This window comes from uncultured Porphyromonas sp. (assembly GCF_938046015.1).
Taxonomy (GTDB): domain Bacteria; phylum Bacteroidota; class Bacteroidia; order Bacteroidales; family Porphyromonadaceae; genus Porphyromonas.
On the sequence record NZ_CALIXW010000035.1, the window covers coordinates 57,672 to 115,342 of the forward strand.

At 63.6% G+C, this 57,671-nt stretch carries 41 protein-coding genes (2 of these 41 cut by a window edge); 16 read left to right on the plus strand and 25 right to left on the minus strand.

Annotated features, from left to right (window positions below):
• The 5 genes from Q0248_RS03665 to ftsH form a co-directional block, all read right to left on the minus strand.
• On the minus strand, positions 1-507 hold the 5' portion of the coding sequence (locus tag Q0248_RS03665) for a dihydrodipicolinate synthase family protein (RefSeq protein WP_299319841.1). Its footprint begins 411 nt before the window's first position; only the first 507 of its 918 coding nucleotides appear in the window; its start codon is at positions 505-507; its stop codon lies off the left edge, out of view.
• Positions 508-676: 169 nt separating this feature from the next.
• Positions 677-1,246 carry an elongation factor P gene (efp, locus tag Q0248_RS03670; RefSeq protein WP_211788311.1) on the minus strand — a complete coding sequence of 190 codons (570 nt, stop codon included), beginning with the start codon at positions 1,244-1,246 and terminating at the stop codon, positions 677-679.
• A gap of 421 nt (positions 1,247-1,667) precedes the next feature.
• Entirely contained in the window at positions 1,668-3,212 is a 1,545-nt protein-coding gene (locus Q0248_RS03675; protein ID WP_299319843.1) for a family 10 glycosylhydrolase, read from the minus strand.
• Positions 3,212-4,039, minus strand: a complete 828-nt coding sequence (locus Q0248_RS03680; RefSeq protein ID WP_299319845.1) for a phosphatidate cytidylyltransferase — start codon at positions 4,037-4,039, stop codon at positions 3,212-3,214. The genes Q0248_RS03675 and Q0248_RS03680 overlap by 1 nt, the downstream gene beginning before the upstream one ends.
• 23 nt (positions 4,040-4,062) lie before the next feature.
• On the minus strand, positions 4,063-6,138 hold the full coding sequence (gene ftsH / locus Q0248_RS03685; RefSeq protein WP_299319846.1) for an ATP-dependent zinc metalloprotease FtsH: 2,076 nt from the start codon (positions 6,136-6,138) through the stop codon (positions 4,063-4,065).
• Positions 6,139-6,633: 495 nt separating this feature from the next.
• Between ftsH and tsaD the strand changes: the two genes are divergently transcribed.
• The 6 genes from tsaD (at position 6,634) to Q0248_RS03715 (ending at position 12,314) form a co-directional block, all read left to right on the plus strand.
• The gene (gene tsaD / locus Q0248_RS03690; protein ID WP_299319848.1) at positions 6,634-7,659 is read left to right on the plus strand and encodes a tRNA (adenosine(37)-N6)-threonylcarbamoyltransferase complex transferase subunit TsaD; all 1,026 of its coding nucleotides are present in this window, start codon (positions 6,634-6,636) and stop codon (positions 7,657-7,659) included.
• A gap of 43 nt (positions 7,660-7,702) precedes the next feature.
• The gene (locus Q0248_RS03695) at positions 7,703-8,224 is read left to right on the plus strand and encodes a CinA family protein (RefSeq protein ID WP_211788306.1); all 522 of its coding nucleotides are present in this window, start codon (positions 7,703-7,705) and stop codon (positions 8,222-8,224) included.
• Between the two features lie 6 nt (positions 8,225-8,230).
• The gene (locus Q0248_RS03700) at positions 8,231-9,631 is read left to right on the plus strand and encodes a PDZ domain-containing protein (protein WP_299319850.1); all 1,401 of its coding nucleotides are present in this window, start codon (positions 8,231-8,233) and stop codon (positions 9,629-9,631) included.
• A gap of 4 nt (positions 9,632-9,635) precedes the next feature.
• Positions 9,636-10,505 carry a S1-like domain-containing RNA-binding protein gene (locus Q0248_RS03705; RefSeq protein ID WP_299319852.1) on the plus strand — a complete coding sequence of 290 codons (870 nt, stop codon included), beginning with the start codon at positions 9,636-9,638 and terminating at the stop codon, positions 10,503-10,505.
• The gene (locus Q0248_RS03710) at positions 10,502-11,500 is read left to right on the plus strand and encodes an aminodeoxychorismate synthase component I (RefSeq protein WP_299319853.1); all 999 of its coding nucleotides are present in this window, start codon (positions 10,502-10,504) and stop codon (positions 11,498-11,500) included. The genes Q0248_RS03705 and Q0248_RS03710 overlap by 4 nt, the downstream gene beginning before the upstream one ends.
• Before the next feature lie 127 nt (positions 11,501-11,627).
• Positions 11,628-12,314, plus strand: a complete 687-nt coding sequence (locus tag Q0248_RS03715) for an aminotransferase class IV (protein ID WP_299319856.1) — start codon at positions 11,628-11,630, stop codon at positions 12,312-12,314.
• On the opposite strand, the gene Q0248_RS03720 is transcribed toward Q0248_RS03715, so the two are convergent.
• Genes Q0248_RS03720 through prmC form a run of 3 tightly spaced genes read right to left on the minus strand, consistent with a single transcriptional unit; the run spans position 12,298 to position 14,537 of the window.
• A complete protein-coding gene (locus tag Q0248_RS03720) occupies positions 12,298-13,119 on the minus strand; it encodes a phosphoribosyltransferase family protein (protein ID WP_299319857.1) in 822 nt (273 codons plus the stop codon). The genes Q0248_RS03715 and Q0248_RS03720 overlap by 17 nt on opposite strands.
• A 3-nt stretch (positions 13,120-13,122) precedes the next feature.
• Complete coding sequence (locus tag Q0248_RS03725) at positions 13,123-13,635, minus strand: regulatory protein RecX (RefSeq protein ID WP_299319859.1); 513 nt, start codon at positions 13,633-13,635, stop codon at positions 13,123-13,125.
• Positions 13,632-14,537: a peptide chain release factor N(5)-glutamine methyltransferase gene (prmC, locus tag Q0248_RS03730; protein ID WP_299319861.1), complete on the minus strand. Its 906-nt coding sequence runs from the start codon at positions 14,535-14,537 to the stop codon at positions 13,632-13,634. Before prmC ends, Q0248_RS03725 begins: the two co-directional genes overlap by 4 nt.
• Positions 14,538-14,561: 24 nt before the next feature.
• Here prmC and ribD point away from each other — a divergent pair, with 24 nt between their 5' ends.
• The 5 genes from ribD (at position 14,562) to Q0248_RS03755 (ending at position 28,881) form a co-directional block, all read left to right on the plus strand.
• Positions 14,562-15,572 carry a bifunctional diaminohydroxyphosphoribosylaminopyrimidine deaminase/5-amino-6-(5-phosphoribosylamino)uracil reductase RibD gene (gene ribD / locus Q0248_RS03735; RefSeq protein WP_299319864.1) on the plus strand — a complete coding sequence of 337 codons (1,011 nt, stop codon included), beginning with the start codon at positions 14,562-14,564 and terminating at the stop codon, positions 15,570-15,572.
• Between the two features lie 39 nt (positions 15,573-15,611).
• Positions 15,612-16,793, plus strand: a complete 1,182-nt coding sequence (gene mnmA / locus Q0248_RS03740) for a tRNA 2-thiouridine(34) synthase MnmA (RefSeq protein WP_299319866.1) — start codon at positions 15,612-15,614, stop codon at positions 16,791-16,793.
• Positions 16,794-17,571: 778 nt separating this feature from the next.
• Positions 17,572-20,889 carry a SusC/RagA family TonB-linked outer membrane protein gene (locus tag Q0248_RS03745; protein ID WP_299319869.1) on the plus strand — a complete coding sequence of 1,106 codons (3,318 nt, stop codon included), beginning with the start codon at positions 17,572-17,574 and terminating at the stop codon, positions 20,887-20,889.
• Between the two features lie 14 nt (positions 20,890-20,903).
• Positions 20,904-22,496, plus strand: a complete 1,593-nt coding sequence (locus Q0248_RS03750) for a RagB/SusD family nutrient uptake outer membrane protein (RefSeq protein WP_299319872.1) — start codon at positions 20,904-20,906, stop codon at positions 22,494-22,496.
• A 484-nt stretch (positions 22,497-22,980) separates the two neighbouring features.
• Entirely contained in the window at positions 22,981-28,881 is a 5,901-nt protein-coding gene (locus Q0248_RS03755) for an alpha-2-macroglobulin family protein (protein ID WP_299319875.1), read from the plus strand.
• 504 nt (positions 28,882-29,385) lie between these two features.
• Here Q0248_RS03755 and Q0248_RS03760 read toward each other — a convergent pair.
• The 13 genes from Q0248_RS03760 to pyrB all read right to left on the minus strand — a co-directional run bounded on the left by Q0248_RS03760 (position 29,386) and on the right by pyrB (position 46,257).
• Positions 29,386-30,939 (minus strand): sulfatase, encoded by a 1,554-nt coding sequence (locus Q0248_RS03760; RefSeq protein WP_299319877.1) that lies wholly within the window; start codon positions 30,937-30,939, stop codon positions 29,386-29,388.
• Positions 30,940-31,059: 120 nt separating this feature from the next.
• Positions 31,060-32,232 carry an N-acetylglucosamine-6-phosphate deacetylase gene (nagA, locus tag Q0248_RS03765; protein ID WP_299319879.1) on the minus strand — a complete coding sequence of 391 codons (1,173 nt, stop codon included), beginning with the start codon at positions 32,230-32,232 and terminating at the stop codon, positions 31,060-31,062.
• A complete protein-coding gene (locus Q0248_RS03770) occupies positions 32,232-32,867 on the minus strand; it encodes a Maf family protein (RefSeq protein WP_299319882.1) in 636 nt (211 codons plus the stop codon). The genes nagA and Q0248_RS03770 overlap by 1 nt, the downstream gene beginning before the upstream one ends.
• Positions 32,868-32,880: 13 nt before the next feature.
• Entirely contained in the window at positions 32,881-33,402 is a 522-nt protein-coding gene (locus Q0248_RS03775) for an HAD hydrolase family protein (protein WP_299319884.1), read from the minus strand.
• Positions 33,403-34,024: 622 nt separating this feature from the next.
• Positions 34,025-37,366 (minus strand): S41 family peptidase, encoded by a 3,342-nt coding sequence (locus Q0248_RS03780; RefSeq protein WP_299319887.1) that lies wholly within the window; start codon positions 37,364-37,366, stop codon positions 34,025-34,027.
• Positions 37,367-37,797: 431 nt separating this feature from the next.
• Positions 37,798-38,142 (minus strand): 50S ribosomal protein L20, encoded by a 345-nt coding sequence (rplT, locus tag Q0248_RS03785; protein WP_009432755.1) that lies wholly within the window; start codon positions 38,140-38,142, stop codon positions 37,798-37,800.
• Positions 38,143-38,265: 123 nt separating this feature from the next.
• On the minus strand, positions 38,266-38,463 hold the full coding sequence (rpmI, locus tag Q0248_RS03790) for a 50S ribosomal protein L35 (protein WP_211788288.1): 198 nt from the start codon (positions 38,461-38,463) through the stop codon (positions 38,266-38,268).
• 99 nt (positions 38,464-38,562) lie between these two features.
• On the minus strand, positions 38,563-39,141 hold the full coding sequence (gene infC / locus Q0248_RS03795) for a translation initiation factor IF-3 (RefSeq protein WP_299319896.1): 579 nt from the start codon (positions 39,139-39,141) through the stop codon (positions 38,563-38,565).
• Positions 39,142-39,228: 87 nt separating this feature from the next.
• Positions 39,229-41,193: a threonine--tRNA ligase gene (gene thrS / locus Q0248_RS03800; protein ID WP_299319995.1), complete on the minus strand. Its 1,965-nt coding sequence runs from the start codon at positions 41,191-41,193 to the stop codon at positions 39,229-39,231.
• Between the two features lie 392 nt (positions 41,194-41,585).
• The gene (locus Q0248_RS03805; protein ID WP_299319898.1) at positions 41,586-44,180 is read right to left on the minus strand and encodes a Smr/MutS family protein; all 2,595 of its coding nucleotides are present in this window, start codon (positions 44,178-44,180) and stop codon (positions 41,586-41,588) included.
• A gap of 103 nt (positions 44,181-44,283) precedes the next feature.
• Positions 44,284-44,868 carry a flavin reductase family protein gene (locus Q0248_RS03810; protein WP_299319900.1) on the minus strand — a complete coding sequence of 195 codons (585 nt, stop codon included), beginning with the start codon at positions 44,866-44,868 and terminating at the stop codon, positions 44,284-44,286.
• A complete protein-coding gene (locus Q0248_RS03815) occupies positions 44,865-45,329 on the minus strand; it encodes an aspartate carbamoyltransferase regulatory subunit (RefSeq protein WP_299319903.1) in 465 nt (154 codons plus the stop codon). Before Q0248_RS03815 ends, Q0248_RS03810 begins: the two co-directional genes overlap by 4 nt.
• A gap of 13 nt (positions 45,330-45,342) precedes the next feature.
• Positions 45,343-46,257, minus strand: a complete 915-nt coding sequence (gene pyrB, locus Q0248_RS03820) for an aspartate carbamoyltransferase (protein WP_299319905.1) — start codon at positions 46,255-46,257, stop codon at positions 45,343-45,345.
• A gap of 408 nt (positions 46,258-46,665) precedes the next feature.
• On the opposite strand from pyrB, the gene Q0248_RS03825 reads away from it, so the two are divergent.
• Genes Q0248_RS03825 through Q0248_RS03835 form a run of 3 tightly spaced genes read left to right on the plus strand, consistent with a single transcriptional unit; the run spans position 46,666 to position 50,101 of the window.
• Positions 46,666-47,646, plus strand: a complete 981-nt coding sequence (locus Q0248_RS03825; protein ID WP_299319907.1) for a polyprenyl synthetase family protein — start codon at positions 46,666-46,668, stop codon at positions 47,644-47,646.
• A 41-nt stretch (positions 47,647-47,687) separates the two neighbouring features.
• On the plus strand, positions 47,688-49,190 hold the full coding sequence (locus Q0248_RS03830; protein WP_299319908.1) for a fibronectin type III domain-containing protein: 1,503 nt from the start codon (positions 47,688-47,690) through the stop codon (positions 49,188-49,190).
• 23 nt (positions 49,191-49,213) lie between these two features.
• On the plus strand, positions 49,214-50,101 hold the full coding sequence (locus Q0248_RS03835; protein WP_299319911.1) for a YicC/YloC family endoribonuclease: 888 nt from the start codon (positions 49,214-49,216) through the stop codon (positions 50,099-50,101).
• Positions 50,102-50,273: 172 nt separating this feature from the next.
• Here Q0248_RS03835 and Q0248_RS03840 read toward each other — a convergent pair whose 3' ends face one another.
• The 4 genes from Q0248_RS03840 to cysS are packed head-to-tail and all read right to left on the minus strand — an operon-like array spanning position 50,274 to position 53,979.
• Complete coding sequence (locus Q0248_RS03840) at positions 50,274-50,921, minus strand: winged helix DNA-binding protein (protein ID WP_299319914.1); 648 nt, start codon at positions 50,919-50,921, stop codon at positions 50,274-50,276.
• Positions 50,911-51,519, minus strand: coding sequence for a DUF5106 domain-containing protein (locus tag Q0248_RS03845; protein ID WP_299319916.1), 609 nt, complete (start codon positions 51,517-51,519; stop codon positions 50,911-50,913). Before Q0248_RS03845 ends, Q0248_RS03840 begins: the two co-directional genes overlap by 11 nt.
• Positions 51,512-52,504, minus strand: coding sequence for a glycosyltransferase (locus tag Q0248_RS03850; RefSeq protein ID WP_299319919.1), 993 nt, complete (start codon positions 52,502-52,504; stop codon positions 51,512-51,514). The genes Q0248_RS03845 and Q0248_RS03850 overlap by 8 nt, the downstream gene beginning before the upstream one ends.
• Positions 52,505-52,506: 2 nt before the next feature.
• Positions 52,507-53,979, minus strand: coding sequence for a cysteine--tRNA ligase (cysS, locus tag Q0248_RS03855; RefSeq protein ID WP_299319921.1), 1,473 nt, complete (start codon positions 53,977-53,979; stop codon positions 52,507-52,509).
• A gap of 542 nt (positions 53,980-54,521) precedes the next feature.
• Between cysS and Q0248_RS03860 the strand changes: the two genes are divergently transcribed.
• Positions 54,522-57,077, plus strand: a complete 2,556-nt coding sequence (locus Q0248_RS03860; protein ID WP_299319922.1) for a DNA translocase FtsK — start codon at positions 54,522-54,524, stop codon at positions 57,075-57,077.
• A gap of 35 nt (positions 57,078-57,112) precedes the next feature.
• On the plus strand, positions 57,113-57,671 hold the 5' portion of the coding sequence (locus tag Q0248_RS03865; protein WP_299319925.1) for an outer membrane lipoprotein carrier protein LolA. The gene runs 74 nt beyond the window's last position; the window shows 559 of its 633 coding nt (coding positions 1-559); the start codon lies at positions 57,113-57,115; its stop codon lies off the right edge, out of view.

Here is a 57,671-nt window from a genome sequence, read left to right on the forward strand (position 1 = left end):
GGTGAACTTGATCCCTGCGAAGTTGGGGATACGGCCGTCGACCGCCTGCAGGAAGTCTGTCATCGGTAGGTAGGCACCGTTGAAGACAGGGATATGGTAGTAGTAGAAGGGGAGGTCAGGAGCACCCGAAGCGATCTCTTCGCAGTACTTGACGAGCTCCTCGATGCGGCCGACCTTGGGGAAGGGCGAGGCCATGGAGCCGATCCCCCAGGCACCGATCTTCTGGGCGTGCTGTGCCAGACGATGTGCCGAGCGGACGCTGGTGCTGCCCACGTGGACGATGACCTTGAAGTCCTTGGGTGCTACCTCGACCCACTTCTCCGCTAGGAGCATACGCTCCTCATCGCTGAGCATGTAGCCCTCACCCGATGAGCCGTTGATGAAGACGCCCTTGAGGCCATTGCGGTGCAGCATCTCTGCGTAGCGAGCGATAGGCTCGAGATTGACGTCGCCGTTCTTGTCGAAGGGCGTGAAGGGGGCTACGAGCAGCCCTTGGATATGTGCCATTGCTGTATATAATAATGTAGTTACGGTCTGTCGGTAGTAGGGTGGGGAGTCCCCCGCCTGTCTGCGCTACCCACAGCCAGGGGCAAAGGTAAGAATATTCTCGAATGCGAAGACGCCCGACGAACCCATCGGTTCGTCGGGCGTCCTGGTTAGCTGTGGAGCCTTGTCCTTAGGCCTCCTTGACGCGCCCTACGTAGGATCCGTCACGCGTGTCGATGGTGATCAGCTCGCCCTCAGTGATGAAGAGGGGCACGCGTACCTCAGCACCCGTCTCGACGGTAGCAGGCTTGAGCGTGTTGGTCGCCGTATCGCCCTTGAGGCCGGGCTCGGTGTAGGTGACGCGCAGCGTGACGTGGGCGGGCAGCTCGCAGGTCAGTACGGTCTCCGTAGCAGCATGTACCATAGCCTCTACCATGTCGCCGTCCTTGAGGAACTGTACGCCGTCGATGACTGCCTCGGGGATGGTGATCTGCTCGAAGGTCTCAGGGTGCATGAAGTTCAGTCCCATCTCGTCCTTGTAGAGGTACTGGTAAGGGCGGCGCTCGATGCGAACCTCCTCGACCTTGACCCCGCTATTCCAGGTCTTGTCGATGACGCGACCCGTAGCGATGTTCTTGAGCTTGGAGCGAACGAAGGCAGGACCCTTCCCAGGCTTGACGTGGAGGAACTCGACGATGAAGTAGTACTGCCCGTCGATGTCGAGGCACATACCGTTGCGGAAATCTGCTGTAGTAGCCATAGATATATATTAAGTTGTTGTTTACTTCTGCGCTACAAAAATAGGCAAAATCGTCCAGCCAGCCCCGAGCCGCGCCCTCGGCTCGGACGCAGCGCCTCCTCGCCTCCTCTAGGAGCCCTGCCCTGCCTGGGGCTGGAGTCCAGGGGCAAAGCTACTCCGCTGAAGCCGAGGCTCAAGGGGGAGGGAGCGTGAGGGATATCCGTCAGCTCCGTGAGGGATGTCAGTCAGGCGCGCGAGGGACGTCAGTCAGCCTCTCGAGGGATATCCCTCAGAGCGCTGGCAGAGGGCCGTCGGCGCGCTTAGCCTCTGCCTTAGCTGCGCTTATGAGGGGCTAAGGGCTTCGCCTTGAGGGCCTCGCCGAGCAGTATAGCGGAGGACTTTACTCAGCTGTGAGCTAAGTCGCTAGGCGCTCCCCGCCCTTCTAGGGACGGATCTTGAGCTTGTGGGGCTTGCTTTCCTGCCAGAAGCGGTTGAGCGCCGTGACGAGGAACTGATGCTCTCCGTCCAGCAGCTCGTCGATCGTCAGGCGATAGCGATTGCTACGCGAGATCTGACGGATGTAGCGGGGATCCTTGGTGCTGACCTTCGTCCCGCGGGGGAAGGCGTAGACGACATAGAGGTAGGGGCTCTCGGGATCGTCCTTCTGATGGCTATCCTCCCAGCAGAGGCTGAAGCCCTCTCGATCGTCCTCCAGCCAGATGCGGCTGGGGGCAGCGGGCGCCTTCGTCTTGCCCAGCACGCCACGCTGTACGGGCAGGAGCGCTGGGTAGCGCTGGTAGCTGGTGGCGAGGCTGTCGCCGATGCCGCCCACATTGCGCAGGAGGTCATCGGCAGGCCACCATACATTGCCCTGGGCGTAGTGGCGGCTCAGCTGGAGCTTCTCCCTGAGCTGGCGCCCCTCCATGGTGCGCCCTACGTGCTGCCCGATGTAGAGCTGGGTCGTACGGGGCAGCTGCTCGGCCCACCAGGGGACGAGGACGTCGTAGTCGGCGACCTTGTGCCCGCGATTCCAGTAGACCTGCGGCACGACGTAGTCCACCCAGCCCTCGTGCGCCCAGTAGAGGACGTCGGCCGAGAGGTCGTCGTAGGACTGTAGGCCCGCCGTCTGGCTACCCTCGGGGGCGGTACTGGCATTGCGGTAGATGCCGAAGGGGCTTACCCCGAAGCGCATCCAAGGGCGGAGCTCGAGGAGCGTCTCGCGGGTGGCGCGGATCAGCTCGTTGACCTTATCTCTGCGCCAGCGGGCCTTCTCGCCGCGGGCGTAGCCCTTGCCGAGGCCGTAGGCACGGAAGGTCTCCTCGTCCTGCAGCTCCTCTCCCGCCTTGGGATAGGGGTAGAAGTAGTCGTCGAAGTGCAGGCCATCGAGGTCGTAGCGCGTCACTAGGTCCTTGACGACGCTCGTGATGTAGGGGATGCTCTGCGGGTGTCCGGGGTTCATCAGGAGCTGCCCGCCGTAGCGTATGAAGAGCTCGGGATAGCGGCGTGCGGGGTGGGTCGGCGCTAGTTCGGCCGAGGCATTGGAGGCTCCGCGATAGGGATTGATCCAGGCGTGGAGCTCCATGCCGCGCTCGTGGCAAGCCTCGAGGACGAGCTCCAGCGGGTCCCAGGGCTCCTCGGGAGCTTGTCCTTGGCGCCCCGTCAGGTACTTGCTCCAGGGCTCTAGGGCGCTGGGGTACCAGGCATCGCCCTCGGCGCGCACCTGGAAGAAGATGGCGTTGCAGCCGAGCTGGTGCAGGGTCTCGACGCGCTGCAGTAGGAGGTCAGCCGCGTCGTAGGGACTGAGCTGGGCGTATTCGCTTCTGTAGATCGTCGGGAGCCAAGCAGCACGCAGCTCACGCTTGAGCGGCTGGCGCGGATCGGGCAGCTCCGTGCCACGCCCGCGGCTAAGGCTGCAGGAGGACAGGAGGACAAGCGTCAGGAAGAGGGCGGGCAGGAGGTGCCGCGCCTCGGCGTAGCGTCGGTGCATTAGCTGAGGTGTAGGTGCTGATAGACGTAGATGATCCACTCGACGAAGGCCAGGAAGGGCAGGACGAAGAGCAGACTATCGATGCGGTCGAGGATACCGCCGTGCCCAGGGATCACCTTGCCCGAGTCCTTGACGCCCGCCTTACGCTTGAGCATCGACTCGAAGAGGTCGCCCCAGGTGGCTGCCACCGAGATTACAGCGCCGTAGACGAGGCCGAGGAGGCTCCCCTCCATGAGGAAGTAGGAGACGAGGACGGTGGCGATGAAGCCGCCGACGAAGCCCTCCCAGCTCTTGTTCGGCGAGAGGCTGGGGAAGAGCTTGTGCCGTCCCAGCTGCGATCCCGCCAGGTAGGCGCCCGAGTCATTGACCCAGATGGCGATGAAGGCAAGGAAGAGCAGGCTGTAGCCGCTGCTCATCTGCGTGCCGTGCAGCAGGTGGGCGATGCTGAGGAAGCCGCCCGTGTAGATCTGCCCGAAGACGACCTTCGCCAGGTCGCCTGGCATGAGCTCGCGCTCGCTGTAGAGGCTGCGCACCAGCGTGTAGAGGAGGTACGCAGCGTAGGGCAGCAGGTAGATCGTCGCCCCGAGGCCCTCGGTGGCGATGCACTGCGTCGCCCAGAAGAGGTAGACCGCAGCTACGGCGTCGGTGATGCGGCGCAGGGGGTAGATACGGTGTGTCGAGACGAGGTTGGAGAACTCCCAGTTCGCCAGGAAGACGAGGACGCCGAAGACGGCCAGGTAGAGCGAGGTGCTCCCCAGGAGGAGGGCAGCCAGGATAAGGGCTGCGTAGAGGGCGCCGAAGATGGCGCGCGTGGCTAGGTTGCTCATAGGTCTATATAGAGGCTGAGGGCTTATACATCGCTAGGGGCGGGAGGGTTGGTCTCCGTTGGGGCCCCTGGCTGAGCTACCGTGGCGTCTGGGGCGGGGCTGGCAGCAGGAGCCTCGGGGGCTGCTGCAGACTCGGCTCCGTCCTTGGACTGCTCGGCCGCGCTCTCGGCATTGAGGCGCATCAGCTCATCGGCACGGCTCTCCCAGGCGCGCTTACCGAAGATGTGCTCGACGTCCTCGGTGTAGATGACCTCACGCTCCAGCAGCAGCTGCGCGAGAGCCTCGAGGCCAGCGCGATGGGCGAGGATGGTGGCCTTAGCTCGGTCGTACTCCTCCTGGACGATGCGGCTGGCCTCCTGGTCGATGAGCTCGGCCGTCTTGTCGCTGTAGGGCTTGGTGAGGCCATAGCCGTCGCTCTGCATGTCGTAGTAGTTGAGGTTCGGCAGGCGCTCACTCATGCCGTAGTAGGCTACCATAGCATAGGCGATCTTGGTCGTATGCTCGAGGTCGTTGGCCGCGCCCGTAGAGATGCGCCCGAGGAGCAGCTCCTCGGCGGCGCGCCCTGCCAGAGTGGCGCATATCTGATCCCGTAGGGCCTGGGTCGTGGTGATCTGTCGCTCCTCGGGGAGGTACCAGGCGGCGCCGAGGGCCTTACCTCGGGGGACGATGGTGACCTTGACCAGTGGGTTGGCATAGCGCAGGTGCCAGCTGACGGTGGCGTGCCCTGCCTCGTGCAGGGCGATGCTGCGGCGCTCCTCCTCGGTGGTAATCTTGTTCTTCTTCTCCAGCCCGCCGACGACGCGGTCGATGGCATTCATGAAGTCCTCACGGGAGACGAAGTCCTTACCCGCACGGGCAGCGATGAGGGCGGCCTCATTACAGATATTGGCGATGTCCGCCCCCGAGAAGCCGGGGGTGCGACGAGCCAGCAGCTCGATGTCCACGGTCTCATCGATCTTCAGCGGACGTAGGTGGACGAGGAAGATCTCCTTGCGGTCGTTGACGTCCGGTAGGTCTACGTAGATCTGTCGGTCGAAGCGTCCCGCACGCAGCAGCGCGGGGTCGAGGATCTCGGCGCGGTTGGTGGCCGCCAGGATGATGATACCGCTATTGGTGCCGAAGCCGTCCATCTCGGTCAGCAGCTGGTTGAGCGTGTTCTCCCGCTCATCGTTGCCGCCGAGGCTGTTCTTCTGGCCGCGGGCGCGTCCGATGGCGTCGATCTCGTCGATGAAGATGATGCAGGGGGCCTTCTGCTTGGCCGTCTCGAAGAGGTCACGCACACGGCTGGCCCCGACGCCGACGAACATCTCGACGAAGTCCGAGCCTGCGAGGGAGAAGAAGGGCACGTGTGCCTCGCCCGCCACAGCCTTAGCTAGCAGCGTCTTCCCCGTCCCTGGAGGGCCGACTAGCAGGGCTCCCTTGGGGATCTTACCCCCGAGCTGGGTGTACTTGGCAGGGTTCTTGAGGAAGTGGACGATCTCCTCGACCTCCTCCTTGGCCTCGTGCAGGCCGGCGACGTCCTTGAAGGTCACCGAGGCGGTATCCTTGTCGAAGAGGCGTGCCTTGCTCTTGCCGATGCTCAGCGCACCGCCCATGCCGCCGCCCATAGCACTGGACTGGCGGCGCAGCATGATGATCCAGAAGCCAATGATGATGACCAGCGGGAGGAAGTTCAGCACGAGGCTCAGCAGTCCCGAGCGGCTTTCCTTATACTGCACGCGTGCGCGTATGGCCTGCTCCTCGTAGAACTTGTCGAAGCGGTCGACGCTCGGAATCTCGGTCTCTATGCTGCGCGTGCGCTCGGGCTGGACACGACCGAAGATGGGGCTCTTGCCTACGCTGTAGAGGCTGTCGGACTGGCTGGGGCGCAGCATCCCCACAGCGGTGTGCTCGCCTCGATCGACGATGATCTTGCTGAAGGACTCCTGCTTGGCTAGGCGCTGGAACTCGTCCCAGCTCACGCTCTTGGTCTCGCCCGAGCCGCCGTCCCATAGGAAGAGCGCGCCGAGGACCCCGAGGATGATGGCGTAGATCCAAAGCTCCTTACCGAAGAGGCTAAAGCCTCGGCGTGGCTTGTTTGGCTTACTTGATTCTATCATGTTTATTCGTTGTTTGCTATCTGCACGGCTATCCTGGCGCGGACAGCACTAGATGTAAAGGTAACAAAAAACATGCCATCCCGGTTGCCCCTGTCAGCTCTGAGGCTGCTGGGTGAGCCTTCGGGGGCTCACATCCTGCGTCCTCGGCGGGCACCCTGTGCCGCCCTTAGCTGCCTCTGCGAGCGCTGTGGGGCGGGGCCCTCGACGAGCAGCGCGTGCGCGGAGCCCTTGCTGGGGCTAGGCTGACCGATATCCCTGGGGCAGCTGACTGATACCCATCGCGCGGCTGAGGGATACCCCTCGGCTAGGCTAAGGGATATCCGTCAGCGCTCTGAGGGATATCCGTGATGAAGGTGAGGGGGAAGGGGGGACGGAGCCACCGCGCGCTCGCCGCGAGGAAGCCCCCTAGGACGAGCGGGCTGGCCCGTCCCGTGTACGCGGATATTGTCGTACTTTTGTGTAGACCCAGCTTAGGGCTGGGCGATCAAGACAGTAATGAAAGAAGAACCCATTATATTAGGTATAGAGAGCTCCTGCGACGACACCTCGGCGGCCGTGCTTCGCGGTCGTCAGCTGCTGAGCAATGTCATCGCCTCACAGGCCGTACATGCGGCCTACGGCGGCGTCGTACCCGAGCTCGCCTCCCGTGCCCACGAGCAGAACATCGTCCCCGTCGTCAGCGAGGCGATACGTCGCGCGGGCATTCGCCCCGATGAGCTCGATGCCATCGCCTTCACCCGCGGCCCCGGACTGCTGGGCTCGCTGCTGGTGGGGACCAACTTTGCCAAGGGGCTCAGCCTCTCCCTCGGTATCCCCATGGTCGAGGTTAACCACCTGCATGCCCACGTGCTGGCGCACTTCATCGAGGAGGAGGGCGAGGAGCATCGTAGCCCCAGCTTCCCCTTCCTCTGCCTCCTGGTCTCGGGGGGCAACTCGCAGATCATCCTCGTGCGCTCGGCCTCCGATATGGAGATCATCGGGCAGACTATAGACGATGCGGCGGGTGAGGCCTTCGACAAGTGTGCCAAGGTCATGGGCCTAGGCTACCCCGGAGGCCCCGTCGTCAATCGCCTGGCGAATGAGGGCGACCCCAAGGCCTTTGCCTTCAGCAAGCCTAACATCCCGGGCTATGACTATAGCTTCAGCGGGCTCAAGACCTCCTTCCTCTACACGCTGAGGGATGCGCTCGCGGAGAACCCCAACTTCATCGAGGAGCGTAAGGCCGACCTCTGCGCCTCGCTCCAGGCCACCGTCATCGATATCTTGATGAAGAAACTACGTGCCGCAGCCAAGGACCTCGGCATACGCCAGGTCGCCGTCGCCGGGGGCGTCTCGGCCAATACGGGGCTGCGTGCTGCCTTCGAGGATCATGCCCGCCGCTACGGCTGGGAGATCTTCATCCCGAAGTTCGCCTACACCACAGACAATGCTGCGATGGTGGCGATGAACGGGTACTTCAGCTACCTAGAGGGCAAGCGTACGGAGCTCGATGCCGTGCCCTTCGCCCGCGTGACCATGTAGCCGCTCCAGGGGTGGCTACCTTACAGCTAAAGAGACTACAACTATGGGACAGGAATCCGTGCTCCAGAGACTCCGTGAGGAGCTGGAGCGTCAGCAGCTGACCGTCGCCACGGGTGAGAGCTGCACGCTAGGTCGCGTAGCCGCTAGCCTCGGCGCCCCCGCAGGGGCCTCGGGTTGGCTACGTGGAGGCATCCTCGCCTATCATCCCGAGCTCAAGGTCAGCCTCCTTGGGGTGCCCGAGCGCCTGATCGCTGAGCGCCATGTCGTCAGTGAGGAGGTCGCCCGCGCTATGGCCCGCGGCGCTGCCGAGCGCCTCGGCGCCGACCTCGGGCTCGGTACTACGGGGCTGGCAGGCCCCACAGGTGCCGACGAGACCCACCCCGTAGGGATGATCTGCCTCGGTGCCTGGCTACGGCGCCCCAAGGGCTCCCCGCGTGAGGTCTCGCTCTGCCTCCACCTAGACGGCGATCGCACCGCCAATATCGAGGCCGCCGTAGAGGCGATGCACCAGCTCGCCTACAGCCTCATCACCTCCGACACGTCCGACGCGACGATCTACTACTAATATGGTATGAAGAAGTATCGTATCCTATCCTCGCTCTTCCTTAGCCTCACCTCAGCCCTCATCACCCTCGGCAGCCCCTCAGCTCTCAGCGCCCAGCAGCCCGAGCTCGTCTATCGTCTTGGCCTCGAGCAGCGCCCCACCAGCCCCACGAGCTGGGGGCAGGGCGCCGCGCACATCACGGCCCTCCAGCCCGAGAGCCCCGCGGCACGCGCTGGCCTTCGGGTCGGTGACCTCCTACTTAGCATCGATGGGGTAATGACTGCGGGGCTTAGTGCCCGCGAGGTAGACGAACTGCTGCAGCGCCCCACGGGGATGCACCTCGTGACGCTGCGCCGCCTCGGGCAGCCTAAGCCTGAGACCCTGCTCCTCATCCCTGAGGCGAAGAGTCGTGCAGCACGTACCGAGCGTGAGCTGGCACGTGCCTATGCCGCCTACAGCCCCGAGGACCAGGCGGAGTGGCCGCTGAGCTATCAGCTGAGCTACCAGGTGCAGCCGGGCTTTGACTTCGCTACGGTGCGTCGCTATGCCTTCGCGCCCTCCAGCGAGCAGAATAGAGAGCTGGACGATGCCCTCTACAGCATGATCGCCCGCCAGCTGCAGGCCCTTGGACTGCAGGAGGACAAGGCTGCGCCCGACCTCATCATCGAGTGCTACTACGAGCTGCAGCCTACGGCGAGCCCGCGCCTGGATGCCGCCAAGCCCGCCCAGAGCCTACGCTACCATCCCGAGGAGGAGCGCGTGCAGCTCTTGCCCATCATCCCCGAGGCAGGGCCCGACGAGGGCAGCTATCAGGTCAAGCTCAGCGTGCAGATGACGCGCCCCACCGAGCCGCAGCGCCCCGTATGGCTGGCCGAGACGCGCGAGGGGCTGAGCGAGCCGATGACGCTCAAGGACTTTGCCCGCTACACGCTGCCCGTGATGCTGCGCCCCTTCCCCTTCGCCCCCAGTGGCAGCCGTCAGCACTTCACGGCCCGCTGCTCCCGCTACCTCTATACGGGGCTGCACTACGCGCTCGAGGATCTAGGGCGTGTCGTGGAGGTGGAGGAGGCTTCGCCTGCCTTCGCAGCAGGCCTGCAGCCAGGGGATCGCATCCTCGCGATCAACGGCCGCACGCTAGGCGACATCGACCTCACGCGCCTCTCTGAGGAGTATCGCCGCTTCGTGCGGGAGACCGGGAGCTACCGTGAGGCAGGGCCCTTCGGCTACTGGAGCCCCAAGGCCTACGGCGCGCTGCGTAAGGCCTTCGCCAGCCAGCCCTACAGCTACCTCTTTGCCTTCCGCCCCTATGTGAGCGAGGATCGGGGAGGCCTGCTGACCCTAGAGATCGAGCGCTCGGGCGAGCGCTACACGCTCCAGCTGCAGCCTGAGCTGCGGCAGGAGTCTACCCTCATTCCCTTAGACCAATAGCTAGATGAATAGTGAGCCCCAAGCGCTGAAGACCTATCAGCTCGGGCGCATGCAGCGCCTACCCATCCTACGCCTCGTCTCCATAGGCGCCTACCTCGACGGCGGGATACAGGACATCCTCCTGCCGCTCAGGTATCTGCCCAAGGACGCAAAGGTGGGGGATGAGGTAGAGGTCTTCGTCTACCACGACAATGAAGGGCGCCTCATCGCCACGACGATGCGCCCGCTAGCCCAGGTGGGCGAGGTGGCCTTCCTGCGCTGCGCTAGCGTCTCCGAGGCAGGCGCCTTCATGGAGTGGGGCATACACCGTGATCTCTTCGTCCCCTTCCGCGAGCAGAGCAGCAAGATGCTCCTCGGCTACAGCTACGCCGTCTATCTCTACGTCGACCAGATGAGTGGGAAGATCGTCGGCTCGGCACGCCTCTCCAAGCACCTTGGGGGCAGCCCTGCGGACTATGCCCCCGGCTCGCTGGTGCACTGTATCGTCACCGAGCAGCACGAGGAGGGCTACCGCTGCGTCATCGAGGGGCGGCACTGGGGCTTCGTATATACAGATGCGGCCCCGCGCATGCTTCGCCGTGGCGAGCAGCTCGAGGCCTACGTGGTGCGGGTACGAGAGGATAATAAGGTCGACCTATCGCTTAGGCCGGTGGGCTATGCCAAGGTGGACGGCGCTCAGGAGCGGCTTCTCGAGCTGCTGGAGCAGGCGGGCGGACAGCTGCCCCTCGGGGATAAGAGCCCTGCCGAGGAGATCCTGCGGCAGACGGGCATGAGTAAGAAGACCTTCAAGATGGCCCTAGGGGCGCTCTACAAGGCACGCCGTATCGAGCTAAGCCCTACGTCGGTACGCCTCAGCAAGGAGGGTAAGCGATGAGCGCCCTCCTCGTGCCCTCGCCCCAGGCCGCCCAGGTGCTGGAGCAGATGAATGAGGCCTCGCTACGCGGTGAGGCCTTCTTCTTTGCCCTGGACTTCGAGCTGCGGGAGGCGCTCTTCGAGTTGCGTCCCCTCGAGCAGCGAGTGCCGCGCTACTTCTTCTCCCTCCCAGGCTACAGCACGCCGAGCCCTACCGTGGAGCGGCGTCCTCGGCTGGATCTCGTCCCGACGGTAGAGCCGCTGGAGCGCTACCGCGAGCGCTTCGATCGGGTGCACAGAGGGCTGATGCATGGGGATAGCTTCCTCGTGAACCTCGCCCTAAGGACGCCCGTCGAGCTCGAGGCCACGCTGGAGGAGGTCTACGTCTCGAGCCGTGCGGACTACCGCCTCCTCGTGCCTGGGCGCTTCGTCTCCTTCTCGCCCGAGTGCTTCGTGCGGCTCGAGGGCGAGCGTCTCAGCACCTATCCGATGAAGGGCACGATCGACGCCCGCCTGCCTGATGCGGCGGAGCGCCTACGCTCGGACTATAAGGAGAGCTGCGAGCACCATACCATCGTCGACCTGATGCGCAATGACCTGAGCCGTGTGGCAGAGCGGGTGCGCGTCGAGCGCTTCAAGTACCTCACCGAGCTCGCGACCTCGCGCGGACCGCTGCTGCAGATGAGCTCAGAGGTCGTCGGGCGCATCGACCGCAGTGCGCTGCGCCTCGGGGATCTTCTCCTGGAGCTGCTGCCTGCGGGCTCGATTAGTGGCGCGCCTAAGGGGGCGACGCTGGAGCTCATCCGCAGCGCCGAGGGTACGCCTCGCGGCTTCTATACGGGGGTGTGGGGTTACTTCGATGGGGAGCGCCTGGATACGGCCGTACTCATTCGCTACCTCGAGTACGAGGCGGAGACGGGGCGCTACTACTATCGCTCGGGGGGCGGCATCACCATCAACAGCCAGGCGGAGGACGAGTGGCGCGAATGCCTGCAGAAGATCTACATCCCGCAGTAGGCCTGTGTGCCCAAGGTCCCCCCTTTATTCCTCCCCTCTGCTCCTATATTCCTGCTCCCTTGCCCCACAAAGGTCGGAGCGCTCATCAGTTCTATGCGTCGAAGTCTCCCCTTAGCCTAGCCAAGCCTTGCCTACACAAGACCTACATCCCTCACTGCGCCCTTGCCGCTATCTCGAGACCCTAGGGCTGCGGGGCGGGCAGCCGCATGCTCTGGAGCTGCACCGCGATCGGGTGCGCCGTACGCTGCTCCATGCAGGAGGGACGCCCGAGGGGCATCCACTCCTGGAGGAGCTTGTCCCCGAGCGCCTGGTGGCGCGTCTCAAAGCAGAGCTAGGGGAGGGCTACTGCGCCGATCAGCTCTACCGCCTGAGCTATAGCTACGACCGCGAGGGGATGCAGGAGCTGCGCTGCCTCGCCTACGTGCCGCGCAGGCTGCAGCGGCTCATACTCTGGGAGCTGCCCGAGGGCTTCGACTACAGCTATAAGTATGCCGATCGTAGCTTCTTCGATGCCGTGCAGGCGGAGCTACAGCAGGGGGAGCTACCGCTTTTCGTGCGCCCTGATGGGAGCCTGAGCGATACGAGCTATACCAATATCGTGCTGTGGACGGCGGCGGGCTATAGGACGCCCGAGCGCCCGCTGCTGGAGGGGACGGAGCGCAGGAGGCTCCTCGAGGCGGGGCGAATCAGTGTCGCGCCGCTGAGCGTGGCAGGCCTCTCGGCCTGCCGTGGCGTCTATCTGATCAATGCGATGATGCCGCTGGAGTCGGCACCGCTCCTCCCGCCGCCCGAGCTCGTCATACGGCGCGTATAGCCACCGCGGCGACGAAGACGTGTACCTCCGCCACGCCTGCCTCCTCCAGTAGATCACAGAGGGCATGCAGTGTCGAGCCCGTCGTCAGGAGGTCGTCCACGAGGAGGACACGCTGGCCCTGTAGCACCCCTTGCTGCAGGGCTGCTTTATTTAGGTAGAAGGCCTGCTGGGCGTTGAGCATGCGCTGCTGTCGGTGGAGCGTGGTCTGCGAATGGCTCCCGCGGTAGCGCCCTAGGTAGTCGGCGCGGGCGGGGCAGCCGTAGTAGGCGGCGAGCGCCTCGGCCAGTAGCATCGCTTGGTTGTAGCCGCGGTAGGCGAGACGCTGGGGCTCTATCGGTACGGGGAGGATGAGGTCGATGTCGCCTCGCTGGGGACGGAGGCGGCCCTCGCTGAGGGTGGTGCGGACGATGAAGGGGGCGAGCTCGCGGTAGCCCGAGTACTTGAGGGAGGTGATCAGGCGGTGGCTGTCCTCGTCATGGTGGTAGATGGTGAGGGCTGAGAGGCTGCGGATGAGGGGCGAGCCTAGGAGGCGCTCGCTGGCTGAGGTGTGCTCCTCATGGTAGCGGGGCAGACGGCTGGCGCACTCGAGGCAGAGGCAGCGCTCACTACGCCCTAGGCGCCGCCCGCAGATCGCGCAGGGACGTGGATAGAAGAGATCTAGGATGAGGCCAAGGCTGAGCCGTGCCCAGCGGCCTAGGACGGAGCGGCTCTGGGGCGCCTGCTCTGCTGGGGGCGCTTGCTCCCGCGGCCTTGACGGCTCTTGCCGCGGCTGCTGCCCGTGGGCTCCCTCCTTAGGCTGGCTCATCGCTTAGTCCTCCTCCCAGTCGGCCTCCTCCGTGTCGAGGAGCTGGGTGATGGCCTCCCGCACTTCGTCGTAGTCGTAGCCGCGGTAGAGGCCGAAGCGCATCAGTCGGTCGTAGGCCTTACGGCGCTCCAGCCCCGCGGGGAGGCTGCGCTGCTTGGCGCGCAGTAGCTGCAGGACGCGGGGCTCCTCGTCCTCGGCGCTTGTCTCCTCCTCCAGTTCCTCGAGGGCGGTCGCGATCACGGAGGGGGCGATGCCGTGGCGGCGCAGCTCGTGCTCCAGGCGTCGCGGGCCCCAGCCGTTGAAGCGGTGCTTGTCGTGGACGAAGGCGCGGGCGAAGCGCTCGCCGCTCACGAAGCCCTCAGCCTCAAGCCGTGTGAGGAGCTCGGCCTGTAGCTCCTCCTCCAGCTCGAGGCGCTGCATGCGGCGGCGTAGATCACTCGGCGAGCGCTCGGCCTGAGCGCAGTAGCTAGCTAGACGGGCGTAGGCCTCCTGTGGGGTAAGCTCGGTCTGCTTCATAGCTGTGGGCTGTAGCGGAGGTGGACAAAGCGGAGCTTGCCGCTGAGGTCACGGAGCAGCTCGGCCGTGCAGGCCTCGGGCCCGATGATACGGCGCATCGCCTCCAGCGTCTCCTCGGCGTAGCGGGGATTGAGCTCTACCCAGAGGCTGCCGCCAGGGTGTAGGTAGCCCTGCTGCACGAGCCGGGCCAGTGCCAGGTAATAGGCTATGGGGCTCGTCTCGGGGGCGAAGAGCGCCAGGTGTGGCTCGTGCTCCAGTACCTGCGGGCTCATGGCGGCGGCCTCCTCGGGATGGATGTAGGGCGGATTGCTGACGATGAGGTCGAGGCCTCGGGGCAGGGGGCCCTCTGCGCTCTGGACGAGGCGGAAGAGGTCTTCCCTATAGAGCTGTACGCTGCGCCCTGTGGCGGCTCGGAGACTGTCGAAGTTGCGCGCGGCGACCTGCAGCGCCTCCTCGGAGAGCTCGAGGGCATAGGCGGCCTGCAGCTCGGGCAGCCCCGCAGCTAGCGCATAGGCGATACAGCCGCTCCCCGTACCTATGTCTACGAAGCTGCGGTAGCCTGCTCTAGCGGCCTCCTCGAGGACGAGCTCCACGAGCTCCTCCGTCTCGGGGCGTGGGATGAGCACCCCTGGGGCTACGTAGAGGCTGTGCTGGAGGAAGGGCGCGTAGCCGAGGACGTACTGCAGGGGGCGTCCCGAGCCCAGCGCCTGGAGCTGCTGGAGGAGGCGCTCCCGGCAGTGGGGCGGCAAAAGCGTATCTTTGTCGGCGACAAGCAGCTGCGAGCGGGAGTAGCCCAGGGCGTCCTCTAGGAGGCGCCGCGCGATCTCTCGGGCCTCACTGCGCTCGTAGAGCGGGCTGAGGACCTCGGCCGCTGCCGTGTAATAGGCATGTATCGTATCCATTAGGAGCAAAAGTAAGGATAAGTAATGACAGAGGCGCAGCAGTATATGCGACGTGCGCTGGAGCTGGCAGCTCTGGGGCAAGGACAGACGGGGACCAATCCTATGGTGGGGGCGGTGCTCGTGCATGAGGGGCGTATCATCGGCGAGGGCTACCACCATAGCTACGGGCAGCCGCATGCCGAGGTGATGGCCGTGCGTAGCGTCACCCAGCCCGAGCTCCTCGGGGAGGCGACGCTCTACGTGACCCTCGAGCCCTGCGCGCACTATGGCAAGACGCCGCCCTGTGCCGAGCTCATCTGCACGGTGGGCATCCCGCGCGTGGTCGTGGCGACGCTCGACCCCTTCCCCGAGGTCTCGGGGCGCGGCATCGAGCGCCTGCGCCGCGCAGGTATCGAGGTGACGCTGGGCGTGCTGGAGGCTGAGGCGTGGGCGCTCAATGCCCCCTTCTTCACCGCGCACACCCTACATCGCCCCTTCGTCACGCTCAAGTGGGCGCAGAGCCTCGACGCCTTCATGGACAGCCCGCGTCAGGATCGCAGCCTCGCGCCCGTCACCTTCAGCTCCCCGCTGCAGCAGCGCTCGGTGCACGCCGCGCGTATGGAGCATGAGGCCATCCTCGTAGGCTACCGCACGGCGCTGCTGGACGATCCCCAGCTCTCCAACCGCCTGTGGTATGGCCGCTCCCCCCTGCGCGTGGTGCTCGACCCCCAGCTGCAGCTCCCTCCAGAGCTGCGCCTCTTCTCGGACGCAGGTGCCCCGACGCTCATCGTCCACCTCGAGGCTGCACGCTCGCGCCGCCGTGAGGGGCTAGACGCGGCGCGCCTCAGCTACCTCGCCCTCGAGGGCGAGCGTATCGAGCCGCAGCAGCTCCTGCAGCGCCTCTACGCAGACTACGGCATCCAGTCGTTGCTGGTGGAGGGTGGGGGAGCGACCCTGCAGCGCTTCGTCGACAGTGGGCTCTACGACGCCCTCTGTATTGAGGTCTCGGCGCAGCACCTCGGGGAGGGCGTCCCAGCACCCCGTCTGCCTCGCTAGTATCCCTCCTACCCCAGCTCCCTATATACCTATATTATTATGACCCTAAGTCAGGCTATCGCGCCCCTCGAGGAGCGCATCGCACGCAGCGGGATCGCTGAGCCCCGCATCGCCGCCCTCGTCTCGGGCGGCGTGGACAGCTCGGTCGTCGTGCATCTGCTGTGCGCGGCAGGCTACCGCCCTACGCTCTTCTACATCCAGATCGGGATGGAGGAGCGCGGCTTCGCGGACTGCAGCTGGGAGGATGACCTGGAGATCGTCCAGCATCTGGCGCGCCGCTACGACTGCCCGCTGGAGGTCGTCTCGCTGCATGAGGAGTACTGGGCCAGCGTGGTGCAGTACACGATCGACACGGTGAAGAAGGGGCTGACGCCTAATCCCGACATGATGTGCAATAAGCTCATCAAGTTCGGTTGCTTCGAGGAGAAGTGGGGGCATGACTTCGACTTCATCGCCACGGGGCACTATGCCACGACCTGCTACGAGGGCGATCAGCTCTACCTGAGTACGGCGCCCGACCCAGTGAAGGACCAGACGGACTTCCTAGCGCAGATCAACTTTGCCCAGGTTAGTAAGCTCCTCTTCCCCACGGGGCACCTCCTCAAGAGCGAGGTACGGCAGCTGGCCGAGGAGGCGCATCTGTTGAGTGCCAAGCGTAAGGACAGCCAGGGGATCTGCTTCCTAGGGAAGGTCAACTATAACGAGTTCATCGAGCGCGCCCTCGGCACGCGCGAGGGGCTCATCATCGAGCGCGAGACGGGCAAGGTGCTGGGCAAGCACCGCGGCTACTGGTTTCACACAATCGGCCAGCGCAAGGGGCTGGGGCTGAGCGGCGGGCCGTGGTTCGTCGTGAAGAAGAATATCCGTCGTAATATCATCCTCGTCAGCCAGGGCTACGACCCTGCCGACCAGTACGGTGAGCACGTGGTGATGGAGCAGTGCGACTTCATCAGCCTCGACCCGTGGAGCCGCGCGGCGAGCCTCGAGGCAGGGACGGCGGTCGTGGTGCCGCCTGCCGAGCGCCAGCCCATAGCCGTGAGCTTCAAGATCCGCCACACGCCCGAGTTCACCCGCGGCGTCCTCAGCTACGATCCTGAGACGGGCTACCGCATCGACAGCGCCGAGCCCATTCAGGGCATTGCCCCAGGGCAGTATGCCGTCGTCTATTCGGAGGATCATCACCTCTGCTTCGGTAGCGGGATGATTACGAAGGGCTTCTAGCAGCGCCCTTCCCACGAGGCGGCCTAGCGATCTAGGCCGCTATAGGGCGAGCGCCCGCAGTACCTCTACGGAGGTGCTGCGGGCGCTCGCCTTTTGTGTCTTCCCCTCCTGCTCCTCACCCCGCCTCGCGCCTAGAGAAGGGGACGAAGCGCCCCCGCAGAGTCTCGAGCTAAAGGGGAGGACCCGTGAGGGATATCAGTGGACGCCGTGAGGGTCGTCCGTCAGCACCGTGAGGGACGTCAGTCAGCAGGATGAGGGATATCCCTCACGGAGCCAGCAGGGAGCACTTGGCGTCCGCCCTGCCCTTTGGGGGCGAGCGGAGCAGTCGCGAGGGGTGGGTTTGGAGCTACGTCTTGCCTTCGCTCGGCGTAGGGTGGGCGTGTGGCGCGCTGGGAGATGGGAATCTTTACACTTCGGGGGCTTGCTTTCAAAAACTTACCTGAGCACCTCAGCAGCCCGCTCGGACGAGCTGCCGAGCCCAAGGGTGCTAGAGGCTCAGTGGGGACTTTGTAGTTCGGCGAAATAGCCTATCTTTGCCGAACGACAAATGGGGCGTTGGAGGCCTCCTTACTACACATAGTTATACAATACAGCGCTACCGCATGACGCGATATGCACAGGCCGCATTGCCTGCAAGATGCTCTCTCGGGCCGCTCTACTCGAGACCAGGAGCCCCCATAGCCCCACTACACTGCTAACGGATTACTCGTACGGACATGCTCGTCCTATCGTATAATACTTCACTAAACTCTCTATTATTCACTAAAACTCTACTCACATGAAACGAGCATTACTGTCGCTCGTCATCCTCTGCATGACGACGATCGCTGCTTGGGCTCAGGGTAAGGTGATCACGGGGCGCGTCCTCGACAAGGCAGGCGAGGCCGTCATCGGCGCCAGCGTGCTGGAGGTCGGGACGACCAACGGTAGCCTTACCGACATCGAGGGGCGCTTCAAGCTGACCCTACGGAACACGAAGTCCATCCTCACCATCTCCAGTGTCGGCTATCAGACGCAGAAGATCCAGCTCGTAGGGCTGGACCTCAGCAAGCCGATCACCGTACGCCTCGTCGACGAGGCACGCGTCACGGATGAGGTGGTCGTCACAGCCTATGGCGGTCGTCAGCTGCGTAGCAAGATGACCAACTCCGTAGCCACGGTACGCAACGAGAGTCTCAAGCAGGGGCTCTTCTCCAACCCCGCACAGGCCCTCTCGGGTGCTGTCTCTGGGCTCCGTGTCCAGCAGACCTCCGGTAGCCCAGGTGCGGCACCTACCCTCGTACTGCGTGGGGGGACCAACCTCGACGGCTCGGGCTCGCCTCTGGTCGTCATCGACGGTCAGGTGCGCAGCGGTCTGAATGACATCAACCCTGAGGACATCGAGTCCATGGAGGTCATGAAGGATGCTGGGGCTACGGCTATCTACGGTGCTCGTGCCAATAACGGGGTGATCCTCATCACCACCAAGCGCGGTAAGGCTGGCTTCAGCGAGATCCGCTTCAAGGCTAAGGTCAGTGCCAACTACTTCCACGACCTCTACGAGTTCCTCGGCTCGGAGGACTACATCCGCATGCAGCGCATGGCCATCAAGCGCTCCTCGGAGGTCTTCACCAACTCCCGCGGTCAGCTCGTCGGCTACACCAATCAGACCTCGCTGTCGGGTAACGTCGGCTACGGTACGGGACGCTCCTACTTCGATCAGGATGGCGTCACTCCGCTCGATGGGAACAAGAACGCTCTGGCGACCTATGGCCTCTATGAGTACAACGACAACCTCAAGTTCCTCCTCGATCAGGGCTGGAAGACCATGACCGACCCTGTGACGGGCAAGAAGCTCATCTTCTCTGAGGAAGGTGGCCTGCGCCAGCACAACATCAAGGACGTCGCCATGAGCCAGGACTACAACCTGAGCTTCACGGGCGGTAATGATAGGGGGAACTACTACGCCAACATCGGCTACAACCACAGCAACGGTAATGCGCTGGTCGACTGGTACAAGCGTATCAACTTCGCCCTCAACGCCGACTACAAGATCCGCCCTTGGCTGACCTCCAACTCCAGCTTTGCCTTCACGCGTGCTGACTGGGATAAGCTGGGTAATGATGATGCCAACTACTTTGGCCGTGCCCTGGGTCTGCCCCCGACGCTCCGCCTACGCAATGCCCAGGGTCAGCTGCTCATCGGCCTCGGTGGTGGGGATATCAACTACAAGGTCGTCAAGGATAGCTACCTCCGCGACAATAAGACCAATAAGTTCAGCATGAGCCAGGCCTTCACCATCAACTTCCTCAAGGAGCTGACGCTGAAGCTGAGCGGTAACTGGTACTTCTCTCAGGCGTGGAATGAGTCCTTCAACCGTGACCGCCTCACGGCTCCTGGACAGTGGTATCGCTCGCGCTATAGCTACGCTGGTGCCTCAGAGACCCTCGACCAGACCTACAATGCGGTGCTGAACTACAACAAGACGCTCTTCGAGAAGCACAACCTCAGCCTCATGGCCGGTACCGAGTACTACGACAGCTACTACAAGGGGCTCAGCGCCTCGGGCTCGGAGGCTAAGGTGGACGACTTTGCCGCCCTCGGCTATACCTCCGACGAGAAGGGCAAGCGCTCTACCGTCAGCTCCCACACGCATCTGCGTATCCTCTCCTACTTCGGCCGTGCCAACTATGACTACGATGGTCGCTACCTCCTCTCGCTGGTCGCTCGCTATGACGGCTACTCCAAGCTGGTGGATAACCGCTGGGGCTTCTTCCCTGGACTCTCTGCTGGCTGGGTGCTTTCGCGCGAGAACTTCTACAATCAGCTCAGCGGGCTGAAGGACGTGCTTAACTTCGCCAAGCTCCGCGTCAGCTACGGGAGCAATGGTAACGTCTCCGGCATCGGCGCCTATGACCTCTACGGTCGCTATGGCCTGTCTAAGTACGGCGGCAACGAAGCCATCTCCCTCACCAGCCTGCCTAACTACGGCCTCCGCTGGGAGAAGACCAATACCTTCGAGCTAGGGGCTGACCTCGGCTTCTTCAACAACCGCCTGATGGCGAACCTGACCTACTACAATCGTATCACGGTCGACAAGTTCGCCAGCATGCCCATCACCTCGCACTCAGGGATCTCGGGCTACAGCACCAACAACGGCTCGCTGCGCAACCGAGGCTTTGAGTTCGACCTCACGGCACGCATCATCTCCACCAAGGACTGGACCTGGAATGCGAGCCTCAATGGTGGCTTCAACAAGAACACCATCCTCAAGCTGCCGAACAACGGCCTAGAGCGCAACCGTCAGGGTGCCTATGAGGTCTACACCGGCAACGGCAACGAGAAGAAGTGGGTAGGCGGCTATCAGGAAGGTCAGAGCCCTGGTGACATCTACGCCTTCAAGGCCGAGGGCCTCTACCGCACCGAGGCAGAGATCCCCGAGAACCTCATCGACAAGGTCCCTGGCAAGAACCTCTACGGGCCTAAGGCCTGGGCTAACCTCGATGCCGCTACCAAGGACGCCATCAAGGCCCTGCCTATCCAGCCCGGTGATGTACGCTGGCGCGACGTCAACGGCGACGGCGTGATCGACCAGTACGACCGCGTCTACATCGGTCGCTCGACGCCTCTGGTGACGGGCGGATTCAACACGCAGCTCACCTGGCGCCAGCTCACCCTCTCGGCTCGCCTAGACTACGCGCTCGGCCACCACGTGATCGACGGCCGTACGCCTTGGATCCTGGGGAACATGCAGGGGACCTTCAACACGCTGACGATCGCTCGTGATAAGACCTTCAGCGCTGAGAACCCCAACGCCGAGTACTCGCCCTACGTCTGGGCCGACCAGCTCGGGAAGTCCAACTTCTACCGTAGCTCCTCGCAGTTCATCTACCGTGGCGACTACCTCGCCTTCCGTGAGATCGCCCTCAGCTACCGTGTGCCCGAGTTCCTCACCAAGAAGATGGCCATGAATAGCCTCGAGCTCTCGCTGACGGCGCAGAACCTCGGCTACCTCACCGCTGCTAAGCTCGTCTATTCGCCTGAGCCAGGTGCAGACACCATGGGTGGCTACAGCCTGCCTCGTACGCTGGTCTTCGGGCTCAATGTCGGATTCTAATGTGAATGCTCTCTATGAAAAAGTATAGACTATGGGCCCTCGCAGCATGCGCCCTCTCGCTGACTGCACTGCCCTCATGTAAGAGTGATCTGCTGGACCTCAAGCCCATTGACCACTACGGCACCAACAACTACTGGAACAACCTCGCTCAGGTAGAGGCGAACTACCAGGCCCTCAATGGTATCCTGCGCAACAACTACTCTGTCTTCCGCGTCTTTGGCGAGCTGCGCGCCGGTACGATGAAGTTCACCGTATCGGCCACAGGCGAGAGTCAGTCCTCCGTGGAGGTAAAGCAGAGCGTCCTGGATGCTGACCGTCCTGGGATCTCCAACTGGGGCGGCCTCTACGGTGACCTGCTGCACATCAACCTCTTCATCAAGAAGGTAGAGACGCAGTGCCCCTTCCTCACGGACGCCGAGCGCAAGACCTACCTAGGTAAGGCCTACGGTATCCGCGCCTACATCTACTTCGTGCTCTACAAGAGCTACGGGGGGGTAGTCCTCGAGACGGAGCCCCGTGTAGCCGAGGAGGCGATCACCGACCCCACGAGCTACCACAAGGCGCGCTCCTCGGCTGAGGAGACGCTGGACTTCATCAAGAAGGATGTAGAGAAGTCCTCCGAGCTGTTGGCCACGAGCCCCTGGAAGAGCATCAAGACCGAGTGGTCGCGTGCTGCTACCGAGCTCCTCAAGGCTGAGGTCTACCTCTGGTCGGCTAAGGTGACTACGGGCAACCATACCGCCACGGGTGAGGCTGACCTGCGCAAGGCGAAGACCGCCCTCGAGGGTATCGTCGGCAGCCAGGCCTTCGACCTGGAGGATAAGTTCGCTGCGAACTTCGACGCCAAGAAGAAGAACGGTAAGGAGATCATCCTCAACCTCTACTTCGACCGCCAGGAGGCCACCAATGACTACGGTCACTACATGTACCAGAACCGTCTCTTCGTAGGCTCGGCCCGCGATAAGAACGGGGTGCTCTTCCCTGGGGATACGCTCAAGGCGATGAGCACGGGGATCCTCTACAACGAGTACAAGCCTAGCTTCGTGGCTAGCTTCGATGAGGATGACACGCGTCGTAGCGCTACCTTCTTCGAGTTCACGGTCGGTACGCCAGGCAACCTGCTCCCCGGCTCGGTATTCCTCAAGTATCAGGGACAGCTCTATTCGGACAATGCGCACATCTATGACAGCAATGTCATCCTCTACCGCTATGCCGATGTCCTGCTACTGCTGGCTGAGGTGAAGAATGCCCTGGGCGAAGATCCCTCGGCGGAGCTCAACCTGATCCGCAAGCGTGCCTTCGGGACGAAGTTCGCAGGGCATGAGTTCGTCAGCGGCGACTTCGCAGCCAACGAGCTGGCTATCCTCAAGGAGCGTGACCACGAGTTCGCAGGGGAGTACAAGCGCTGGTATGACCTGCTTCGTCTGCAGGATGCCAGCAAGCAACCCCTGGTCTTCTCCGCTGCTGCTGCTTACTCCGACGACCATCTGACGGGGACAGCTCCTACGCCTATCCTCAAGACGACGGAGCGTCAGAAGCTCCTCTGGCCTGTGGACCGCACGGTGCTCAATAACGACCCGCTGATCAAGCAGACCGAGGGCTACTAAGCCTATCATCTACGGGGGAGGCTCTTTGGAGCCCCGCCCCCCTTCCTAGCGCAGCGGCCGCAGCTGTCCCGTCGAGACGGGCACTGCGGCCGCTGCCCTTTTTTGTGCCTTGGAGGCTGGCGTGGCTGGGGGCGTGTCGGCCTCTGGTAGGGCGGATTTCGTCTGGGGCGTCCTCTCTGTAGGCTAGCTTCGCCTCGTCTTGCTCTTCGTCTCGTCCTCCTTGCCCTTTGCCTTTCTCCTACTATATCCTAGGCGCTTTGACTGATATCCCTCAGCGCTCTGACTGACGTCCCTCAGTCTCGTCCCCCTTATCCCTCAGCAGGCTGACTGATGTCCCTCAGCGCGGTGCAGTTGGGCTCGCGCTGCTGGGAGGGGTCTAGTGGGGTGCGGCTGAGGGGCGAGGGGCTAAGGCATTCTTTGTACATTTGTGCTATACGATCTAGGGAGTCTCATGGGGCTCCTGCATTATCTCAAGCATTACGCGATGTCACTACGATCTTCGATTGCACTATGGGGGCTCGGCCTGGGACTACTCAGTCCGCTCGGCGCGCCACTTGCCCTAAGGGCCCAGACCCAAGTCCAACAGACCGCTCAGACCAAGACCCAGCCTAGCCTCGAGCAGCTGCGTAGCAGGCTCAAGGCCGCTCAGGAGCAGCGTCACCTCCGCGACGCGGTGACGGCCGCAGAGGAGCTCTTCGATGCTGCCTCGGGTCAGCACCGCCTCGATGTACTCCTCGAGGCCACTACGGCACTGGTAGAGGCGAAGAGCTCCCTCAAGGGGCCGAGTACGGCGGAGTCCCAGCTGGGGATTTCCCTAGCCTCCATCGAGCAAGCGCCTTGGCTCAGCCCCCGTGAGCGTATCCTCCTAGGGCTCTACAGCCTACGTATGATCTCGAACTATAGCACGCGTGTAGGCGCAGCCTTCGACACGCCGCTCCCCGTCAAGGTGCGTCCGCTCTCCGAGCTCCTGCACTGGCATGAGGCCGACCTGGATCGCTACTACCTCCAGCTGGTGGAGCAGCTCCGAGGGGCGGGCTCTGCCCTCATGCAGCCGATCCCTACCCCTTACCTTGAGCTGCTGGATCTAGCTGGGGGGACGAAGGCCTCGGGACAAACGGGGATCTCGGTGCTCCTAGAGCTCCTCGACTACCTGCACGATATGCGCGGGGGAGGCAGTAGGTATCCTGCTGGCTTACTCCCCACCGAGCCGGGGCTCCTGACCCTAGCTCGTAGTGCAGGGCCCAAGAGCTATAGCGCCCTCCTGGCCGACTACCTCGCTCTGGAGCGCGAGCTGAAGAGCCAGTCGGGGAGGCTGACGGCGCGTCAGGCTATGGAGCGTATCGAGCACTTCGCCCAGCGCTATCAGGGTCAGCGCTACTTTGGCTCCGTAGCGGCCAACCTCGTGGACCTCTACAGCAACGAGCCGCTGGAGGCCGCGCGCTTCGCGGATCGCCTCCTCAGCCAGGCGGGGCAGCTGCAGCCCGACGACCTGAAGCAGCTGCGGCAGGCGCGTGCTGAGCGCCTCGAGCCGAGTATGTCCCTCAAGCTGGAGCAGACCTGGGGGATGCCGGACAAGGTCTCCCTGCGTCTCGACACGGCCTACCTCGTGCGTGGGCTGCAGGTGAGTCTCTACGAGGCGCCACGCGTCTACCGCCCCACCGAGCGTCGGGAGGACTGGAGGCCCAGTGCTCAGGATAAGCCCGTGCTGGTCAAGCAGTGCGCGCTCCCCCTCGATAGCCTCGCCAAGGTGGGGAAGCAGGTTGTCCTAGAGCTCAAGCTACCCCAGCGCCGCGACTACTTCGTCCGTGTACGCGCCGAGCTCGATCCGCGTGCCTCGCAGCAGCAGCCCTTGGTGCATGAGGAGTCCTTCCTCAGCAGTGCCTTCATGGTACTAGATCTCTGGTCCTCCGCTAGCCCCAATCATGTGCCTCGGCAGTGGCTCGACGCAGCTACGGGGCGTCCGCTCTCGGGGCTCGAGCTCGCTCGGTATAGGTATGATCAGCGCCATCAGAGTCTACCCACACTAGCGGGTAGCCTACGCACCGATAGCCTTGGGCTCATCCTCCTCGACCGCCGTGAGTCGCAGAGGAGCGTCCTACAGGCACGCGACCTCAGGGATCCGCTTCGTGTCGAGGACTACGGCTATGACGAGGAGCCCCAGCCTGCCATCGACTTCGCAGCCCGCGGGCTCCGACTGTGGGTGACGACCGACCGCCCCGCCTACCGCCCAGGCCAAGTGATGCATATCTATGGCGAGGCCGTCGATGTGGGCTTCCTCGCACGGCAGGCACGCCCTGCTCGAGGGCAGCGCATACGCCTCGAGCTGAGCGATGTCCGTGGGGAGCTGCTGTGGTCCGAGGAGGTACGTAGCGATGAGCTGGGCCGCTATCATGCTAGTCATCAACTAGCTACAGAGACGCTCCTCGGGCAGCTTCGCCTTCGTGCACGCTTCGTCGAGCCCCAGGGCTATCAGTACCGACAGACCCAGGCGCAGGCCCTAGCACAGCTCCTCGAGTACAAGCGTCGCGCGCTGGAGCTGGAGCTCGAGGAGCCGCCGAGACCCTATCCCGCGGATGCTCTGCTGAGCGTCAAGGGGCAGCTGCACCGCCTCAGTGGTGAGCCCGTCGAGCGGGCGCGTCTGCGCTGTGTGGTGCGTGCCGAGCAGCTGTGGCGCCCGTGGCGCGCGATCTATGACTATGCCTCGCCCCGTGTGCTCCTGGATAGCACGCTGCGCTCGGGGGCAGATGGCGCCTTCGCTCTGCCGCTGGATCTAGCTGCCCTACGCCGTCAGCTAGAGCAAGACGAACAGGACCTGGGTAGCTACAGCTACCGCGTGGAGGTGACGGCGACCGATGAGGGGGGCGAGACGACACAGAATAGTCTGGGGCTCGCTCTCGGGGAGGTGCTCTGGGAGGTCCGGCTAGACCTACCCGAACTCCTAGATGTGTCGCGCCCGCTGCCCGAGCTACGCTTCACCTATCCCGCGACGGCGTGGGTGGACTCCATGATGCGCGTCGACTACGAACTCTACGAGGGGGATAGGCTACGTCACAGCGGGCAGACGGCCCTAGGCCTAGCCTTTAGCCCCTGGCTCGAGCCCCAGGCGCTAGCGGCGGGCCTCTATACGCTGCGCTACAAGGCGCACTATCAGGGCGGCGTGCGCTACGAGGGCTATCGCCGCGTCTACCTCTTCGACAGCCGTCGGGACCGGCAGATCGCGGGCTTCGTGCCCCCACTCTTAGCCCTCCGTGCAGACTCGACCTACAGTGCCCAGCGCCCAGCCCGCTTGTACTGGCTGAGCAGTATCGAGGGGGGCTACATCCACTACGTCGTCCATCACCGCTATGGGGAGCTGGCGCGCGGCATGCTGCGGAGCAAGGCTGGCCGCATCGAGCTCTTTACGCTGCCCCTCCTCGCTAAGGACACCCTTCCCGATCAGCTGGAGGTGCAGCTCTACACCGTCTATCAGGGACGCCTCTACCAGGCTAGCGAGCGCTTCGCCCTCGAGCGCCCCGAGCCGCCGCTGGAGCTCAAGTGGACCAGCCTGCGTGACCGCACGCAGCCAGGCGCCGAGGAGCGCTGGAGCGTGCAGCTGACCTCGGGAGGCAAGCCCGTAGCTGGGGCTGCCGTCGCGACCTGGATGTATGATACTGCACTGGATGTCTTCGGCCGCCTCAGATTCGGTGTGCCGAGCCTTCAGCTGATGGACGAATACTCGCCCTCCATGGAGCCGAGACTCCCCCGAGGCTATCGCTGGGGGCTGAACCCCGACCGCTCGGTCTATGGTGAAGACCTGTGGGGTGAGGCTCAGAGAGGTGGTGGCTCCTTCGTCCACGACGCCCTCGCAGCGGGGCCGCAGCCTCGGCGCTACCGCTGGCTCGGCTATGGCAGGCGCATGCCCATAGGCATGGGCGGGGGGGCTATCCAGCTGTCCAAGGTGCTCTCCGGGAGGATGGACGGCATCATAGGGCCTGCCTTCGCCGCTGCGCCCAGCGTGCTCCGAGGCGCTGCGGTCATGGTGGATCAGGATGCTCCGATAGAGGTGGTAGAGGAGCCGAAGGCCCTGCGTCAGGACTTCGCTGAGAGTGCCTACTTCCTCCCACAGCTGACGACGGACGCCTCGGGGACGGCCAGCTGGAGCTTCCGCATGCCCGATGCCCTCACCCGCTGGCGCCTCGTGCTGCTGGCGCACACGCCCGACATGCGCCGCTATCAGGAGGAGCGCCTGGTGACCAGCTACCGTGACTTCTCCCTCCGCCCCCAGCTGCCGCGCTTCCTGCGCCGTGGGGATAGGCCGATCCTCAGCGCTACAGTGGTGAATATGAGCCGTGAGGAGGAGCAGGGCACGCTGCGGCTCGAGCTCTTCGACCTCAGCACGCAGCGCGTCCTCTCCGAGAACTCGCAGCCCTTCCGCCTAGCGCCTCAGGGCAGCCAGACGCTGCAGCTGCCGCTCTCGATCCCTGCGCTCTCGGCCGACTCGATCGGCCTGCGCGTACTGGCCCAGGGACACCGCTACAGCGATGGCGAGCAGCACTCGCTCCCCCTGCTCAGTGATAAGACCCAGCTGAGCGATGGCCTCAGCTTCAGCTTCGAGGGGGCGGGCACGAAGGAGCTCTCCCTAGATAGCCTGCTGGCACCGCTCAGTCAGGGACTCGGCCGAGCACGCCTGGAGCTGCAGCTCGAGACCAGTCCGCTCGCCCTTGCCCTCGGTGCGCTGCCTCAGCTGGCCGAGCCTGAGGACGAGAGTACGCCCGCGCTGGCCGCCAGCGTCTATGCCGAGGCCAAGGTGCTGCGCCTACAGCAGACGCGCGGCTTCGCCGCTTGGCTCGAGGGGCGTAGACAGAGCCTCCATCGGAGCGATAGCCTCGTGGCAGCACGTACTGCAGAGGCAGCTAAGAGCCCCTGGTACCACGAGCTCAAGCGCGAGCTAGAGGCAGAGCGCAGTCTGCTGGACTTCCTCGCCGCCAAGGATCACGCCCAGCTGCTGAGCCAACGTATCGCTGAGCTCAAGGCGGCACGCAATGGGGCAATCTGGGGATGGTTCGCGCTCTGGCGCGCCGACTCCTACATCAGCCAGCAGGTCATCGCCGTCCTGCTGCCTACGCTGGAGCTGCTGGAGGCTAAGTCCCCCCAGCGTCAGGAGCTCCTCGGGCTCCTGAGGGAGGCGCAGCCCTATATGGATCGGGAGGAACTCGAGCGCTACCAGCGCCTCAAGGAGGACCGTGCTCGTGTATCCAAGCCCGGGCCCTGGGGCTACTACGACATCCCGCTCGACTACCTCTATATGCGGGCGCAGCTCACGCAGCAGCTAGCGGTGCCGAGCTCGGCACGGGTAGCGGAGATGCTGGGCCACTACCAGCGCCTACTCAGTCAGCAGGCTAAGGACGCCCCCGTCACGGATCTAGCGAAGATCGCCTACGTCCTGAAGCAAGCCCCGCAGCACAGAGCGCAGCTGCCTGCACTCCTCGAGGTCCTCGCCCAGCACCTCTCGGATGAGGGCACGATGAGCTTCTTCGCCCAGCCTGCGGAGATCCCCTACTGGAGCCGCTCGGCAGGCGTGCCGCTGGCCGCCGAGACGCTGCGGGCCTTCCGCCTCCACCCCGCCTATAGCTCCCTCGTGCCGCGCCTACAGCGCTGGCTGCTGACCCAGCGCCGCACGATGGTCTGGAAGGATCCCCTCTGCAGTGTCCTGGCGCTGGAGGCGCTGACGGAGCCCCAGCTCGAGGCTTGGGGCGCGGCTCAGGCCACGGAGCTGAGGCTCGCCATTGAGGGCGGGGAGGACTTCAGCCTCACGGGCAGCCAGCGAATGGCGAGCCTCGAGCTTAGCCCCAGCCGCCGTCCTAAGGGTGCGCTGCAGGTCATCAAGAAGGATGCCAGCCTCATCTGGGGCGCCGCTCGTCTGCACTACAGCATCCCTACGGCAGCGGTCAAGGCCTGGGGCGAAGGGCTCACGCTCACCAGAGAGCAATACCTCGTGACGACGGAGGGCGGGCGCGATGTCCTCCGTCCCCTCGAGGAGGGCGAGCTACTCCCCATCGGGGCTCGCATACGCACCCAGCTCGTCATCAAGCTCAAGCAAGGCCTCGATTACGTCAGGATCAGCGATCCGCGCCCTGGCTATGCCGAACCCGTCCAGCAGAAGCCCTTCTATCCCTCCATCAGCTATGGGAACGCCTACGTCGTGCCTCGTGATGGTCGCACGGACATCTTCGTCGATCGGCTGCCGGCAGGCACGACGGAGCTCCACTATGATCAGTGGGTGACGCGCCCTGGGGTCTATGGTGGGGTCGTCACGACGCTGGTCAGCCTCTACGCCTCGGAGTACAGCGCGCATACGGCCGTATCGCCCGAGCAGCGGACGGCCTCAGAGTCCCAGGTGAAGTAGCCCCTCAGGCACCCGCGCCGTGCCTCCTGCCTTATCCTAAATAGCAAGCCTCCGAGGAATCCAGCATTCCTCGGGGGCTTCTTTATGGGCGTGGGCTAAGCACGTACCTAGCTGAGCGCTTCGGCTCGGGCTAAGAAGCCGCGGGGCTTCGCCCGAGGGCTGGGCGGCCTAAGTCTCCCCTGTGGACTAATGATGAGTGGGGGGCTGGGCGCTGTCCCAAGCCTCCCCCAGCGGTGTCCGCTGCTGTGTCGGCGCATCCTGTCCGCTTGCTCCCCGCTTCGTGAGGGATATCCCTCAGCTCCGTGACCGATATCCCTCACGCGGCTGATGGACGTCCCTCAGCTCGTCCACTGATATCCCTCAGACGAGCTCCCCCTTAGCCGCCCCCACGCTGCGGCCTTGGGGCGGCAGGGCAGGGAGACTAAGGGGGAGAAGGAAGGACGCAGGGAGGCCTTAGCCGTGAGGCTCGGGGGCTTCCTTGGGCGCTAAGATTGGGCAGAGGGGCTAGCGTAGGGCTTCGTCGGGCCAAGGGCAGGGCTGGCCCGTAGCCTTGACGCTGGGACGCTGCGCCCCCACGCTGCGCAGGTAGCGGCCGAGCTGCCGAGCGAGCTGCCGTACACGCTGTGGATAAGTCGCACTCAGATCCTGCTGCTCCCCAAGGTCGCGCGCGAGGTCATAGAGCTGATGGCGGCCCGTACGGTAGTCGTAGAGGAGCTTCCAGCGGCCTTGACGTAGGGCTGCGTGGAAGTTGATCCCTGGCCCGTCCAATCCCCAGTTGTGTGGATAAGTCCAGTAGAGCGTCCGCTCGTGTGGCTGGCGCTTGGCCTGGAGCAGCGGCACGAGGCTACGCCCATCCACCTGCTGCGGCAGGCGCTCAGGGCGCGCCCCAGCGACCTCCAGCAGCGTGGGGAAGAGGTCCTCGATCATCACGGGATGGCTGTCGCGTCGGTCGCGCCCTACCACGCCAGGCCCTGCGACGATGAGCGGCACGCGTATGCCGCCCTCGTAGATGGAGCCCTTGCCGCTGTAGAGGGGCGCGTTTTGCCAGTGCAGCTGCCCCGAGTGCCAGTAGGCCGAGGCCGCTAGGCCGCCATTGTCACTCATGAAGAGGATCAGCGTGTCGTCGAGCTGCCCTGCGCGCTCCAGTTCGTCCATCAGATCCCCGAGGCTCTTGTCCATACCCTCGACGAGCGCGGCGTAGGCGGCCTCCTTGGGGTCCAAGCCCTCGTCGAGGTAGCGCTGGTAGAAGCGCTGATCCTTGTCGAAGGGCACGTGCACGGCGTAGTGCGACATGTAGAGGAAGAAGGGACGTCGGTCGCCTGCGCTACGCTGCGCGCGCAGTGTCTGTATGGCCTCCAGCGTCAGGGCTTCGCTGAGGTAGGTGTCGGTATCCCAGTAGCGCTCCAGTCCCGGCACGGCCATAGGGGAGACGGGCTTGCCCAGTGAGTCGTGTCCGTAGCGCGCCCGCCCGAGGAAGGAGGCAGGCCCCCCAGCTGCGTGCCCCGCGATATTGACCTCGAAGCCCAGCTGCAGCGGGTCGGCTGCGGGCGTGCCAATGGCGCCGAAGTGCGCCTTGCCACAGTGTATCGTGTGGTAGCCCGCCGCACGCAGCAGCTCGGGCAGCATACGCGCGTAGTAGGTATGGGGCGTGTCGGGGCGCGGGCTGAGGCCATTGACATTCCACTCGGGGGCCTGCAGCGTGCTGTCGGCCTGGTCGGAGGGCGTGTCGTAGCGCAGCGTCCAGTTGGTCACGCGGTGACGTGCGGCGTGTGCCCCCGTCAGGAGGCTGCAGCGGCTGGGGGAGGAGACGGGCGCGGCGTAGGCGTCGGTGAAGCGCACGCCACGGCGCGCCAGGCGCTCCATGGCAGGGGTGTGGTAGCGCTTATTGAGCGCCGTCGTGTCGGCCGCGAAGGGCACGGAGGTATCCTGCCAGCCCATATCATCCACGAGGAAGAGGAGGATATTGGGGCGCCGTGCGGTGAGGGGCTGGGCGGCGCTGAGGAGCGTAGCGGGGAGCAGCAGACTGCTTCCGAGACTGAGGAGAAGGGTAGAGCGCATGGTATGCTGGCTATAGGGTGCTGTATGTAGTGTAGGTGCAGGGAGGGGACTAAAGCTAAGAGGCTAGTCACGCCACCAGTGGACGTGTCTAGCCTCTCATAGCTCTAGGGGAGTACGGTACTAGGCCCAGTACTCCTCACCACGGACGACACGACCGCGGTGCATGACGAAGTGCAGCTGCAGCTCCTCGTCGAGGAAGAGGATGTCGGCATCCTTGCCTGCCTCGATCGCCCCCTTGGTGTCGGTGATGCCCATGATGCGGGCGGGGGTCGTCGAGGCCATATAGACGGCGTCGATCAGGGGGATGTCGCACTGCTGTACGGCCGTGCGGATGAGGCGGTCCATCGTAGCGACGCTGCCCGCCAGGGCCGAGCGGTCGGAGAGCTTGCACACGCCGTCCTCGACGATGGCGTGCCCCGTAGGATCCTTGAAGTCTGCGGGGGTACCCGTGTACAGCAGGGCGTCGGTCGTGAGCGCCATACGCTCGCGACCCTTGACCTTGTAGGCGAGGTTGACCATCAGCGGGGGCACGTGGATGCCGTCGCAGATGACCTCGATGTCGAAGTCAGGCAGGTCGAGGATCGTCTCTACCGCGCCAGGGACCTTATAGACACCCTTCTTGTGGGAGACCTTCATGGCGTTGTAGAAGTGCGTGGCCAGCGTATAGCCATGCTCCCAAGCAGCCTTGATCTCGGGTTCGCCTGCCTCGGTGTGGGCGATGGCGGTGACGACGCCGAACTCCTTGACATAGCGGCCGAAGTCCAGCGTACCCTCGATCTCGGGGGCGGCGTCCCAGCGCTTGATGATGCCCTTACCACGCTCCATGATCTTGGTGTACTCCTCGGGGCGGGCGGGGCGGATCAGCTCGGGGAGCTGCGCACCGGCCATCTTGACCGAGAAGTAAGGCCCCTCGAGGTGCAGGCCTTCGACCGAAGAGGTCTCGTCTGCCAGCAGTACCTCGGTGCACTCGATGCCCTTCATGATCGTCTCGTAGGTCGAGGTGGAGAGGGTGGGGTAGATGGTTGTCGTCCCGTTCTGTAGGTGGTAGTCAGCTGCCGTGCGGAAGGCCTCGACGGTGCCGTCCATGAAGTCCGCACCTGCGGCCCCGTGTACGTGCGTCTCGATGCCGCCGGGGATGATGTAGGAGCCACGTGCATTGATGAGGCGGGCACCCACGACGGGGAGCTCGGTATTCAGCACTGCCTTGATCTGCTTGCCTTCGATGAGGACGGAGCCCCCATCGATCCAGCCAGAGGGCGTATAGATACGTCCTCCTACTATTTGTGTATACATTACGATAGTGTTTTGTTAAATGTGCTTAGGTAATGACTCACGAGGTGCACGGGCAGCCCCATGACGGTGTAGAAGCTCCCCTCGATGCGCTCGATGGCGCGGTAGCCTATCCACTCCTGGATGCCATAGGCGCCTGCCTTGTCTAGGGGGGCGTAGTGCTCGAGGTAGTAGCTGATGTCGGCCTCGGTGAGGGGGGCGAAGTCCACGGCCGCTGTGTCGCTGTAGCTGTCCTGCTGGGAGAGGGTGGTGAAGACCAGGCCCGTGGTGACCCAGTGCCTGCGCCCGCTGAGGCGGCGCAGCATGGCAGCAGCCTCGTCCCGTGTCTGAGGCTTGCCCAGCGGCTCGTCATCGACGAAGACCAGCGTGTCAGCGGTGATGAGGAGCGTCTGCGCGTCCAAGGCGCTGCGGTAGGCCGCGGCCTTCTGCCCTGCGATGTAGGCAGGGATCTTGGGGAGCGGCATCGTGGCGGGGAAGGACTCATCGATGTCGGGCAGCACCTGCTGCTCGAAGGGTAAGTCTAGCCCCCTGAGCAGCTCCACGCGGCGAGGCGACTGCGAGCCGAGGAGGAGGCGCCAGCCCGCGAGCCCCTGCAGTAGGGGATGTGCTGTGGCGGTGGCTTGTGTGATCCGATCCATGTCTATGGACTCTTTACCAGCCGAAGCCCTCGGAGAGCGACCAGCAGCCGTTGGCCTTGAGCGTCTGCTCGATGACGTCACGCACTACGCCGTAGCCCCCATTATAGAGGGAGATGTACTTGGCGATGGACTTGACCTCGGGGGCGGCGTCGGCAGGAGCGCAGGGGAGGGCCACCAGGCGCATGACGGGGATATCGGGGATGTCGTCACCGATGTAGGCGATTTCCTCGGGTCGCAGCCCCGACTCCTGACAGAGGAGCTCGAGCTGACGCGCCTTGTCGGAGATGCGCATGTAGATGTACTTGGCGCCGAGGTTGCGGAATCGCTCCGTCATCGCTTCGCTCGCGCCACCCGAGATGACGGCCAGCGTATAGCCTTGCTTCACGGCGTACTGCATGGCATAGCCGTCCTTGACGTTGACCGTACGCATGGGCATGCCGTCGGGCCCTACGGGGCTGACGTTGGCACTCACTACGCCGTCCATGTCTAGGACGAAGGCCTTGATTTGGCTTAGGTCGTGGGGAATACTACTCATCTGGCTTCCTTAAATCTTTTATTATACAAAAGTAGCTCAAATTTCGCCTACTTGTATCCCTGCGCCCTCGGGGCTGAGCCTGCGCTAGCTGCTCGGGGGGCTGGGTGGGACAAGTAGCCTCGCGGCCCCCGCCTCCTAGGCTAAGGGCGCGCCCGCCTCCAAGCCGCAGAGCCCCTGCCTATAGGCTGCCTGCTCCCCGCCTAAAGCCTCCCGGCAAAGCCCGTGCCAAGGCGCTGCACTCTGACGGTCTGCCTCCAGCGCTCTGAGGGATATCCCTCGGGGCGCTGACTGGTATCCCTCACGCGACTCACGGACGTCCCTCACGGCGCTGATAGATATCCCTCAGGAGGCCTTGCCCTAGGCTCGCGTCCCGCTGGCGCTGCTCTCGTTCCTTCGCAGGCAGCTAAGGGACGAGGCTAAGGGGCGGGGTACTATGAGGCTGCAGCCCTTAGCACAGAGCTGAGGCGTAGCAGCTCGCGGTGGAGCTACGCACTCGGGCGGTGGATAGCGGGGATAGGTCGGTGGATAAGCTCGGGGACGGGATGCAGACAGCCCCCAGCGGAGGCGCCGCGAGGGGCGCTGTCCACTGGGGACTGTGCTGGGGCGAAGTCGGGCGCTCGGCCTACTTCTTGGGGAGGGTTTTCATCATCTCATCGACCGCGCGGATCAGCTGGGCATCGTAGCCCGAGAGGCTCTGCTCGGGGGTGTTGTAGATGAGGATGTCGGGCTGCAGCGTCTGGTTCTCCAGCGGGCGTCCCTGCTCATCCGAGCAGGTGACCTGCGGGATGCCGAAGACGATGTGAGGATTGATCTGCGACTCCCACCACACGGCCGTCATCGTCCCGGCGACGGGCGCGCCGATGAGCTTGCCGAGGCCGAGGGTCTTGTAGGCCCAGGGGAAGCCGTGGCCGTTGCTGTAGTTGCCCTCGCTCATGAGGACGCAGCTGGGCTTGGTCCACTGCATGAAGGGGTCATCGCCGATATACTGCCCGCGCGGGGTGAAGCTGAGGTACTTCTTCCCACTCAGTAGGTGCGTGAGGTCCTCATGCAGCCAGCCGCCGCCGTTGAAGCGGGTGTCGACGATGGCTGCCTCAGCATTGCGGTACTTACCCAGTAGATCCTGGAATGCGCTGCGGAAGCTGCTGCTATTCATCGCCCGCACGTAGACGTAGGCGATACGGCCCCCGCTGCGCTGCTGCACGAGCTCCTCGCAGTGGCGTAGCCAGCGGCGATACAGCAGCTCGCTCTGCTGCTCCTGGGAGATGGGCTTGACGATGTGCTCGAAGGTCTTGCCCGTCTTGGGATCGAGGATGCTGAGGTTGACGCGCTTGCCGACCTTGCCATTGAAGTAGGGCTCGAGGGCGCGCCCGGGCAGGATGTCCTCGCCGTCAATGCTCTTGATGATCATGCCGGCCGTGACCTTGCGCTCGCCATGCGCCAGTGGCCCCGAGGCCAGCACCTCGAGGATGCGCAATCCTCGGCCCTCGTAGTCGGGGTCGTAGAAGGCACCGAGGCTAGCCGTGGCCTGAGCTTGGCTGCGGGAGTAGGCACGAGCTCCCGTGTGGGAGGCATTGAGCTCACCGAGGAGCTCGGAGAGCATCTCGGCAAAGTCCTGATCGTTGTTGATATGCGGGAGGAACTTGCGGTAGGCCTCGCGGTAGTAGTCCCAGTCGACGCCATGCAGATTGACGTCGTAGAACTTCTCCTTGACCTGCTGCCAACTGTGATCGAAGATGTAGCTACGCTCCTCGGCGGGGCGGTGCTCGAAGTCAGCGGCGAACTCGATGTTCTTCAGCGTGCCGTTCTCTAGCTTCTTCAGCCCCGACTGCGTACCGAGGTAGACGGTCTTGCCGTCCTTGCCTAGGATCAGTTCGCCGCCACCGATACCGGGGGAGAGGATGCGGGTGGCCTGCGTCTCTAGGTCGCGCTCCCAGAGGTCGGTGGAGGTGCCGTAGCGCGCGATGTAGTAGAGCTTGGTGCCCTCGCCGTTGATGACGGCGTCCGAGATAGAGCCCGAGGCGTAGGTGAGGCGTACGATGCGGTCCTCACGGTCGGTGAAGTCGGGCTTGAAGGGCTTCTTCTGCTCTTCCTCCTTCTTCTTGTCGACGTCCTTGGCCGCCGTCTGGGCGCTCTTCTTGGCCCTCTTGCCTATGCGTAGGATGCCGCTGGTCAGGGCGCTGGAGTCCCCGTCCTCGAGGTCGAAGAGGTTAGCGCCCATCTTCGTATCCTTGTCCTTATCCTTGTCTTCGCCCTGCTGCTTGCGGAGCTCACGCTCCTCCTTCGTCTGGCGGAAGTGCTCGTAGGCCTCGCGGTCGAGGAACATCAGGTAGAGGTCCTTCTCGGAGCCCCAGCTGCCGTGGCTTCGGTAGCCCGCGCGGTCGGAACTGAAGAGGATGGCCTTACCGCCAAAGGCGAACTTGCCCTCGCCCTCTCTGTAGCCGCTTTCGGTGAGGTTGATCCGCTCGCCTGAGCCGTCGGCCTTGACCAGCGCGCAGTCGGTGTGCATCCAGCCGCCCTCGCCGCCGTAGTTCGTCAGGATCCACTGGCTGTCGGGGCTCCACTGGTAGTGCTGGTCCCCGTCGGTGTAGCTATAGTTGTAGCTCTTGTCCAGTACCTTAGTCTCCTTGCCCGAGGCGAGGTCGTAGACGTAGATGCCGGTGCGGTCACGTAGGAAGGCGACCTTCTTGCCGTCGGGGCTGAAGGTGGGCTGGAAGCAAGCCTCCTGGCTGTGCGTCAGCTGGCGCTCCTTGAGGCCGCGGGCGTAGACGAAGAGCTTATCGTCCTTGCGCTCCAGCTCGGTCATGTAGATATTCCAGTGCCCGTCGCGCTCGGCGGCGTAGACGATCTGGCGGCCGTCGGGGCTGAAGCTGACGCTACGCTCCTGCACGGGGGTATTGGTGATGCGCTTGGTGGTCTTGTACTCGGTGTGCGTCACGTAGACCTCGCCGTGGACGACGAAGGCGATCTCCTTGCCCGAGGGCGCGACGGCGAAGGAGCTCACGCCCGAGCTGTATTGATGGTACTGTACCTTAGGCTCCTCCTCGTCGGTGACGATCTGTACGGGCACTCTGCGCGGGCTCGAGCCAGGGCGCAGCGTATAGATCTCGCCGTCGTAGCCGAAGCAGAGGGTGCCGTCGGTAGCGCGCGAGAGGAAGCGGACGGGATCCTTCTTGAAGTCCGTCAGACGTGTGTCGGCAGCCGTGGGGCTCGCGGTGGCGCGGTGGTAGATGTTGGAGTTGCCCTCGCGCTCACTGAGGTAGTAGAAGCCGCCCTGCCCGTCCCAGACGGCATTGCGGTCCTCGCCGTCGAAGCTGGTGAGCTTGGTGTGCTTGCCCTGCTCGTCACGCAGCCAGATGTCGCGCGTTATGGGTGAGTGGGCATGCTTGCGCCACTGGTCCTCGTAGCCCTTATGGTCGGTGTAGAGGAGCTGCTTGCCCGAGAGCGAGGGCTGCATCATGGGGTAGGGGTTCCAGAGCTTGGGGCGTGCCTCCTGGGTATCGAGCTTGATGGCGTAGGTCTGTACGAAGCCCTGGGTGGGGTGTAAGGAGAGCTGCACCGTGGGCATGATGTCAGCCTGGAAGAGGAGGGTATTGGCATCGAGGAAGGCTACGGGGATCTCCTTGGCACTGTTGGAGGTGAGGCGGCGCAGCTGGGTGCCGTCGGCGCCTATGAGGAAGACGTCACGCCCGCCCTCGCGGTCGGAGGAGAAGGCGATCTGTCGGCTGTCGGGGCTCCAGATAGGGGTGCCATCATAGGCGGCATTGGAGGTCAGACGCAGCGCACGCCCTCCCTCGGTAGGCACGGTATAGATATCACCGCGGTAGCAGAAGGCGATGCTGCGGCCGTCGGGGCTGATCTGCTGATGGCGCAGCCAGAGGGGGCGCTGGGTGCTCTGGGCGCTCAGGCTACCGAGGGTGCCCAGCGTCAGGCAGCCGATGAGGACCAGTGGGATGAGTTGCTTCATAGTCTTGTGTGCATGCGTATAGTTAATTGACTAGAGCAAAGGTACTGAAAAGCCCCGAGCGCAGCACAGCCTGCTCGGGGCTAAGGCAGGGTGAGACGTGATGAAAGTACGAAGGCGGAGCGAAGTCTCGCCTTCGCCTCGCCTTCGTGAGGGATATCCCTCAGTCGCCTCACAGATGCCCCTCACGGCGCTGACTGACACCCCTCAGACCGCTGACGGATATTCCTCACGTCTGCCCCTGTCGTCCCTCATGGTGCTGACTGACGTCCCTCAAGCTCGCGGCTGTGGCCGCTTAGCTCGCTGACTGCTACAGCTCCGTCTCTCTTGGCTTGGCACAGGCTACCGCTCGGAAAGGATACAAAGAGAGCAGCCCAGCGGGATGACGGAGGTCATTCCACTGGGCTGCTCGATATCTAAGAGGCTCGAGGCGCTTACTTCACCTTAGCTACGATAGCCTTGAAGGCCTCGGGGTGATTGACCGCCAGGTCAGCGAGGACCTTACGGTTGATCTCGATACCCTGAGCGTGCAGGGCGCCCATCAGGCGGGAGTAGGAGAGTCCCTCCAGGCGTGCAGCAGCGTTGATACGCTGGATCCACAGGGCGCGGAAGTTGCGCTTCTTGTTCTTGCGGTCACGGAAAGCGTAGGTCAGACCCTTCTCCCAAGTGTTCTTGGCGACGGTCCAGACGTTCTTGCGAGCACCGTAGTACCCACGAGTGAGCTTGAGGATACGCTTTCTTTTAGCGCGCGAAGCTACGTGATTGACTGATCTTGGCATGATGTTACTTCTTTGTGATTGGTAGCGACCAGGCGGCTCGGGGCCAGAGCCTCGGGACAGGCTGGTACTTGTGGGCTTACCTCTCTGTTACTGAATAATCGTGGCTTACTTACCTCTCGGAGACTAGCGGAGACGGAGGAGCTCCTTGACTTCGCGTACGTCAGCCTGATCCACGGTGGTGAAGTAGGTGAGGTTACGCTTCTGCTTCTTCGTCTTCTTGGTTAGGATGTGACTCTTGAAGGCATGTTTGCGCTTGATCTTACCAGAGCCCGTGAGCGCGAAGCGCTTCTTGGCGCTGGAGTTTGTCTTCAGCTTAGGCATTTTCTTTTCGTTATATGAGTGATTACTTATAGCCCTACTCCACTGACGCAGCCTATGCGCGAGGAGTGGGATGAGGTATGGTGTCGGAGGGGGCGGGGACTAGTCCTCGTCTTCCTCGTCCTTAGCCTTGTCCTTCTTGGGGGCAGGGGAAGCGGCCTTCTTGGGGGCAAGCATGATGGTCATGCGCTTACCCTCCAGGACGGGCATGCTCTCTACGCGGCCGTAGTCCTCAAGGTCGTTGGCGAAGCGCAAGAGGAGTACCTCTCCCTGATCCTTGAAGAGGATGGAGCGTCCACGGAAGAATACGTAGGCCTTGACCTTCGCGCCCTCACTGAGGAAGCCCTTAGCGTGCTTGAGCTTGAAGTTGTAGTCGTGGTCATCGGTCTGGGGCCCGAAGCGGATCTCCTTGACGACGACCTTGACGCTCTTAGCCTTCTGCTCCTTCTGCTTCTTCTTCAGCTGGAAGATGAACTTAGAGTAGTCTACGACACGGCAAACTGGTGGGTTGACGTTGGGCGAGATCTCTACCAGGTCTAGCTCTTGGTCCGCGGCGATACGTAGCGCCTGCTGGATGGGATACACGCCCTGCTCTACATTGTCCCCGACGAGACGTACCTCCTTGACGCGGATGGCCTCGTTCGTCCGGTACTGGAACTTTTGTTTGTTGTCTACTGCCATTCAGTATATTATATGTAGGGCGCTCCCCTAGCTAGGGGAGCACCCTACTTAAGTGTTGCTGTGTGACTACTTAAAGTAAGTTATCTCTTAGGCTTGCTGCTCGGTGTGCCAGGCGTTGAGCTGGCGATTCACCTCAGCGGCGATTTGCTCTGCAAAGGTAGCAATTTTCAGCGAACCCTTATCACCCTCACCCTGCACACGTACCGAGACTTCGCCTTCCTGGGCTTCCTTCTCGCCTACGATGAGCATGTAGGGGATACGCTTGAGCTCGTTGTCGCGGATCTTACGGCCGATCTTCTCGTTGCGATCGTCCACCTGGGTGCGGATGTCCTGCTTGTTGAGCTGGGCAGCCACCTCGTAGGCGTAGTCGTTGTACTTCTCGCTGATGGGCAGGACGACGACCTGGTCGGGCGTCAGCCACAGGGGGAAGTGACCTGCCGTATGCTCGATGAGCACGGCGACGAAGCGCTCCATAGAGCCGAAGGGCGCGCGGTGGATCATCACTGGACGATGCTTGCGGTTGTCCGCGCCCGTGTACTCCAGCTCGAAGCGCTCGGGGAGGTTATAGTCCACCTGGATCGTGCCCAGCTGCCAGCGACGGCCGAGGGCATCCTTGACCATGAAGTCGAGCTTAGGCCCGTAGAAGGCAGCCTCACCGTACTCGATGACGGCGGGGAGCCCCTTCTCGGCGCAGGCGTCGATGATGGCCTGCTCGGCGCGCTCCCAGTTCTCCTCACTGCCGATATACTTATCCCTATTGACCTTGTCACGTAGGGAGATCTGGGCCTCGAAGTCCTGGAAGTTGAGTGCCTTGAAGATGATGAAGATGATGTCCATCACCTTGCAGAACTCCTCCTTGATCTGGTCGGGACGGCAGAAGAGGTGCGCGTCGTCCTGCGTGAAGCCACGTACACGGGTGAGCCCGTGCAGCTCCCCACTCTGCTCGTAGCGGTAGACGGTGCCGAACTCTGCCAGGCGCTGCGGCAGGTCGCGGTAGGAGTGGGGGCCCATAGCCTTATAGATCTCGCAGTGGTGCGGGCAGTTCATGGGCTTGAGCATGAATTCCTCTCCCTCCTGCGGCGTGGTGATGGGTCGGAAGGAGTCCGCACCGTACTTCGCCCAGTGGCCCGAGGTCACATAGAGCTGCTTGGAGCCGATATGCGGGGAGATGACCTGCTGGTAGCCGAACTGCTTCTGGATCTGCTTGAGGAAGTCCTCCAGACGTAGGCGGAGTTGCGTCCCACGGGGTAGCCAGAGGGGTAGACCCGAGCCTACGTTCTGCGAGAAGGCGAAGAGCCCGAGCTCCTTACCGATCTTGCGATGGTCGCGCTTCTTAGCCTCCTCAAGGAGCTGCAGGTACTCGTCGAGCATCTTCTTCTTGGGGAAGGTGATCCCGTAGATACGCGTCAGCTGCTTGCGCTTCTCATCTCCGCGCCAGTAGGCACCAGCCACGCTGAGCAGCTTGACGGCCTTGATGTAGCCCGTGTTGGGGACGTGGGGCCCACGGCAGAGGTCGGTGAAGCCGCCCTGCGTGTAGGTCGTGATCGAGCCGTCGGGCAGGTCCGCGATGAGCTCGAGCTTGTACTCGTCGCCCTTCTGACGGAAGAACTCCGTGACCTCCGCCTTGGTGATGTCGCGGCGGATGATGGGCTCCTTGCGCGCTGCGGCCTCGAGCATCTTGGCCTCGATGGCCGCTAGGTCTGCATCCTTGATCTGGACGCCCTCGCCCAAGTCTATATCGTAGTAGAAGCCGTTCTCGATGGGGGGGCCGATCCCGAACTTGACCTCGGGATAGATCTCCTGCAGCGCCTCGGCCATCAGGTGGGCGCTGGAGTGCCAGTAGGCGAACTTCCCCTCGGGGTCTTCCCACTTATAGAGCTTCAGCTCGGTATCCTCCTTGAGGGGGCGCATCAGGTCCCAGATCTGACCATTGACCCCAGCAGCTAGGACGTCCTGTTGCAGGCGGGGGCTGATCGATCCAGCTATATCCCAGGAGGTCGTCCCGGCGGGGTACTCCCGCTGGCTGCTGTCTGGGAAGGTGACTTTGATCATTGAACTCATTGACGTGCTATTATATGTCCTTGTTCGTACAAAGATACGATAATCTGCCGTGGCGTGTCGCCCAGCGAGGGGATAGCCTTCGCGCAGCTCCGTGAGTGATATCCCTCAGCCTGCTGACTGCCGTCCCTCAGTGAGCTGACTGCCGTCCCTCAGCCTCCTTACGGATACCCCTCAGAGGCGCTCCCCTATAGAGCAGAAGTATGGCGGCAAGCGGCTTGGCTTCGTCCGAGCAGCTGGTGAGCTCCGGGAGAAGCGCTGCGCTAGGACTTTCACTGGAGGCTAAGACCCGGGTACTCCCAAGGGGCGGGCGCTGCGCTCCCTGACTCCTCAAGGGCAGCAGCGAAGCCCAAGGCCTTCACCTTCCTTAGCCTCGATAGCCTCGGCTACTCCATGTGGACGACCGTGATGCCTGCCCCGCCGAAGCGTACATCCTCGTCGTGGAAGTCCGCCACGCCGCGCACCCCACGGAGGTAGCTGCGTATGGCCTCGCGTAGCGCCCCCGTGCCCGTGCCGTGCAGGATACGTACCTGCCCGACCCCGAGCTGCAGGGCCTCGTCGACGTAGTAGCCTACGGCATCCAGCGCCTCACCAGCTCGGAAGCCGCGTACATCTAGCTCGTGGCGGAAGTGCAAGCGCTTCTGATGGATCTGGTCGATGATGCTGGAGGCCTGTGGCTGGATGGGCTGCTGATGCTGCTGGCGCTTGAGACGGCCTGCCTCGCCCTTGGTAGCGAGCTGCAGACGGCTCAGCGGGACGGTGGTCTTGAGCGCTCCGAGGGCGACGACAGCCTCACGGTCGCTGAGCGAGAGCACCTGTCCCAGCGCCTTCTGCCCCTCGATACGGACGGTGCTGCCGACGCTGATCTCCCCCAGCACGCTATGGCTAGCGGCGGCCTCGCGCTCGGTGTCGGTGACGAGGCTAGAGAGGCGAGGCTGCTCCTTGGGCTGGGCCTTGCCCTTGGCACGGCGCTCACGGCGCGCTAGGAGGCGCTCCACCTCGCGCTGTGTCTTCTTGGCTGCGGCCAGCTGCAGGGCTTCTTCCTCGGCCGATAGCCCCTCCTTGTACTCGGTGAGCTGCTGACGGATGAGGCGCGTCTGATCCTTGGCGGCCTCGGCCTCGCGGATCTCGCGGATGGTGCGCTCGATACGTCCGCCCGCCTCCTGGATGATGCGGGCTGCCTCGCGACGAGCCTCCTCGAGGATCTTCTTGCGCTCGCTCTTGAGGTGCTCCGTACCCTCGTCGAAGCGCTGGCGCGCCTCCTGCAGGGCACGCTCGTCCTGACGGATGCTCTGGCGCTTGGTCTCCCAGTAGCGCTTGTCGCGGATAATGTCCTGCAGGTACTTATCCATGTCGATGTACTCGCTGCCTACCTGCTCGGAGACCTCGGCGATGACGTCCTCGGGGAGGCCGATCTTGCGGGCGATCTCGATGGCGAAGGAGCTCCCCGGGCGCCCGATGGAGAGGCGGAAGAGGGGGCGCATCTCGTGGCGATCGTAGAGCATGGCGCCGTTGATGAGCCCGGGATGGTCCTCGGCGTAGGTCTTGAGGTTCTGGTAGTGCGTCGTGATGACGCCGAAGGCGCCCTGGTCATTGAAGCGGTGCAGCAGCGCCTGAGCGATGGCGCCGCCTATGGTGGGCTCGGTACCGCCGCCGAATTCGTCTATCAGCAGTAGGCTCGCACGGTCGGCGTAGCGCACGAAGTGCTTCATGTTCCTCAGGTGCGAGCTATAGGTGCTGAGGTCGTCATCTATGCTCTGCTCGTCGCCGATGTCGATGTAGAGCCGCTCGAAGATCCCTGCCTCGGAGTGATCCTGCACGGGGATGGGCAGGCCGCATTGTAGGAGGTACTGCAGTAGACCCACGGTCTTGAGGCAGACAGACTTCCCCCCAGCGTTGGGCCCCGAGATGAGCAGGATGCGCGCATCGGGGGCCTGGAGCGTGATGTCTAGGGGGACGATGCTCCGCCCCGAGGCGCTGAGCGAGCGCTGCAGCAGGGGGTGGCGTGCGCCGTACCATTCTAGGCGTGGCTCGGGGCTAAGGCGCGGACACTGTGCCCCCAGCTCCAGCGCCCAGTGCGCCTTGGCGTAGACGAAGTCGTAGGTCGCCAGCAGCTCGTAGCTCTCCAGTAGGTGACGGAGGTTGGGGCGTAGTCTATTGGCTACCTCGGTAAGGATACGGATGACCTCGCGACGCTCCTCGCTCTCCAGCTCGCGGATACGGTTGTTGGCCTCGACGAGCTCTACGGGCTCGATGTAGACGGTCTTCCCCGTGGCGGACTCATCGTGGACGATGCCGCGGATCTTACGCTTGTGCATGGGGCTGACGGGGATCACGAGGCGCCCATCGCGTAGGGCGGGCTGCACGTCCTGCTCCACCCAGCCCTCGCGGCGTGCACCTGTGAGGATGCGCTGCAGCATACCCGAGAGGCTGCGCTCGGTCTCGGCGAGCGTGCGGCGTATCTGCAGCAGTTCGCGCGAGGCATTGTCGCGGAGGCGTCCCTCCTCGGTCAGGAGGCTCCTCAGATGCTGCTCGACCTTGGGGAAGGTAGGTCGGTCCTCGAGCAGCGCCGTAAGGCGGGGATAGAGGTAGACGAGGCTCTCGTCGGCGCGCTCGCCCGTGCTCTGCTCCTCGGTGAAGAAGCGGTGCAGGGCGTGCAGCGTCTCCAGCATGCGGAGCAGATCCTGCAGCTCCAGCTCCTCGACATAGGTGCCCTGAGGGCGTATACGGTGCAGCGCCTCGCGGCAGTCCACGATCTGGAGGCTGGGCAACTGGTGCTCGCTGGTGAGGAGCTGCATCATCTCGCGCGTCTCCTCCAGCTCGAGGGAGATACGCTCGTAGTCGGCAGAGGCCTCTAGCGAGAGCATGCGCTCGCGCCCCAGCGAGGAGGCGCAGTGGTCGGCCAGCAGCTGGCGCAGCTCCACGAAGCCGATCTTGTCGACGAAGTTATGGGGATATAGGTCTAGTGTCTGGCTATTCATACCATATATATAACAAGGAAAAGGGCAGACCGATCATACGGCTTGCCCTCGCCTCTAGGGGCGGAGCAGCCTGCTCCTCCCTAGTGTGGTGGTGAGCTGTGCCCTAGCGGCGCTTGGTCTTCTTCTTACGCACTGACCAGCCGAAGTGCCCGAGGTATTCGCCTAGGCCGAAGTACTGTCCGTGCGCGTAGACCAAGAGGCCAGCGCGCTGCATGTCGAAGGCTCCCGTCTCGGGATCTATGTACTGCTCGTCGGCGCGTATGCCTACGACTTCCGCTAGGAACATGTCGTGGCTACCTAGGGGCGTGATCTCACGCACGCGGCACTCGATGCTGATGGGGGATTCGACCACTAGGGGCACACCGAGCACACTGCCTGCCTCCTTGGTGAAGCCACAGCGCTCGAACTTGTCCTCCCTACGCCCCGAGACGACCCCGCACCAGTCGGTCTCCCGTGCCATGGCGCGTGTGGTGAGGTTGATGCCAAAGGCGCCCCGCTCCTTGATGATGTGGTAGGAGTGGCGCTCGGGGCGTATGCCCACTACGCACATCGGCGGATTGGTGCAGACGGTGCTGACCCAGGAGGCTGTCAGGAGGTTGCTCTCCTCGCCCTCGCCCATACCGCCGCAGCTGATCAGCACGGCAGGGAGCGGGTAGATGAGGGTACCGGGCTTCCAGTCCGTCCTCATAGCAGCTCGGCCTGCTCGGCGGGCGTCTTGCGCCCACAGTAGTGGCACTCGAGGATCACGGTGCCGTCCTCGGGATGCGTCGCCACGTGGAAGTGCGTACGCATGGGCTCGGCATTGGTGATGCACTTAGGATTGGGGCAGCGGGCTAGGTCGTAGACCTCGTGGGGGAGCTCGACCTGGCGCTTCTCGATCACCTCATAGTCCTGGATGCGATTGAGGTGTACCTCGGGGGCGATGAGGGCTATCTTGTCGAGCTCGCGCGAGGAGACCTTGTGGTCCGAGAGCTTGATGACGCCCTTGCGCTGCTGGCGGGCACTCTGCAGGTTGTTGCCTATGGTCACGGGGGTCGTCAGCTGCTGTAGGCGCAGCAGCGAGACGATGGCGAAGAGCTTGTCGGCAGGTATATGGTCGAGGACGATACCGTTTTGGATGGCTTCGACCAGCATTTTCTCTTTAGGCATGGGGCAGGGAGGCTTAGTTGTCTATCTCTATGTTGAGCACCTCGCAGAGGATGGACTGGCGTACGTAGAGCCCGTTCTGCGCCTGCTGGACGAAGTAGGCCTGCGGCGTGTCGTCCACGTCCTGCGCGATCTCCCCGACGCGCGGCAGCGGGTGGAGGATGCGCATCGTCGGGCGGCACCCCTCGAGCATGGAGCGGGTCAGCACGTAGACGTTCTTGACGCGCTCATACTCCTCGGGATCTATGAAGCGCTCGCGCTGCACGCGCGTCATATAGAGGATGTCTACCGACTGGATGACCTCGGAGCTGAAGTCCGTCGTCTCGGTGAAGGGGATACCGTGCAGGCGGCAGAAGTCCTTGCACTCCTCGGGCATACGCAGCTCGGGGGGCGAGACGAAGATGAAGCGGGGGCGGAAGTGCGCCATCCCCTCGATGAGCGAGTGCACTGTACGCCCGTACTTGAGGTCCCCCACCAGGGCGATGGTGCGATCGAAGAGCGTGCCCTGCGTCTTGCGTATGGAGTAGAGATCGAGCAGCGTCTGCGAGGGATGCTGGTTGGCCCCGTCGCCCGCATTGACGATAGGCGTGCGGTCGAGCTCCGAGGCATAGAGGGCAGCGCCCTCGAGGAAGTGACGCATGACGATGACATCGGCGTAGTTGGCGACCATGGAGATGGTGTCCTTGAGCGACTCGCCCTTGGAGGAGCTGGAGGTCGCTGCATCGGAGAAGCCGATGACGCGCCCGCCGAGTCGATTGACGGCGGTCTCGAAGCTCAAGCGCGTACGGGTGGAGGGCTCGAAGAAGAGGGTCGCCACGATGCGTCCCTCCAGGAGCTTACGATTGGGGCAGTTCTCGAAGAGCGCAGCTCGGTCGAGCAGGCGGATGATCTCCGAGCTGTCTAGCTGATTGATCGATACTAGATGCTTCATATCTTGTCGCTAAGTGTGAGCAAAGGTAACACTAATTCGCTAGGCTCGGCGCGCCCTGCCCCCGCTTGCTCGGCACTAGGCTAAGATCTCCCGTCCGCGGCTCCTCCAAGCGTCGCTCCCCTGCGCCCTCCAGCACCGCAGCTCTACAGGCGGAGCCCCCGTGAGGGATATCCCTCAGCCCTCTGAGGGACGCCAGTTAAGCGGCTAAGGGACGCCAGTGGCGAGCGTGAGAGATAGCAGTCAGCTCGCTGGAGCAGGTTTGTCGCCTCGGGGCGGGGCTGTTCCTTCTTGGCTGTGGAGCTAGGGTATCGCGCTCGCATCCTTGCCTTTGGCTGGAATTCTGCCACAGGGCCAGGCATCTGTCGGATTATCCGTATTTTTGCACTAATAGATAATTAAGGACTGCTCATGGATCAACTAGATAAGATCAAGGCGCCCATCGCAACGCTGGTGGACAACTTCCATAGCCAATTTGCCGAGATACTGGCGACCAAGTCGGAGTGGCTGGGGCGTGCCATCGAGCTGCTCAGTGCCTCTACGGGCAAGAAGGTGCGCCCTATCCTCGTGGCACTCCTCTCGGGCCTCCCCGAGGGGAAGAGCCCCGTGCAGCGCAGCATCGATGCCGCCGTCCTGCTGGAGCTGATCCATACCGCGACCCTCATCCATGACGACGTCATCGACGAGGCCAAGACGCGCCGCGGACGCCCTACGCTCGGGGCGATCTTCGACAATCGCGTGTCTGTCCTGATGGGTGACTTCATCCTCTCCTCGGCGCTGATCGGCGCCATCGCGCTGCGTGACCTCGAGGTGATGGCTATCGTCTCGGGCATCGGGCGCGAGCTCACGGAGGGCGAGATCCGTCAGTTCGAGAGCGCCGACAGCCTGCGCCTCGACGAGGCAAACTACTACGAGATCATTAGGCAGAAGACGGCCGTCCTCTTCGCCAGCTGTGCTCGCATCGCCGCTATCACCACGGGGGCAAGCACGGAGGACAAGGAGCGCTTCACCCAGATCGGTGAGCTCCTGGGGATGGCCTTCCAGATACGAGACGATATCTTCGACTACTACAAGGGCGACGTAGGTAAGCCCACGGGCAACGACCTCCGCGAGGGTAAGGTCACGCTGCCCCTGCTGCACGTCCTACTCCAGCAGCCCGACAGACCCGAGACGAAGGAGGCGCTGGCGATCCTCAGCCAGCATCCGCTGAGCGAGGAGGGCGTGGCACAGCTGACCGAGCTCGCCATCCAGGGCGGAGGGATCCGCTACGCCGAGGAGCGCCTCATGCACTACATCGACGAGGCCAAGCAGCTCATCCTACACTATCCCGACAGTGCCTATAGACAGTCTCTCGTGGCGCTGGCCGACTACATCGCCGCGCGCAGCTATTAGCCTGCTGCCGCTCTTAGCCCCATTCATCGAAGCCCCTAGGGATGCCACGCCGCCAATCACCCAAGAAGCCCAAGCCGCTGCCCCCCAAGCCGAAGACCTATCTCGGTCTGCGCCTGTGGGTGCTGGCGCTGCTGGTGCTCGGGCTGGCGCTCATCGCCTGCGGCCTCTTCTTCCTCCTGCAGGCCGATCCCGACGAGCCCAGCTACCGTAGCCCGATGCGTATCGAGCGCGTGCAGCTGCTGCCAGGTGAGGACTACGCTCAGAGCCGTGTGGTGAGCTGGCGCTGTGGGGAGGAGCTTGCAGATAGCTACCTCCTGCTGAGCTACGAGCGCCCCAAGGGACGCCGTGGTCGCCTGCAGACCGAGACGCTGCGCTATCAGGCCGAGGGGCAGCAGGTCGTCACTGCCTCGGGGCGCGGCTGCTACTATCAGGTAGCCCTCGACAGCCTCCAGCCTGGGACGCAGTACCGCTACCGTCTCGTGACGGGCGGGGTGCAGTCCGAGGTCTACAGCTTCCGTACGCCCATAGAGGCTGCGGACTCCCTACAGCTGGTTTACCTCGGGGCCCTGGACACAGCCACTCCCCAGCAGAAGCGTCAGCTGCTGGAGCGTATCGACCGCAGCTTCCCCGACCTAGATCTCTTAGCCCTCACGGGCAACTACCTCACGGGTGCCAACGATGCCGCTTGGGGGGCGTGGTACGAGCTCCTCGGCAGACGTTCCAGCCGTTTGCCCCAGCTCGTCGTGCCCGGCACCGCCTCCTATATCAAGGAGCATACGGGCTATGCCCTCGACCCGCGCTGGCGGGCGCAGTACCCTTATCCTACCAATGGTCCCGAGGGCTACCTAGGGCGTAGCTACTATGTGGACTACCCCTATGTGCGCTTCGTCGTGCTGGACGCGGCGCGCCTCCTCAGCTGGGGCGGTATCCAGGTGCAGCGCAGCTGGATACGGCAGGCCCTGCAGTGCGACGAGCGTCAGTGGCGCATCGTGCTGCTGCACCTACCCGTAGACCGCGTGCTCGAGGAGCAGCAGCACCTGGTGATGCACTACTTCCTCCGCGACGAGCTCATAGCCGCGGGAGCTGACCTCATCCTGCAGGGGCACGACGGCTGCTATGGCCGTGCCTCGCAGCGCAGTGCCGCGGGGGACACGATCCCCCCAGTCCTCGTGGTGAGCCCAGCGGTAAGCCAGGAGGCGCACAACACCTTCGACAAGGGCTATGATCGCCTCGGTACGGGCCTGGCGCTCTACCAACATATCGTCGTCAGCCGCCGTCAGCTGCACTACAGCGCCTATCGCCTCGGCACTGCTCCGCCCGATAGTTTGGCTGATCGGGATAGCCTCTATGACGAGCTCGTACTGCGTCGCACGGAGACGGGCGAACTGAAGTTCGTCGACCGTGCCCGTGCCCTTCCCGAGATCTTCAACTATAATGCCTTTGCCTCCAGCAAGCGTGGGCAGAAGAAGGCCGCCCAGTATCAGCACGAACTGGAGGCTCGTCAGCGTGCCCGCCGTGAGGCGCTCAAGAAACGACCTAAGTAGACGCTCTAAATACTTCCACAGCTATGATATACTCTATGACGGGCTTCGGTAAGGCCGCCCTGCGCTACGGTTCGCGTACCATCACCGTAGCCATCAAGTCCCTCAACAGCAAGCAGGCCGACCTCTCGGCACGTGTCCCCTCGGCCTACCGCACGGCCGAGCTCGAGCTGCGTAGCCTCATCACCAGCCAGCTACAGCGGGGCAAGATCGACCTCAGCATCAGCATCGATGACGACGCCCTCGAGGGTAACGCCAGCCTCATCAACCGCGAGGCACTCATCGGCTATGTCCATCAGCTGAGAGCGCTGAGTAGCGAGCTGGGACAGGAGCTTCCCCTCGACACGGCAGCGCTCCTTCGCCTGCCTGGCGTCCTCGATAGCGAGAGCACGCGTCAGCCCGAGCTCGGGGAAGAGGAGCTGGCGGTGCTTCGCCAGGCTACACAGCAGGCGGTGGACGAGCTTACGGAGTTTCGCCGTCAGGAGGGCGTCATGCTCTACGAGGTGCTCGCCGAGCGCATCCAGCACATCACGGCACTGCTGGCGGAGATCACCTATCCTGAGGCCGAGCGCATCCAGCAGGTGCGTCAGCGCCTCGAGGAAGGCCTGCGCAAGCTCATGCCCAGCGGGGACTACGACCGCTCGCGCCTCGAGCAGGAGCTCATCTACTACATCGAGAAGCTCGATATCAACGAGGAGAAGTCACGCCTGGCGCACCACCTCAGCTACTTCATGGAGGTACTGGACGCGCCGCAGCCCGGGCAGGGTAAGACGCTCGGCTTTATCGCTCAGGAGATCGGCCGCGAGATCAACACCATGGGCTCCAAGAGCAATCACGCTGCTATGCAGCAGCTCGTCGTGCAGATGAAGGATGAGTTGGAGCAGATCAAGGAGCAGGTGCTGAACGTCCTCTAAGGTCGCTGCCGACCCCTCGATAGCAAAGGCCGCGGGCCCAAGTCTACCTATGAGACTCGGGCCCGCGGCCTTTTATTCCTTTTCTAGGACTAAGCTCTAAGTGTGCTCAGGAGGCGAGCTGGGTACCTTTGAGCTGGGGACTGAGCCAAGGGTACAGCCCAGGGGGAGTGGCCTAGGGCTTATGGAGCAGCTCCTCCAGTGGCGTGTCGCTCTTGGCGGGGTAGAGTGCGCCGTGCTCCTGACAGAGGTAGCTCAGCAGGAGTCCCAGCGTGGACTTCTGCTCGGGCAGCAGGGGCTGGGAGAGGAGCGAGGCCGCCAGATGCAGCTGGGGGAAGACCTTCTGCAGCTCGGCTCTACCGCGTGGGGTGATGGAGACGAGCACGCTGCGGCGATCCCGCTCGTCGGGCTGCTCGGTGGCAAGCCCCTTCTGTACGAGGCGGCGGATGATCTCTGAGCCCGAGGTTTTCTCTAGGGCGTTGAGGGTGTTCAGCTCCGTCTTCGTCAGGGGCTGGCCGCTGATGAGACTCACGAGATAGGAGTATTCCTCCTCGCTCTGCAGCGTGTCGGAGGCTGCCAGAGCGCGCTTGGTGTAGCTCTTGGAGTAGCGCTGCAGCAGCGCCAGATGCCGTGCTATGTCGACCTCTAGGGGCATCGCTTGGCCGAGGCTCGGGCGCTGGGACTGCTCTGCCTTATGGTCCTCCAGCAGGCTCTGCACAAAGGTGATGAAGCTCGCCAGGTGCAGCTCCTCGGCCTCGGGGAAGGCGGCTTCGAAGAGCTCCACGTATTCGATGAGCTGGGTGAGGAGTCGCTTACTCTTCATCGGCTATGGGGCGTGGCTTGGTTCGTCGGGGGCGGGGAATGGGCTGTGGGCTAGCAGCAAGGCTATCCGCACGCCTCAGGCTATCCTGCAGGATGAGGCTGTCGATGGGGGCGGGGCCACTCCAGCGCTTACGCAGCAGGCGTAGCTCTTCGAGTGCCCCCTCTTGCTGGGCAGAGTCGAGCTTGGGGCTGTGGCGGGCCCAGAGCAGGAGCAGGGCATAGCTGTGCTCATCGTGTAGGAGTGAGGCCGAGTCTAGGAGCTGGCGGCGGTAGCTAGCCAGCGTCAGCGGGATCAGTTCGCTCGGGATGTAGTCCAGACTACTGATGAGGGGCTGGCGTACCTTGCTGGGGGCTTGGCCTGCGATCAGCCCGCTGTAGTCGGCGATCCATAGCTCCAGCTCGGCGGCGCGCTCGGGTGTCCACTGCGGGCTCTTGTCCCAGTAGTGGGCTATGGCGTAGTCGAGGCGCGCCTGCGGGCTGATGATACGCTCGGGGATGATGAGGCCAGAGCGCGTGTCGGGCTGCAGCTGGGGGCGACAGCTCACCGCACTCAGCAGAAGGCCAAGGGCTAGGGAGAGGACGAGCTGCGCGCTAGTCATAGAAGTTATCCTTGAAGGCTGTGAACTCGGGCTTGTGCTGGACGTACTTGCCCCACCAAGCGCGCAGGAAGCCCGAGCCGTAGCCCCAGAGCTGCACGAAGCAGGCGACGACCGAGAGTGCGGCGACCTCTGCTCCGCCCCGCGTACGCTGCAGGGCATCGACGAACCATAGGAGCGCCAGAGCCACCAAGCCGCAGCGTCCCCAGCCGAAGGTAATCGCGAGGAGGGAGACGACCGTGAAGGCCGCGGGTAGCAGGTGCACCAGACGGGTGCTCCCTGGGTGACGCGTCTCGAGGTGGATACGTGCGATGCCGGAGTTATGTACCTGGCGGAAGAACTTGCGGAAGTCCACGCGCCGCTTGTGATAGACCCAGGCCCCAGGGATGAGGATCGTTCGTGCCCCAGCCTCGAGGAGGCGGAGGCTGAAGTCTATATCCTCACCGAAGCGCATCCGCTCATCGAAGCCGCCCAGTGCCAGATAGCGCTCGCGGCGGCAGCCGAGGTTGAAGCTGCGGGGCTTGAACTGCTCCATCGCCCCAGCGCTTCCCCCGCGTATGCCGCCCGTTGTAAGGGGTGAAGTCATCGCGTAGTTGATGGCCTGCTGCACGGGTGTGAAGTCGGGTGAGGCAGCGTCGGGCCCGCCGAAGGCCTCCACCGTGGGATCCTGCAGCGCGGCGTCGACAGCCGCGAGGTAGCCCTCAGGCAGGACGACGTCCGAGTCGAGGATGAGGACGTACTCCCCGCTCGCCTCGGCCACGCCGAGGTTACGCGCCCGAGAGGGGCCGCCGTTGGGCACGACGAGGTAGACGAGGCTAGGCAGCTGCTGTCGGTAGCGCGCTACGACCTCCTCGCTGCTGCGTGTCGATCCGTCCTCCACGATGACGACCTCGTAGGTGTAGTCGCCTCTGAGCCGCACGATGCTCCCGAGGAGCTCCTCGAGCTCCTCAGGGCGGTTGTAGACGGGGATGACGAAGCTGTAGCGCATGGCTAGAGTGCCCACTCGGTCCCCTCCTTGGTATCCTTGATGGTGAAGCCGAGGGCCGTCAGCTCGTCGCGTATGCGGTCGGAGGTCGTCCAGTCCTTGCGGCTCTTGGCGTCCTGACGCAGGCTCAGCAGGAGGTCCACGGCGCCGCTGAAGGCTTCGTGCGCTGCCCCATCGCCCTGGCGCTCATCCACCAGCCCGAGCAGCTCGGTGAGGTAGAGGCGGTAGGTGCTGCTCAGCTCCTCAATCTCGGCTGCTGTGATGGTGGCCTGATGGTTGTGCACGGCATTGATGACACGTGCGGCGTCGAAGAGCTCGGCGATGACCATAGGCGTATTGAGGTCGTCACAGAGCGCCTCGTGGCAGCGCTGGGCAAGGCCCGTGATGTCGACCGTGCTCGTGGCGCTGGCCTTGAGTCCGTCGATGAGGGCGGCGGCATCCAGCAGGCGGCTCAGGCCCTTCTGCGCGGCCTGCAGGGCCTCATTGCTAAAGTCCACCGTCCCGCGGTAGTGCGCGCTGAGGATGAAGAAGCGTATCGTCATCGGGCTGTAGGCCTGTACCAGCTTGGGGTGCTCGCCCGTGAAGAACTGCTCTAGGGTGATGAAGTTGCCCAGGGACTTGCCCATCTTCTGCCCCTCGATGGTGATCATATTATTGTGCATCCAGTAGCGCACCAGTTCGTGCCCCCCCTGGGAGGCCTTGGCCTGAGCGATCTCGCACTCGTGGTGCGGGAAGACGAGGTCCATACCTCCGCCGTGGATGTCGAAGTGCTCCCCGAGGTACTTACGTCCCATGGCCGTGCACTCGGCATGCCAGCCTGGGAAGCCTTCGCCCCAAGGGCTGGGCCAGCGCATGATGTGCTCGGGCTGGGCCTTCTTCCACAGGGCGAAGTCCAGTGGGTTGCGCTTCTCGTCCTGCCCGTCGAGGCTACGCGTATTGGAGAGCATATCCTCGATACGTCGCCCGCTGAGCTCACCATAGCCGTAGACCTGGTCGTACTTGGTGACGTCGAAGTAGACCGAGCCCTCGCTGACGTAGGCGAAGCCCGCATCGAGGATCTGCTGCGTCAGGGCGATCTGCTCGAGGATGTGCCCCGAGGCCTGCGGCTCGATGCTGGGGGGCAAGACGCCGAGCTGGGCCATCGCCTCGTGGTAGCGCGTGAGGTAGTACTGCACGACCTCCATGGGCTCGAGCTGCTCGAGCCGTGCCTTCTTGGCGATCTTGTCCTCGCCCGAATCGGCATCATGCTCCAGATGACCCACGTCAGTGATGTTGCGCACGTAGCGCACCTTATAGCCGAGGTGGCGGAGGAAGCGGAAGAGGATGTCGAAGGTGATGGCGGGGCGGGCGTGTCCTAGGTGGGCATCGCCGTAGACCGTAGGCCCGCAGACGTACAGCCCGACGTGGGGCTCAGCCAGGGGGACGAACTGCTCCCGACGGCGCGTCAAGCTATTATATATGTGCAGTGGGTGCTCCATAATGCGAGTGGGTGATGTTCTTGATTGTTCTTCCTGCAAAGATACGACAAGTCCCCGCCTTAGCCCGCACCCCCTCCGCTAGACGTACCGCAGTGCCTTGCCTCCTATGGAATGAGCCGTGGGGCAAGTAGCCTCCTAGAGCTGTAGGGAGCATACCCTCCGCTCCGCTTAGTCTAAAGGCAGCGTGTCGTGCCTCTAATGGGGGAGGCCTCCTGAGGGATATCAGTCAAGGCGCTGAGTGCCGTCTGTCAAGCGGCTGAGGGACGCCAGTCACGGCGCTGAGGGATATCCCTCGTGGCGCTCGGGCTGGGGACTCGCCTCGCTGGGGGCTTGAGCCCCCTTCGGGAGTCCTTAGGGCGGCGGCGCTCTAGGCTGGGTAAGGCGAGGACTCTGAAGGGGCTGGAGCTAGGCTGCTGGACGGCTTGGGCTGGCGGCGCACTTGGGCGGGGAGCGAGGGGAGGAGCCGTTTGAGCAAGTGCCGCCGTTTGAGTATTTTTGCAGGATAAAGAAGCATGGGGGTTAGCCCCCAGTAGATCCACACAATGGCGAAACAACCCCAGACAAAGCAAGCACAACGATCATCGCAGGCCAAGCGTACGTCCTCGACGGGCGCTCAGGGCTCGCTGGCAGCAGGCCTCATGCAGTGGCTGCGTGGGCTCTTCTCTAAGAATAGAGATAACAACCGCATGGCGGTCGTCCTGGCGCTTAGCTTCCTCCTCCTCCTGGCCTTCTGCCTCTGCTCCGTCCTGGGCTTCCTCTTCTCGGGGGGCGCAGACCAGAGTCTGCTCGATCCGAGCCTGACGCCGCAGCAGCTGCAGGAGCTGGGGCTCGAGGTGCGCAATCCCTTTGGCCTCCTCGGGGCACGCATGGGGAACTACCTCTTCAACGAGCTCTTCGGCTTCGGCACCTTTGCCCTCTTCGCCTTTGGCTTCCAGACGGCGCTCTATGTCGTCTTTGACCGCCATTCGCGCCTGATCCGTGCGCTGGCTCGCTTCCTCTTCTGGGGCTTCCTCACCTTGTGGAGCGCGATCGCTCTGACAGGCCTGCAGCAGCTCTGGCCCTCGGATACCTTCCTTGTCTTCGGCGGAGCCTGGGGCGCACATTACTACCAGCAGCTCGCGCTGCACCTGGGGACTTCGGGGCTCCTCTTGCTGCTCCTGGGGACGGTCATCATCGTGAGTATCCTCTGCTCCGACCGTATCCTCAAGGCCGTGCAGCATCCGCCGATCAAGGCGCCCGAGCTTCGTCTCCGCCGTCCGAGCCTCTGGGAGCGCTGGACGCGTCGGCCTGGGGAAGTCGACCCCGAGGCTGATGAGACCGCCAGCCCTGCAGCCGAGGAGCGCACCGAGCTAGCCGCCGATGAGCTCTACGAGGAGGAGCTGCCCTACACGCCGATGATGGAGCAGGCACACGAGGCACCCTTGCGTGCCGAGGCCGAGCACGACAGCTATAGCTCCTACAGGACGTCTGAGCCCGTCTTCGGCGCCGAGCCTACGGCGGACCTCGATCCCAGTGGGGGGATGATCGTCGAGCAGGCGCCTGCCGATGACCTTGTGGAGGAGGAGCTGCCTGAGCGCGCTTCGCTTGCCCCCGGCATACAGCTGGCGCACTATCAGAAGCCCTCGATCGAGCTGCTGCGCGACTACGAGCAGAGTGCCACGGGCATAGACATGGACGAGATCGAGCACAACAAGCAGCGGATCATCGACACGCTGGCGAGCTTCAAGATGCCCGTCACGCCCTGCAAGGCGACCGTCGGGCCGACGGTGACGCTCTACGAGGTCATCCCCGACTCGGGGATCAAGGTCTCGCGCATCAAGGCTATGGACGACGATATCGCCATGGGACTCAAGAGCGAGGGCGTGCGTATCATCGCTCCTATGCCTGGCCAGGGGACGATCGGTATCGAGGTGCCTAACTCCAATCCGCAGACCGTCTCGATGCGTAGCATCCTCGCCTCGCGCAAGTACCGCGAGCAGCAGGAGCGCATGGAGCTCCCCGTAGGTATAGGGAAGACGATCACCAATGAGCCCTTTATCTTCGACCTAGTGAAGATGCCCCACCTGCTGATCGCGGGGGCGACGGGGCAGGGGAAGAGCGTCGGCCTGAACGCCCTGATCACCTCGCTGCTCTACAGCAAGCGCCCCGAGGAGCTCAAGTTCGTCATGGTGGACCCCAAGATGCTGGAGTTCTCCATCTACGAGGAGATCGAGCACCAGTTCCTAGCCAAGCTGCCCGACTCGGACAAGGCGATCATCACCGACATGAGTAGGGTGGTGGCTACGCTCAATTCGCTCTGCGTCGAGATGGACAACCGCTACCGCAAGCTCCAGACGGCAGGCCGCGCCGTGCGCAATATCAAGGAGTACAACGAGCAGGTACGCTCGGGCGAGCTTCGCCGCCTTGATGGGCACGAGCTGATGCCCTACATCGTGCTCATCGTGGACGAGTTCGCCGACCTGATGATGACCGTCGGCAAGGAGGTGGAGCAGCCCATCGCCCGCCTGGCACAGAAGGCGCGCGCCGCAGGCATCCACATGGTCATCGCCACGCAGCGCCCTTCGACCGATGTCATCACCGGGCTCATCAAGGCGAACTTCCCAGCGCGTATTGCCTTCAAGGTATTCTCCATGGTCGACTCCCGCACCGTGCTTGACTCGCCGGGAGCCAATCAGCTGATCGGCCGCGGGGATATGCTTTTCTATCAGGGCAAGGATATGATACGCGTGCAGTGTGCCTTCATGGACACGCCCGAGACGGAGCTCATCGTCGAGCACATCGCCTCGCAGGAAAGCCTCGGATATGCCTATGAGCTCCCCGAGTACGTTCCTGAGGGAGGGGATGGAGCTAAGGATAAGGGATTCAGTCCGCAGGAGAAGGATAGCCTCTTCGACGAGGTGGCACTCCTGGTGGTGCAGATGCAGGTAGGCTCGACCTCCTACATACAGCGTAAGTTCAACATCGGCTACAACCGCGCAGGGCGCCTGATGGACCAGCTCGAGGGAGCAGGCATCGTCGGCCCGCAGGAGGGGAGTAAGCCGCGTGAGGTATATATTAAGGATCAGGCCAGCCTACAGCAGCTACTCGACAGGATGTAGCCTAGGGCGTGCCTGCTGACTCTAGAGATCAAGATATGAAGCAAGTGATATACGGAGCACTGCTCCTCATCCTCGGGCTCCTGCCCGCCTCGGCGCAGCAGTCTCGAGAGCTGACGCAGCTGCTCGAGCGCGCCGAGACGAGCCTCTACGGCTCGGGTATGGCGCAGGTGGAGTTCGTGACACGACTCCAGGACCGTGCGGGCAAGCCGCAGGGCACTACCAAGGGGCGCATGTACCTACAGGGGGATGCCTTCCGTCTCGAGTATGGCAGCATCACTGCTGTCTACAGCTCGGGGACGCTGAGCTACTATGACAAGGCCGAGGAGACACTGACCCATTCGCGCCCCACGGAGGAGGAGCTGCTGCAGCTCAACCCGCTGCGCTTCCTCCGCTCGCGTGCTCAGGGCTTCACCAGCAGCCAGCTCCCAGCCCCCGCAGGGACGACCCTCGTGCGCTTCGTGCCCCAGGGTAAGAGTAATATACGGAGTGTGGAGGCGAGCTTCCAGACCAAGAGCGGCAGCCCTACGCGTCTCGTCTTCGTGGCGCGCGATGGGAGTCGCCTGACGGCCGAGCTCGGGGCGCCCAGCCACCGCA

What these genes read in the sequence shown, in the direction of transcription:
- efp (WP_211788311.1), bottom strand. Translation starts at nt 1,246, where the DNA reads ATGGCTACTACAGCAGATTTCCGCAACGGTATGTGCCTCGACATCGAC.
- Q0248_RS03675 (WP_299319843.1), bottom strand. Translation starts at nt 3,212, where the DNA reads ATGCACCGACGCTACGCCGAGGCGCGGCACCTCCTGCCCGCCCTCTTC.
- Q0248_RS03680 (WP_299319845.1), bottom strand. Translation starts at nt 4,039, where the DNA reads ATGAGCAACCTAGCCACGCGCGCCATCTTCGGCGCCCTCTACGCAGCC.
- ftsH (WP_299319846.1), bottom strand. Translation starts at nt 6,138, where the DNA reads ATGATAGAATCAAGTAAGCCAAACAAGCCACGCCGAGGCTTTAGCCTC.
- tsaD (WP_299319848.1), top strand. Translation starts at nt 6,634, where the DNA reads ATGAAAGAAGAACCCATTATATTAGGTATAGAGAGCTCCTGCGACGAC.
- Q0248_RS03695 (WP_211788306.1), top strand. Translation starts at nt 7,703, where the DNA reads ATGGGACAGGAATCCGTGCTCCAGAGACTCCGTGAGGAGCTGGAGCGT.
- Q0248_RS03700 (WP_299319850.1), top strand. Translation starts at nt 8,231, where the DNA reads ATGAAGAAGTATCGTATCCTATCCTCGCTCTTCCTTAGCCTCACCTCA.
- Q0248_RS03705 (WP_299319852.1), top strand. Translation starts at nt 9,636, where the DNA reads ATGAATAGTGAGCCCCAAGCGCTGAAGACCTATCAGCTCGGGCGCATG.
- Q0248_RS03710 (WP_299319853.1), top strand. Translation starts at nt 10,502, where the DNA reads ATGAGCGCCCTCCTCGTGCCCTCGCCCCAGGCCGCCCAGGTGCTGGAG.
- Q0248_RS03720 (WP_299319857.1), bottom strand. Translation starts at nt 13,119, where the DNA reads ATGAGCCAGCCTAAGGAGGGAGCCCACGGGCAGCAGCCGCGGCAAGAG.
- Q0248_RS03725 (WP_299319859.1), bottom strand. Translation starts at nt 13,635, where the DNA reads ATGAAGCAGACCGAGCTTACCCCACAGGAGGCCTACGCCCGTCTAGCT.
- prmC (WP_299319861.1), bottom strand. Translation starts at nt 14,537, where the DNA reads ATGGATACGATACATGCCTATTACACGGCAGCGGCCGAGGTCCTCAGC.
- ribD (WP_299319864.1), top strand. Translation starts at nt 14,562, where the DNA reads ATGACAGAGGCGCAGCAGTATATGCGACGTGCGCTGGAGCTGGCAGCT.
- mnmA (WP_299319866.1), top strand. Translation starts at nt 15,612, where the DNA reads ATGACCCTAAGTCAGGCTATCGCGCCCCTCGAGGAGCGCATCGCACGC.
- Q0248_RS03745 (WP_299319869.1), top strand. Translation starts at nt 17,572, where the DNA reads ATGAAACGAGCATTACTGTCGCTCGTCATCCTCTGCATGACGACGATC.
- Q0248_RS03750 (WP_299319872.1), top strand. Translation starts at nt 20,904, where the DNA reads ATGAAAAAGTATAGACTATGGGCCCTCGCAGCATGCGCCCTCTCGCTG.
- Q0248_RS03755 (WP_299319875.1), top strand. Translation starts at nt 22,981, where the DNA reads ATGTCACTACGATCTTCGATTGCACTATGGGGGCTCGGCCTGGGACTA.
- Q0248_RS03760 (WP_299319877.1), bottom strand. Translation starts at nt 30,939, where the DNA reads ATGCGCTCTACCCTTCTCCTCAGTCTCGGAAGCAGTCTGCTGCTCCCC.
- nagA (WP_299319879.1), bottom strand. Translation starts at nt 32,232, where the DNA reads ATGTATACACAAATAGTAGGAGGACGTATCTATACGCCCTCTGGCTGG.
- Q0248_RS03770 (WP_299319882.1), bottom strand. Translation starts at nt 32,867, where the DNA reads ATGGATCGGATCACACAAGCCACCGCCACAGCACATCCCCTACTGCAG.
- Q0248_RS03775 (WP_299319884.1), bottom strand. Translation starts at nt 33,402, where the DNA reads ATGAGTAGTATTCCCCACGACCTAAGCCAAATCAAGGCCTTCGTCCTA.
- Q0248_RS03780 (WP_299319887.1), bottom strand. Translation starts at nt 37,366, where the DNA reads ATGAAGCAACTCATCCCACTGGTCCTCATCGGCTGCCTGACGCTGGGC.
- rplT (WP_009432755.1), bottom strand. Translation starts at nt 38,142, where the DNA reads ATGCCAAGATCAGTCAATCACGTAGCTTCGCGCGCTAAAAGAAAGCGT.
- rpmI (WP_211788288.1), bottom strand. Translation starts at nt 38,463, where the DNA reads ATGCCTAAGCTGAAGACAAACTCCAGCGCCAAGAAGCGCTTCGCGCTC.
- infC (WP_299319896.1), bottom strand. Translation starts at nt 39,141, where the DNA reads ATGGCAGTAGACAACAAACAAAAGTTCCAGTACCGGACGAACGAGGCC.
- thrS (WP_299319995.1), bottom strand. Translation starts at nt 41,193, where the DNA reads ATGATCAAAGTCACCTTCCCAGACAGCAGCCAGCGGGAGTACCCCGCC.
- Q0248_RS03805 (WP_299319898.1), bottom strand. Translation starts at nt 44,180, where the DNA reads ATGAATAGCCAGACACTAGACCTATATCCCCATAACTTCGTCGACAAG.
- Q0248_RS03810 (WP_299319900.1), bottom strand. Translation starts at nt 44,868, where the DNA reads ATGAGGACGGACTGGAAGCCCGGTACCCTCATCTACCCGCTCCCTGCC.
- Q0248_RS03815 (WP_299319903.1), bottom strand. Translation starts at nt 45,329, where the DNA reads ATGCCTAAAGAGAAAATGCTGGTCGAAGCCATCCAAAACGGTATCGTC.
- pyrB (WP_299319905.1), bottom strand. Translation starts at nt 46,257, where the DNA reads ATGAAGCATCTAGTATCGATCAATCAGCTAGACAGCTCGGAGATCATC.
- Q0248_RS03825 (WP_299319907.1), top strand. Translation starts at nt 46,666, where the DNA reads ATGGATCAACTAGATAAGATCAAGGCGCCCATCGCAACGCTGGTGGAC.
- Q0248_RS03830 (WP_299319908.1), top strand. Translation starts at nt 47,688, where the DNA reads ATGCCACGCCGCCAATCACCCAAGAAGCCCAAGCCGCTGCCCCCCAAG.
- Q0248_RS03835 (WP_299319911.1), top strand. Translation starts at nt 49,214, where the DNA reads ATGATATACTCTATGACGGGCTTCGGTAAGGCCGCCCTGCGCTACGGT.
- Q0248_RS03840 (WP_299319914.1), bottom strand. Translation starts at nt 50,921, where the DNA reads ATGAAGAGTAAGCGACTCCTCACCCAGCTCATCGAATACGTGGAGCTC.
- Q0248_RS03845 (WP_299319916.1), bottom strand. Translation starts at nt 51,519, where the DNA reads ATGACTAGCGCGCAGCTCGTCCTCTCCCTAGCCCTTGGCCTTCTGCTG.
- Q0248_RS03850 (WP_299319919.1), bottom strand. Translation starts at nt 52,504, where the DNA reads ATGCGCTACAGCTTCGTCATCCCCGTCTACAACCGCCCTGAGGAGCTC.
- cysS (WP_299319921.1), bottom strand. Translation starts at nt 53,979, where the DNA reads ATGGAGCACCCACTGCACATATATAATAGCTTGACGCGCCGTCGGGAG.
- Q0248_RS03860 (WP_299319922.1), top strand. Translation starts at nt 54,522, where the DNA reads ATGGCGAAACAACCCCAGACAAAGCAAGCACAACGATCATCGCAGGCC.